This window comes from Segatella copri (genome assembly GCF_003465495.1).
Classification (GTDB): Bacteria; Bacteroidota; Bacteroidia; order Bacteroidales; family Bacteroidaceae; genus Prevotella; species Prevotella copri_G.
Genome location: NZ_QSAV01000005.1, coordinates 31,149 through 88,819 on the forward strand (window position 1 = coordinate 31,149; position 57,671 = coordinate 88,819).

Sequence of the window (57,671 nt, forward strand, 5' to 3'; positions counted from 1 at the left end):
ATAGGGAAGGAAAATCTGCACCTAACTGTCTGATATTCAGTAATATATATTCAAGATTCTCCCTGGTAGTCATTCGGGCATATCAGAAAACACATGATTGGCCCTGATGGTACCTATTATTGGCTCTGGTAGTCATCAAAAAAAGGTAATTTGCCCTGGTAGTCATTGAGCGCTTAAATGAGGTAAACAAACGATGTACTTCCGTTTACCAACTGAAGCGGCTGCGTCGGGTTACAGATATGGCTGCATCGGGTTAAGGATTCGACTGCATCGGGTTACACAGACGGCTGGACTCACTGATTGAGCCACTTGACTTAACTGATTGAACTACTTGAGTAAGCTGATTGAGCCACTTGAGTAAGCTGATTGAACCGTATCAGTACTTTTCTGCATGAACTTGCGTACAAAAGAACAGTTAATGAAGAGGACTTTTCATCAATGAAACTCAAAGCTTGTTTAACAAATTGAGAGTGCGTCATAAGTCACATCCAATACGCCCTGGGCTAGGAGCTTTTGGGCCTTCAGCCCGTCCTCGGCTGCAATTATCTAGACTTACGACACACTCTCCTTTTTTTGTCTACATTTTTCACACTTCGAAAACAAGCTAGACGTAAGAAAAATATCATTCCCCCATAGGCGTTAGAAAAAGCCAGAACGTCAAACGGAATCTTCTTCTTTTTACCTTTTAAAGCCTCTTTTTTACTTTTTTACTTTTTTACCTTTTTACAGCCCCTCTTATCACGAACCAGGCATGAACTGCAAGGGTGGGAAGAAGGCCGTAATGGGTGCGCATCACCTGAAAACGCTCCTTCAGGGAGGCTTTGTGGTTCTGCGTGGTCATGCCGCCATCCAGAAAATGGGTGAGGACGGCATGGACGTTGCGCAACGGCAACTTGCGGCGAGATGACTCCCGCATGATGCGGATGCACCAGTCTACATCTGCCGAATAACGGTAGTGCAGATCGTAATGAATCTCACGGGCTATGTCTGTGCGGGCATAGAATGACTGGTGACACACCAGCATGCCCCAGATGAACGAACGCCACGTGAGCTTCTTGGGTGGGGCCAGACGGCGATGGCGCAGGAAATGGCCCATCTCGTCCACGATATCGGTATCGCCGTAAAGTACGCCGGGCAGTACTTCGCCTTCGCCTACACAGCCTTCTACATATTCCAGCGTATCGGCTGTAGGAAAGGTGTCGCCGGCATTCATGAACACCAGGTAATCGCCCGTAGCACGGTCGATGCTCTTGTTCATGGCATCATAAAGTCCCTTGTCGGGCTCTGATATGACCACGATTTCGTGCGAGCTCTCGCCTACTGCATTGCGATGCTGATATGCCTTCACCAGCTGGAGGGTACGGTCGCGGGAACCGCCATCCATGATGATGTGCTCGATGTTGCAGTAGGTCTGGCGCTGCACGCTGTCGAGGGTACGCTGCAACTCCTTCTCGGCATTGTACGTACAGGTTACGACGGTGAACTTAATCATAACTTATAGTTTTTGTAGGCCATCGCCTCGTTATAAACTTCAATATATTTCAATGCTACGGCATGCTGCGAATAGTTCTGTGCTACCTTCTGCAGACATGCCTGCTTCAGCGCCGCCCTGTCGGCCTCTTCGAGTACCCAGTGGATACCGCTCGCCAGGTCTTCGGTATCACGGTAGTTGGCCACGTAGCCGTTCTGCTGATGGTCTATCATCTCCGGTATACCTCCTACCCTGAAACCGATGCTCGGCACGCCGCACGCCATCGACTCCATGATGGTGTTAGGGAGGTTATCTTCGAGCGATGGCAGCACAAAGGCATCGGCAGAATTGTAGATTGCCACAATCTGCTTCTCATCGCTGACATAGCCGAGCGAATAGGACGGCAGAGTGAGGTTCACTTCCTCGGAATGGCCGCCCAGGATGGCGATGGCGGTATTCTCCTTCATCTCGGGATAGCGCGCTACCAGCCGGTCGATGGCTTCGATGAAATAACGCATGCCCTTGCGCTCGTCGGTTACGCGCTGGGATACGAAGAGGATGATATGCTTGTCGGCTGGCAGACCGGCACGCAGACGCGCCTCTGCCTGATCCTGCGGACAGAACACGTGGGTATCTATCGGATTCGGGATGTTGGTGATGCGCTGGCCTACGAAGAGACCGCTGCCCTTAGCCTGCCGTTCGAGCCAACGGCTACAGGTGACGAAGGAGATGGCGCCGCGATGGTAGAGTTCCTTCTTGCGGCGGAATATCTTTGCTGAGAGGTCGTTCTTGCTGCCTTTATGGGGGAGAAGCGGACAGTTGCCGCAGGCGGAGGCATAGCGGTTGCAGCCACGGGCATAATGGCAGATGCCGGTAGCTGGCCAGAGATCGTGCATGGTCCATACCACCGGTTTGCCGCTGCGGATAATCTTGCGGATGTTCTTGAGTGAGAGCATGCCCTGGTTGATCCAGGAGAGATGGATGACATCTGCCTCCTGAAACTCGCGGAGCCTGGTGATATCGGTGCCCGATGTTGCCATGTCTACCTCCCAGAGGCGCTGACGGGAGAAATGGAGATGCCAGAATACGCACCAGCGCTCCCACAGGAAGTTCCACTGCAACCTGAGCGAACGGGGCAGACTGACCACGGTGATGTCTTCAGTCTCCTTGTCGCGTACCAACATCTTTGCCTTAACGCCATTGTTGTTAAGGGCATCCATCAGGCGGTTGGCTGCTACTGCCGCTCCGCCTGTCTTTTCACTTGTATTTACTATGAGTACTCTCATCTGCGTATATTTTTGATACCGCAAAAAGCTGCGTATATTGATTGATACTGCAAAGATAGCACAAATCGGAGACAAAACAAAATAAAAAGGCATGTTTTTTTCGAGGAAATCGGAAAAGAGGAAACGGAAGGGGGAGAAAGGGGCATAAAAAAAACATGCCACAACTCTCAACGAGCTGTGGCATGTAATATGTTTAACTTAAAAAATCTAATCAAAATAGTCTCACGACTTTCTCAATTATCGGTTAAACAATCTACCTTAAAACCTAATAACTAAAAACCTAAATCTATTACTACTAACCTAAACAATCTATTAACCTTTTGACGCTGCAAAATTACTACTATTTCGGCTATCCACCAAATATTCAGCCAAGAAAGTGTGACGTTTTTGCATTTTTTTGATATATATCAAGCAAAAATGAACAAAAGAAACGGAAATTAACAACTTTCTGACACTTTTTCTACATTTTGCAGAATATAAAGCTTTTGCCCTTACAGGGCGTGCTGATTGCGTTCTATCCTTTCTGGATAAGAACGGTGGCATAGGCAGAGATACCCTCCATTCTGCCCGTGAATCCGAGTTTCTCGGTGGTTGTTGCCTTGATGGATATCTGGTCTTCGTCTACCCCCATTACCTCTGCCAGACAGGCTTTCATGGCAGGCACATGCGGATTGAGTTTAGGGCGTTCGGCACAGACTGTAGCATCGATATTGCCCAGTGTATAGCCCTTGGTAGCTATCAGTTCCATCGTTTTGCGGAGCAGTATCTTAGAATCCACATTCAGAGTTTCTGCTGCCGTATCCGGGAAATGATATCCGATATCACGCATGTTGGCGGCGCCCAGCAGGGCATCGCAAATGGCATGTATCAGCACATCGGCATCGCTGTGGCCCAGCAATCCCAGTTCATAATCTATCTTGATTCCTCCCAGCCACAAGTCGCGGTCAGCCACCAGCTTGTGGACATCATATCCAAATCCTACACGTATATTCATAACTTTAAATTAATTGAATGTTAAATGTTTAGTGTTGAATGTTGAATGTTGAATTAGGCTAGCGCCCTTGAGTCCGTTAGGCAAAAATTCAACATTCAACACTCAACACTCAACATTATCTCTTAAAGAGGTCCTTCAGTCCATCCATATCAAACGACAGGGTGAAGCGGAGGGTCTGGTCGAGCGGGTTGCTCTTGGCGGTAGCCACCACATAAGCAGCATCGAGCGAGAAGACATTCATCTTGAAACCGGCACCCACGGTGAAGTACTTGCGGTTACCCTTGCTCTGACTCTCGTGATGATAACCGGCACGGAGCGCAAACTTATCATTGTATACATACTCGGCACCCAGACCGTAGTTGATTTCCTCCAGCTCTTCCTTGAAACCGCCAGGGGCATCGCTGAAACTCTTGAAGATACCGCTGATGCCCGAAATATCATCATACTCACGATGCACACGGTCTTCATATTCTGAATTGTCCTCACCCTCTTCCTGCTTCGGAACGGTAGGCACCAGATACTTGCTGGCATCGGCTGCCAGGGTGATGCGGTTGTACTCGTCGATAGGAATCATCAGCGAGGCGCCCAGACGCATGTTGGCTGGCAGGAACTCGCCATACTCCTTGCCGCTGAAGGTAATCTTACTACCGATGTTAGAAATATTCAATCCCAAACCCAACTGGCATTCGCGCTGGCCGATGACCACATAGTTCTGGTAATAGGCAGCGATATCGGCTGCGAAAGCGGAGGCTGGCGAATTATCTTCGGTATAATCGAAGCGCATATCGGAATAGATCCAGCGGATGGCGGCAGCAAGAGAGAACTTCTCGCTGAGCATCAGAGAATAAGCTACATCGACCGACATTTCGTAAGGATTGATGGTCATACCCTTGCCACTCTCGGCACCTTCCTGACTGGTAAACACTTCGCCCATATTGAAATAGCGGAGCGATGCTGATACGGCGCTATAATCTCCAATGCGGTAATAGCCAGAGAGATAGGCAAGATTCATATCATTGACCAGCGAACGCAGCCAAGGGGTGAAACTGAGCGAAACACCGGCACGCGAAATGGTGAAAGGATATTTTGCCGGGTTCCAGTACTGAGAGTTGACATCAGGGTCGGTAGCCGCACCGATGTCTCCCAAACCGCCACCACGGGCATCAGGAGCTATGGTTTGCGAAATAACTGCATAGTTCACAGGATTGAAGAGATCTTTCTTATCCTGCGCCTTCACTTCTGATGCCATCAGAGCGAGACATCCCAAGATGAATATCTTATAGATTCTTTTCATTGCCATTGTAAATATATTTTTTATTTAATAATGATGAGTTTCTTGACTTTAGAGGTGTAGCTGCTGCCATCGCTTGCCACCTTGACGCGATAGAGATATACGCCGGTGCCCAGAGGGGTGCCGCTATCGGAGGTGAGGTCCCAGCTTACGGTATAGCTGCCCGAGGTAGGTACACCGCTTTCGGAATGGCGCCAGTGCTGTCTGCCCGATGAATCGAACACTTCTACCACTACGTCCATATCGCTCTCTGTGCGGTCGTGACTGATGATGAAGGTGGTGGAGGTCTTAGCCGGATTGGCGGTTACGCCCACATCGAAGAGCGCCGGACTCAGTGCCTTCACCACATTAAAGCGGAGCTTCACCGTAGAACTGTTGTTCTGGATATCCCAGGCTCGGAAGGTGAGTTCGTGCTTGCCCGGTTCCAGTTGCGGTATGCTGTAATAGGTAGAACCGCTGGTATAGGTTCCGAAATCGTAGGTGAAATTGCTGTTCAGCACATAGGTCTTCGACATATCGCCATCTATCACCAGCTGCAGGTCGTGGCCGATACCGCTTCCGGCAGCATTGATTCCGTCCTTATCGGTTATCTTTGCCACAAAGAACGGGGTGGTGTTGACTTTGCCGCCATCTACGAAGGAAGGCGAATTGAGATAGCAATAGATGGAAGGACCGATGGAATCGTTCTTCTGCTCCTCGCTCTCGCCTACCGTAAACTGCTCGCTGGAGCCGTGGGCAGAGAGGGTCTTGGCGGTATTCACCGCATAGAGGTTGACCAGACCGCTCTGGTTGGAATAATTGATATCCAGCGGAACGGCAAAGGAGAAGGCAAACTTGCCGCCTCTTACGCTATCGGTGCCCTGATACAGGGTCTTGGTTCTGTCTTTGTATTCGAAAGCCGTCTCAGCGCCATCCTTGCCGGTATCGTTCAGGCGACAGGTAACCGTTTCCTTGGAATCTCTTACGGTCGCGGTAATGACGCCCCGGAAGTCGTCAGCTCCCTCGATATGACCTGCCATGCGGGCGATAGAGCCTGCCTTCAGCATCGGCAGGGTTGCGGCTCCGGCAACAGGGATGCCGTTGATGGAATCTACTACTATCTGACGCTTAGGCAGATTGAGCGCAAGCGCCGGGTCGCCCAAGAGGGAATAGTTGAGATGGTTCACCGTGACATCGGAGCCGGAAGTCGGGCCGTTGCCGCTCACCAGATCGTTCTGAGCCAGACGGTGTGCTTCGCCCATCGTGACAGGCTTGCCGTCTACCAGACTGAGCACTCTGTAGATGAAGGCGCGGTTGATATACTTGTTATACAGGGAGGAAACGGTACGGGTGGTGCCATAGAAGGCTACTGCGCCGCCTTTATCGTTAAGCAGCGCATATTCTCCGATGTTGGCATCGAGCCCGTCGAACGGCATGATATCGCAGGAGGCGGTTACCCAGAGCGGCAGGTTGGTATTGCGGAAATCGGCAAAATCGTTGAGTTTCAGAACCGATTCGTGCGATATCTGGGTAGGATCGCCATGTCCGGCATAATCCATGATGAGGGCTCCCGCAGCCTGCTGCTGTTTGATGATTCTCGTTGCCTCGGGATAGGTATTGCCCGAAGAGGAGGTTTCGCGGGTATAGGCATCCCACATCACCTTCTTGACGAGATAGGCGGGATAGGTGGTGAGCACATCATTTGCCACCTCATCGGCATCCTTCATGTGGAGGTTGCCGTTTCCGTCATCGCCCATAAACATCAGGGTGTTCTGCCAGGCGCCTACATTGGCATTCTGAGCATAACTGATGGTCTTGTCTACCAGCACCTTGGCTTCTTCTGCATAGGTTACCGGGAAGCGGCCTACGGCTACATCCTGCAGTTCACGGCTAGGATACAGTCCGGCTCCCTCGCCGAGCATACCGAACCAACTGTCGCTGACGAAGCAGTTTACGGCGCTGAAGGAGTTTTCACTCTCAAAGCACAGCAGATAATTGTCTGGATTCAGGATTCTGCAACCGGAGGTAAGCATGCGGTTATCCCATACGCAGTCGCCGAAGAGCAGGAGATATTTCGGCATGTCAGCCTCGCTCTGCGCCTTATCAGAAAGCATGCGCAGGTAGCGGCGGTAGGCGTTGGCATCGGGGGTACCGCTAGAAAATTCGTTATAGAGTTCATCGGCAGGCACGATGGTAACGCGCAGTCCGTCGTGCTGTTCATGAAATTCTTTCAGCCGCTGTGCCTGTTTCAGCAGTTTCTGTGAGGTCGGGATGATGATGACCATATCGGCTGCTCCATCGGCATGATGATCCTGGTTGGTGATGCCGTAGACATACTGGGCAGCCGGAATCTTTCCACCGGCGGCAAGGTTGGCAGCGGTAAAGGCACAGCTTCCAGGCTCTGCCCACGTTACGGAGATATAATCGAGGCGGATGGAAGCGCCCGACATGACCTTGATGGAGATGGTATCCTTATCCTGGAAATCGGAAATGGGATAAGTGGCAACCTTCTCTGTAGCCTTGAGGTAAGCTATATCCTCCGTTGGATTGTCATCTTTGAGAGAAAGGGTGATTTCGCCCAAAACCTTGCCATTCTTCAGTATCTGAGCCACGCTGTTTGTGGTGGTAGTCAGGGCTACGGAGAGTTTGCCTGCCGCAGAACCGGTGGTATTCGTGATTACCACTTTCTTTTCATCGCCCACCTTCAGCTCTTCTGCATCGAAGAGGTTTCTGCCGCCATGATAATAGCTGTAACCATCTGACTCGTAGAGGGAATGGTAATCGTATGACTGCGGATAATGGGAAGAGACAAAGGTGGCTGAATCCTGCACCAGAGGCTCTCCATCGGTCTGGGTAATAAAATAGTAGCCGTAATCGGAATAAGGATTACGGATGCGCTGGAGGGCGGTTTCGGACTTCCAGGAAACCGGACCCTCGGCATAGAAATAATGCTTGCCGCCAACGATGCACTGGGGAACTTCCTGCAAATCGTCGGTAGCCTGCAGTTCGCTCGCCAGAAGGGCTTCGTTCTGCAGATTGCCACCATAGCCGTAAATCTTCACCTTGCTGATATCGGAGAAGCCTGCCTGGCGCACTACCTGATCGGTAAGCTGATGGAAACCGGTTTCGCTGACTCTGATCTTCGCCCATCTGCCTGAGGCTAGGACGGAATGGGAGGCATAGAGGGAAGAGGCTGAGCGCAAAGCATCAGAAGAAGTGAAGGCTGATACTTTGCCCTTAGCCAACAGAGAACCTCGACTGGAACGCTCGGAGCGCTTCAGAGGACGGGCATCTACCTGAAGCATGAAGCTGACCAGCAGCTGATGGCGGTTATTGCGGAATACGACAGGACTGAAATCTATCTGGAGTACGCCCTGCTTACGGCATTCGGTAACCCGCTGCTGTGGAAATACCTGCTCAGGAGGAACTGCACCCGACAGGCGGTTGTAATTGGCGATGTCGGAGGCAGTCATGTCGATATACTCGCCATATTTCAGGCAGACGGTATATACAGAATCACGATATGCACCGGTCAAAGGAATGGAATACACGAAACGGGGCAACACGGAATCTACTCTGACTTCTGAAGAGGTCAGATTGAAGAATCGCTGTGCCTGAGCAGGAGCCACCAGCATGAGCAGGCATGCCAGCAGCATGTATTTCCAAACCTTTGTTGTGTTCATATCGATATATTACTTGCAATATTATTTACTTACAGTGAAAATCGAGCACCTTCCTGTCTTCGAGATAGCCTACGAGATGGTCGTCGATATTGACAGGACCGCAGCCTGTAGGACATCCGGTATAGAGCAGGTCGCCCGTCTTGAGCGTGAAGTACTGGCTGATATAGGAGATGATTTCATCTACCTTGTAGAGCATATCGCTCGTGCAGCCTTCCTGTACGGTCTTGTCATTGAGGTCGAGGCGGAAGTGCAGTGCCTGGATATCACGGAACTTCTGGATGTCGACCCATTCGCCGATAACGGCAGAACCGTCGAATCCCTTGGCGAGTTCCCAAGGCTGGCCAGCCTCGCGCAGTTTCTTCTGCATCTCGCGTGCCGTAAAGTCGATACCTACGGTTACTGCATCGTAATAGCGGTGGGCGAAACGCTGCGGAATGGTCTTTCCCAACTTGGATATTCTGACCACTACTTCGGTTTCATACTCTATTCTTCCCAGATGATCAGGGATGAAGAAAGGCTTGCCGTTATTGAGCAAAGCAGAATCTGCCTTGGTAAAGATGACAGGACGCTCTGGTTTAGATAACGTACCATGCAGCGATTTATTGTGTTCGGTATAGTTCATACCGATGGCAAATATCTTCATAACATCAAATTTTTATATAAAAAAGAAATGGGAGTTAGAAGCAAAGCGAGGCTTAACTTCATAACTCCCGGGTATTCTAATTTAACTATAAGTCAAATTAACGCTTGCTTTTGAGTAATGATTACTCAGCAGCAAGAGTAAAGCGCTGGTAAGCAACGATCTTGAGATCCTTGCTCTGAGAAGCGAGGTACTGAGCAACAGTCTGCTTGTCACCGTCACCGAACTGGAACTCCTGGTCTACGAGGCAGTTCTCCTTGAAGAACTTAGCCAGACGACCATTAGCAATGTTCTGGATCATAGTAGGGTTCAAAGTAGCAGCCTTCTCCTCACCAACAGTCTTCTTGATGTTGCGAGCCTCTTCAGCCTGCTCAGGTGTCAACCAACCCTTCTTAGTGTTGCTCTCGATGTGCTCCTCAGAGTCAACGTGAGCTGGGTTGATGCCAGCCTTCTTCAAAGCTGCGTTAACAGCCTTCTCTACGAGCTCTTCCTTAGTCTTGGCAACAGCAACCTCGAGCTCAGTCTTCTTAGTCTCCTCAGAAACTGAAGACTCGTCGAGAGCTACAGGGCGCATAGCAGCAACCTGCATAGCTACCTTGTGACCAGCCTCCTCGTTGTTCTCGTTGAGCTGAACCATAGTACACAAAGTGTGCTTGTTCATGTGGTCGTAAACCTCAATGTTGTCACCCTCGAGAACACAGTAGCCGTCGAGCTCCATCTTCTCACCAGTGATACCAGAGCGCTGTGTAACAGCAGCCTGAGCATCAGCATCGCCAACCTTCAAAGTCTTCACCTCGTCGAGAGTGTGAGCCTTGGCAGCGATAGCAGCGTCGAGGATGTCAGATGTCAACTTGATGAAGTCAGCACCGTTAGCTACGAAGTCAGTCTCGCACTTGAGAGCGATGATAGCAGCGAAATCGTTAACCTTCTTAACGAGAACGCAACCGTTAGAAGTCTCACGGTCAGAACGCTTAGCAGCGATAGCGAGACCACGCTCACGGAGCAACTCCTTTGCCTTATCGAAATCACCTTCAGCCTCTGTGAGTGCCTTCTTAACGTCAGCAAGACCAGCACCAGTCATAGCGCGAAGTTTCTTGATATCTTCAATTGAAACAGCCATAATAATATTTTTATATTAAAAGTTAATAATAATCTTTGCTTAAAAGCTACTAAAGCCATCGAATCATAAACAGAATCAATGGCTTCAGTATATATTTCTTTGCCTAATTACTCAGCCTCGTCCTTGCGGGCAGCCTTCTTCTTAGGCTGGTCCTTCTGCTCAGCAGCAGCCTTGTCGTCAGCCTTCTCAGCCTTGCGCTCCTCGAGAGCCTCAGCGATAGCACCGCAAACTGCAGTAAGGATAGCATCTACAGAATCCTTAGCATCGTCGTTAGCTGGGATAACGTAATCAACATTCTTAGGATCAGAGTTGGTATCTACGATACCGAACACTGGAATACCAAGACGGTTAGCCTCCTTAACAGCGATGTGCTCCTTCATTACGTCAACAACGAAGAGGGCTACTGGGAGACGGGCCATATCTGCGATAGAACCGAGGTTCTTCTCCAACTTAGCACGCTGGCGGCTTACCTGAAGCAACTCGCGCTTAGAGAGGTTAGAGAATGTACCATCGTTCAACAGACGATCGATGTTTGTCATTTTCTTAACTGCCTTACGGATTGTAGGGAAGTTGGTGAGCATACCACCAGCCCAACGCTCGTTTACGTATGGCATATTGATAGAAGCTGCCTTCTCAGCAACTACGTCCTTAGCTTGTTTTTTAGTAGCGACAAACAGGATCTTTCTACCTGTCTTGGCAATTGTCTTGAGAGCCTCAGCAGCCTCGTCGATCTTAGCGACAGTCTTGTTGAGGTCGATAATATGAATACCGTTACGCTCCATGAAGATGTAAGGAGCCATTGCTGGATTCCACTTGCGACGGAGGTGTCCGAAGTGGCAACCTGCCTGAAGTAACTGGTCAAAATTTGTTCTTGACATTGTTTTTTCTTTTTTAATTGTGTTTACTTTCTTTTTGAATCTAATGTTAGATCAGTCGATGAGTAGTCCCCGATTAATGGAATCTCACCGATTTAGATACTAAACTTTTTAGCTCAGCTATATATAATCTGTATATATATAATAAAATATGTATAAGATTAACGCTTGCTGAACTGGAAGCGACGACGAGCCTTTGGCTGACCTGGCTTCTTACGCTCAACAGCACGTGAGTCACGTGTCATGAAGCCTGCATCCTTCAAAGCCTTCTTATCGTTAGCGTCGATCTTAACGAGTGCGCGAGCGATAGCGAGGCGGAGAGCCTGGCTCTGACCGGTGAAACCACCACCGTCGAGGTTTGCCTTAATATCATACTTACCCTCAGCTTCGAGCAACTGCAATGGCTGCTTTACTACATAGCGAAGGATTGCTGATGGGAAATATGTCTCAATATCTTTCTTGTTGATTGTGATCTTACCGGTACCCTCTGTGAGGTATACACGAGCTACAGCGCTCTTACGGCGACCAATTGCATTAATTACTTCCATTCTACCTTAATTATTTATACTGGTTAATATCAATAGCCTTTGGCTGCTGTGCCTCGTGCTTGTGCTCTGTGCCATCGTAAATGAAGAGGTTGTCCATCAAAGAACGACCGAGAGGGCCCTTTGGCAACATACCCTTGATAGCGTGACGGAGGATCTTGTCCATTCCATCAGGACGCTTGCGCAACTCTGCTGGAGTGTTGAAGCGCTGACCACCTGGATAACCAGTGTAACGAGTGTAAACCTTATCTGTTTCCTTCTTACCAGTGAAAACTACCTTAGCGGCATTGATAATGATTACGTTGTCACCACAATCTACGTGTGGAGTGAAAGTTGGCTTGTACTTTCCGCGGAGCAATTTAGCAACCTTAGAGCAGAGGCGACCTACAACCTGGTCGGTAGCGTCGATTACGACCCACTCTTTCTTAGCTGTTTCCTTGTTTACGGAAATAGTCTTGTAACTTAATGTGTCCATTTTAAAATTTAAATTTACTACTAAAAAACGTTTTTAATCTTTTTTACTCACTATTCAGACAGGTGATTCACTAACCACATACCCCGGCCACAGGGCATGCTATTAACACACCATATCTTGGGGACTCTAAGCGTATCCCCGAAATAATCGGACTGCAAAATTACACATTTTTATTTGATTATGTGTAGGTTACGAGTTTTAACCCCAAACTTTTATGAATATTTAACTTAGTTTGCACTTTTCTGCTCAGGATAAGCAAAAAAAGAGTGCATTGTTAACGGCAATGCACTCTTTTTATTATCACAATTCCTTATCCAGGAAATATTATCTGATGAACAACAGTTCACGATACTTTGGCAAAGTCCAAAGTTCATCGGCTACGAGAAGCTCGAGCTTGTCTATCTGATAACGGATTTCCTCCATCTTTGGAGCTACCGTGTCGTGATATGCTACTGCCTTCTCGCGCTCGCTCTCTATCTTGTTGGCTACCTTGCGGGCATCTACCAATGCCTCTACACCACGTTCTATTGCCTCGGTGCGCTCGGCTATCTCACGGATAATCTTCACGTTGCGGGCTGTCAGTTTCTTGCCTTCCTCGCCACCGAAGATGTGGATCATGCCCTCTACGTTCTTCGCCAGACGGCTCTGATAGTGGGTAGCCACAGGGATGATATGGTTCATGCTCAGGTCGCCCATCACACGAGCCTCAATCTGAATCTTCTTGGTATAGGTCTCCCACTTCACCTCGTTGCGCGCCTTCAACTCGCTCTCGCTCATCACGTTGGTCTTGGCAAACATCTCGATGCTCTCCTTGTCCAGATAACGGTCGAAGACTACCGGGCAGGATGCCTCGCAGTCCAAGCCTCGCTTCTGAGCCTCTTCCTTCCACTCATCTGAATAGCCGTTGCCATCGAAGCGGATAGGCTTGCAGGTCTTGATATCCTCGCGTACAATATCTATAATAGCCGATGTCTGGTCCTCGCCCTTTGCTATCAAGGCATCTACACGAGCCTTGAAATTTTCGAGAGCCTCAGCTACGGCAGCATTCAGTACGATGAGAGATGACGCACAGTTGGCCTCTGAACCTACGGCACGGAACTCGAAACGGTTTCCGGTGAAGGCGAATGGAGAGGTACGGTTGCGGTCGGTGTTATCGATCATCAGCTCCGGAATCTCAGGGATATCCAGCTCCATACCCTTCTTGCCAGCCAGGGCGAAGAGTTCTTCCTTGTCTGCCTTCTCGATATGGTCGAGCAGGTCGGTGAGCTGCTTTCCGAGGAATGAAGAGATGATGGCTGGTGGTGCCTCGTTGGCTCCCAGACGGTGGGCATTGGTTGCACTCATGATGGATGCCTTCAGCAGTCCGTTGTGCTTATAGACACCCATCAGGGTCTCTACGATGAAGACTACGAAGCGGAGGTTGTCCTCCGGTGTCTTGCCTGCTGCATGGAGCAGTACGCCGGTATCGGTGCAGAGACTCCAGTTGTTGTGCTTGCCGGAACCGTTGACGCCAGCGAATGGCTTCTCGTGAAGGAGCACACGGAAACCATGCTTGTGAGCCACACGCTTCATCAGACTCATCAGGAGCATATTATGGTCTACGGCAAGATTGCACTCCTCATAGATAGGTGCTAGCTCAAACTGGTTTGGTGCCACCTCGTTATGACGGGTCTTGCAAGGGATGCCGAGTTCGAGTGCCTGCACTTCCAAATCCTTCATGAAAGCCTGCACACGCTCAGGGATGGTTCCGAAATAATGATCGTCCATCTGCTGGTTCTTCGCAGAGTCGTGTCCCATCAGGGTACGGCCTGTGAGCATCAGGTCAGGGCGAGCCGAATAGAGACTCTCATCTACCAGGAAGTACTCCTGCTCCCATCCGAGATTGGTCTGCACCTTCTTTACCTGTGGGTAGAAGTAGTGGCACACCTCGGTAGCCGCCTCGCTCAGGGTATGGAGCGAGCGGAGCAATGGAGCCTTGTAGTCCAAAGCCTCACCGGTATAAGATATAAAGATGGTAGGGATACAGAGGGTATCGTCGATGATGAACACAGGCGATGTAGGATCCCATGCAGAATAGCCACGAGCCTCGAAGGTGTTGCGGATACCGCCGTTAGGGAATGAGCTGGCATCAGGTTCCTGCTGGACAAGCAATTTGCCAGAGAATTCCTCAATCATACCACCCTTTCCGTCATGCTCCACGAAGGCATCATGCTTCTCGGCAGTACCTTCTGTCAATGGCTGGAACCAGTGAGTATAATGTGTTACCCCGTTTTCCTCAGCCCAGAGCTTCATGCCGGCAGCCACGGCATCAGCGATGGAACGGTCCAGACGAGTACCGTTGTCTATCACATCGATGAGTTTCTCATACACATCAGATGGCAGATACTTGTACATCTTCTGGCGGTTGAATACATACTTGGCGAAGTACTCCGAAGGGCGCACCTTGGGAGCCTCTACCTCTACAGGTCTTTTCTTAAAGGCCTCGGCTACAACCTCAAATCTCAAATTAGCCATTCTTTCTTTTATTATTAATTATAAGTTTGCGGGTGCAAAGTTACGAAAAAATGAGCAAATTGCTAGCGTTTGAGCGTATTTTTTATGCAAAATTCAAACTTTTCTTATACATAAAGTGCCTTTTTCCTACATGGCGACGTAATCTTTCCTACGTCCTGACACAAAAACTCCTGCGTCGCCATGTAATTTCAAGGGCATTAGAAGAGAAAAAATCCCTTGCAACCACTAGAGTCGCAAGGGATTCACATTATCCACTTATCTATTTGTACCTTAAGGGTTTATTGAAGATTGGAGGTCGGCAATTAGAAACGGTATACAACAAAGCTGTTTGGCTTCATCTTCACGTTCAACACATTGCCCTGAACCTGTGCATCTGATACTACAGGAACAACCACATTTTTATTGTCTATCTTGTTTTCTGCCTGAATATCGTCGGCATGGAGAACGGTTACCTTACCTGGGTTCAACTTCTTGATACCATTAAAGGTTACGTTGATTTCCTTTGCCTCGTTAGAGGTATTGGCAATCTTCACGATGTAGCTCTTGGTAGCCTTGTCGAAGCAAGCGGTGGCATAGAGACCATTCTCGCCTGCTACAGCCTTGCCGTTCTCGGTAAGTTTCAACACATTGGTACCCTTGTTCTCGCCGTAGAGCTGCTGAACATAGTAGTTGGCAGAACGGACAGAGCTGAGGTTATCGAACCAGATGAGGTCCGGACGCCACTGCCATCCCTCTACATGAGCGAAGAGAGGTGCATAGGTAGCCTGATAAACCACATCGGCATTACGCTCCAAACCGGTCATGAAAGCTGCCTCAGAAAGGGCTGCCTCCCAAGAGTTTGGATCATTCTCGGCATGAGCAGCATACTCGCCGGCAAAGACCTTAGGACCCTTGCGGTCGTACTTGTCGTAACGGCTGGCATTGCTGCGGAACCATTCCGGACTCTTGTAGTAGTGCTCATCCACCATGTCTACACCCAACTTGCGCATCTGCTCCCAACCGTAGTCGAAGTCCTTGCCATCAGCAGATGGACCTGATGAACCGCAGATCTTGATCTTTGGATACTTGGCATGAATCTGCTCCATGAACTTCTGCAGACGCTCAGGGTACATAGGTCCCCACTGCTCGTTACCGATACCAATCTGCTTCAGATTGAATGGTGCTGGATGACCCATATCGGCACGGAGCTTACCCCACTTGGAGGTGACAGGACCATTGGCAAACTCGATGAGGTTGAGTGCATCGTCGATATAGCTCTGAAGATCCTTGACTGCTACATGTGCATTAGGATCCTTATCATCGTTCTGATACTGGCAAGCCAGACCTACAGAGAGAATAGGCAATGGCTCTGCACCAATCTTCTCTGAAAGGAGGAAATACTCATAGAAGCCCAAGCCCAATGACTGATAGTAGTTAGGGAAAAGGCGATGTGGGAAGGTATCTCTCCAGCGGTTCTCGTTCAGAGGACGGTTCTCAGGAGCACCCACGGAGTTCTTCCACTCATAACGGGTATCGAGGTCGGTTCCCTCTACGATACATCCGCCTGGGAAACGGAAGATGCCTGGCTTCAAGTCAGCCAAATCCTGTACGAGGTCGGCACGGAGACCATTCCAGTTGTCCTCAGGGAAGAGAGAGATATGGTCGAGATCTACGCTCTCAGAACCCTTCTCCAGATAAACACGCATCAAACCCTTGGCATCGGTCTGAGGAGAAGTAAGGGTAGCAGTAAGCTTCTGCCATTTATTATTGGTGATGTTGATGACCTGCTTGGCAATCACATCATTCTTTGAATTGACGAGTTCTACGCGAATCTTGCCCTGCTTGCCATCGATGAGATGAAGACGGCCATATACGGTGAAATCGTACTTCATATCCTTCTTCAAGCCCATGCCGAAGAAGCCACGGTTCTCAAGACCAGTCTGCTTCTCACGTGCGCCTGCGCTCTCAAGTGTTACATAATGAGGATTGCGGTCGAAGGCAGGTTTTACGTCGCTGAGGGTTACATTTCCGAATGTATTCCATCCCATCAGGCGCTGTGGGAATTCGAAGGAGCGGTTCTCTACCATCTCTGCATAAAGACCACCATCGGCACCGAAGTTGATATCCTCGAAGAAGATACCATACATGGTAGGCTGGATTTCTGCTCCAGGCTTGTTAGCCTGAACAGTAAACTGATGCTGTGCGAAAGCTCCGAGTGAAGACATCGCCAGCAATGCTGCTGCGAAAAATTTTGCTTTTCTCATATTGTTCGTTATTGTTTTATTTTTAGGCTGTACCTACACTTTTCCGTGATAGGTGGTGCAAAGATAAAAAAATCCACCCCGAATGAGGTGGATTTTCTGTTTAAATATATTGGATTTTCGTATAAATCCCTGCTTTTCTACTATTTATCTAATGGAATGAGCACGAAAGTGAAGTTCTTATCGCCATAATGGAGGCGATATTTCTCCAAAGGCCATGCCCCCCAAGAGTTCTCACCAGCCACACCAGAATGCTCTGCATCGAGGAAGAGATTGGTGAATCTTGACTTCTTCAGATTGAAACTGTGGCGCTGATCCTTGTCATCACCATCATCCAGTTCTTCTGTATCGAAGTGGATGGCGGAAGCATAGAATGGCTTGCAGCTCTTCACCTTGAATCCGAAGCCGGAAGCATCGGTCTGGTTCCACCAGCGCATATCGCCCTTGGTACCACTCTCCTGTGGACGGATGTATGGGAAGTACTGGTTGTCGGCATCATCGCTGTAGATTCCGAGGCGCATGCAGTCCTCACGGTCAGAATAGTTCTCGATAGGACCACGACCGTAATACTGGCTCTTGTCCATATCGTATGGCAACTGCATCAGCATACCGAAACGGAACAGATCGCTGACCTTGGCATCATCAGAAGCATCAAACTCCTGGCTTACCTTCATCGCACCGGTGTTAGGCATGATGAGATAATCGATTTCCAGTTCACCCTTCACCTCTGGCATCTCATAGGTTGCACAGATGCTGATGGTGTTTGCCTTCTTATCCTTTTCAACAGCTACACCCTTCAGGTTCATGACAGGGTTCTTCCAAACCTGGAACTTCTTCTGCAGGCCTGCACCGAAATCATTATCGGTAGGAGCACGCCAGAAGTTTGGCTTCAGGGTACCGCCCTCGCCGAGGAGCGACTTGCCACGATAGGTATATTCAGAGATGAGACCGGTGGTATGGTTCACCTTCACGGTCAGATCAGGAGTAGTAACGGTGATATCCTGCTCGCCCTTCTTGTCGATGAGCTTAGCCTTCACCTTCTTGCCATCCTGAGCCTTAGCCATGTTTTCTGCACAATGACCGCAGCACTTCTTCTCCTTCACCGCCAGCTGGGCATAAGCCACAATCTGACCAGCCTCCATCAGAGGTTCAGCCTTCTTCAGACGGAAATCGATGTTGAGGAACACCTCCTTGCCCGTTACCTTAGAAAGGTCATAAGGGATGGTGAAGTTCTTGGTCTGCTGGGCAGCTACATCGATATCAGCAATAGTACCGTTCTGAGTCTCCACGCCATCCTCAATGAGACTCCATGCCAAGGCATAGTTGCTCAAATTGCGGAAGAAGTTCTCATTGTATACACTTACTTCACCCTTCTCTGCATTCACCATCTTAGCCCAGATGTTCTGATACTGGTAGGCTACCTCGTAGGCATGAGGATTGAGCTGACGGTCAGGACCGATGATACCATTGCAGTTGAAGTTATTGTCGCTAGGGTCGTAATTGTTATAATCGCCACCGTAGCAATATTCTATTTTGCGGAGCTCTTCATTGCTCATCTTCTCAGGATTCTTGATGGTCATCGGCTTCAATACCTTGCGGTGCAAGCCCTGGTCAACGAAATCCCAGTCGAAACCACCCTGGAGGATAGGATACTTGCGAATCAGAGCCCAGTAATCCTTCAAGTTACCGCCTGAGTTACCCATGGTATGGTTGTACTCGCACTGGATAAGCGGCATCGGACTGTTAGGGTCCTTAGCATACTTTTCACAAGCACTTACAGGATAGTACATAGGGCAGAAGATATCGGTACCCTCGCCTCTGTGAGCCTGCTCATACTGAACCGGACGGCTCTGGTCCTGGCTCTTGATCCACTTGTAAGCCTGCAGGAAGTTATCGCCCATCACAGTCTCATTACCCATACTCCAGGTTACGACACTAGGATGATTGAAGTACATGGAAACATTGTGCTGGTTGCGCTCCATAATCTGCTTGGCAAACATCGGTTTCTTGGCAGCTGCATCATCGCCATACTGGAAACCGTGACTCTCCTGGTTAGCCTCAGCTACCACATAGATACCATACTCATCGCAGAGTTCGTACCAGCGTGGATCATCAGGATAGTGGCAGGTACGGACTGCGTTGATATTCAGGCGCTTCATAATCTTGATGTCCTGAATCATGCGCTCCATGCTCAATACATAACCTCCATCAGGGTCAATCTCATGACGGTTGGCACCCTTGATGAGCACAGGCTGACCGTTGACAAGGAACTGCTTGTTCTTGATTTCCACCTTGCGGAAACCTACCTTGACAGGAGTCATGCTTGCTGATTTCATGTTGCCATTCTTCAGCGCACTTGAGAGGGAAACCTGAAGGGTATATAAATAAGGTGTCTCTGCATTCCACTTGTGTGGATTCTCTACGTTCATCGTAATGTTGGCTGTTCCATTCTTTGCCAATCCTGTAGCTGTAGCCACCTGCTTGCCTTCTTTGTCGAAGAGGATGAAGTTCAGCTTGCCTGTTCCCTTTACCTTGGTAGAGATATTGAGCACACCATCCTTGTAGTTGTTTACAAGGTCAGGAGTAACACGGATATCCTCCAAATGCAACTGGGCATCGCGGGCAAAGAGATAGCTTTCACGAGCCACACCACTCAAGCGCCAGAAGTCCTGATCCTCATCCCAGGAACCATCGCACCAGCGGAAGGTCTGGAAGGCAATCAGATTCTTGCCCTTCTTCAGATAAGGAGTGATGTCAAACTCGGCAGCTACCTTGCTATCCTCTGCATAACCGGCAAACTTGCCGTTTACATAGAGATAGATGTTGGAAGTAACGCTACCGAAATGAGCTACAACCTGCTTGCCATCCCAGTTGGCAGGGATGTCGATGATACGGCGGTAAGAACCTACATGGTTGTCCTTGGTAGGAACTGCTGGTGGCTGCTGGTCAAAATGTCCACGCCAGCCGAAGCCTACGTTCACATATTCCGGATCACCGAATCCGTTCATCTCCCAGATACCTGGCAGATTCATGGTCTTCCATTTGGAATCATCAAGATCTTCCTTGTAGAAGTCGGTAGGACGCTGGTCGGCATTAGCCACCCAGTTGAACTTCCAGGTTCCGTCGAGCGAAAGGAAATACTTGCTCTCCGTCTTGTTCATGTGCAGGATATCCTTGCTCACGATCTTACCGTCTTTCTCATAAACCCAGTCATCTGCCGGATAGGTGAAGAAATTGGTGTGCAACGGAAAACGATTGATGGCATTCACCTGAAGGTCGTGCCATTCTGTGTAAGTTGGCTGTTGGATGGTCGTCTTATTCAACGACTTAATGGCAGTCTTCGGTTTGGTTGCACCAAAGGTTGCCATTGCAAATCCTGCCAAACTTAATGTAGCGAACAGTCTCTGTTTCATGTTTATCAGTTATTAATATATCAGATTGAATTTATACCTTATTATATATAGGCATCTTACTTGTTTGCGAGATACTTATCATATTCGCAGGCTGTAAGAAGCACAGCGCCTACACCGAAGTTAGCCTGAGAGTTGGCATCTACGGTCTGACCAGGGATGGCTCTCTCGCCGATAGGTTGAACATAACCCACCTTGCCATCTGCCTGAACGGCAGTCTCTGTAAGATAAGTCCAGGCACGGTCGATGACCTTCTTGTACTCCTTCTTGTTGAGGTAACCATTGTTGACCCCCCAAAGCATACCGTAGGTGAAGAAGGCAGTACCGCTGGTCTCAGGACCTGGAGCATGCTCTGGGTCCATCATCGAACGGGTCCAGTAACCTTCCGGCTGCTGGATTTCTGCCACAGCCTTAGCCAACTTTTGGAATTTATCTACGAAGAACTGATTGTGCTTGTAGTCCTTTGGCATATCCTGGAGCACCTTAGCCAGACCTGCGAGAACCCAGCCATCACCACGAGCCCAGAAGTCTTTCTTTCCGTTGGCACTCTTGTGCTTTGGATAAACGTACTTGCCATCACGGAAGTAGAGGTTGGTCTCCTTGTCGAGCATAATCTCATCGGTAGTGAGGAGATTGTCGTAGAGCTTGTCGAGATACTTGGTATCGCCGGTCAACTTATACATCTTGGTCATCACAGGCATCACCATATAGAGGGCATCGCTCCACCACCAGTAGTCTGTTGGCTCAGAGTAAACCTCGTAGTGCATTACCTCCTTGGCACGCTTCACCATGTATTCTGATGCAGCGGCATTTCCCTTGGCTGCCTCGATGTTGTAGAGGTCGATGTAAGTCTGGAAGCAGATCTGCCAGTCACCGAAGAGCACGTGCTGCTTTCCCTCGCCGTATGGTTTGTACTTCCACTTGGCTGGGTTAGCCTCTGTAGCACCGGTCCAGTCGTTATGTTCTGCCCAACGGATGGAATAGTCGAGCATCTTCTGGTCCTTGAGCATCTTATATACCTCCATGTTGCCGGTATGATAAGCGGCATTATCCCAGAAGGCACGAACCTCAGGCTTGTTGTTAGCCTGCCAGTAGTTATTCACCTTGGTGATGAGTTCCACTACCTGCTCATGGTCCCATTTCTTGGAAGCCTTCACTTCCTTCTTATTCTGTTTCTTGACCTTAGCGGTCTTCTTGGCTGGCTGTGCTGCATTCAAAGGCAAAGCCAAGGCTGCAGCCGCCAGCATCATCAATATCTTATGCATGATAATCTATAAACTCTTAACTAAAAAAATTACCACTTGTCCTTGGTCACGATATCGTCCTTCCACTGGTGATCCTTAGGGAACTGCTGGTTGTTCCATGCCTTCACCTGGGTCCAAGGCTGTGCTGCGTCGGTCCAGAAAGGATGGTCGGCAGGCAAGCCGAGAGGCATGAAGGCGAGGGTTGTCATATAGAGCGAACCGTTGTTGGTATACCAGTCGGCAACGTTCTTCTGGCTGTTTCCACAGAAACCGATAGAGAGATAGCCCTTCTCGTTGAAGTTGTTCTGCTGGTCGAACATGCGATGGAGCACCTTGGTAAGTGCTGCACGAACCTGACCGTTGCTCAAATCCTTAGGCAACTTCTGGTACCATGCCATCAGAGCCAGCGGCTGCATGGTAGCCATACGGTAAGGAATACTTCTTCCGAATGCTGGGAAGGTACCCTCAGGAGAGATGAATCTCTCGAGAATGATGCTGTACTTCTGGCAGCGTTTCAACTCTCTGTTATAGTATTTCTGATAGTCGAGACGGGAATTGACCTTGGCATCTACCATCGCCTGGAGCGTCTCCAGATACATCGGATGGAACACGTAGCTGCTGTAGTAATCGAAAGCGAACGAAGGACCGTCAGCATACCAGCCATCACCCACATACCACTCCTCTACCTTGCGGCAGGCTGAATTGATGCGAAATTCATCGAAATCGCCACCCACCTTTGCCATGAAACTCTCGATGGTTGAAGAGAAGAGCAACCAGTTGGTATAAGGAGGGTCGATGTGGCGGAGCTTGGCAAACTCTGTGAGATAACGCTTCTTGGTCACCTCGTCGAGAGGCTTCCAGAGTGTATCGTAAGCACGGAGAAAACTCTCTGCAATATAGGCTGCATCTACCAGATTCTGACCACCGATGCCCCAGCAGAGATAGTCTGGATTCTGAGGGTCTACAGCATTCTTATAGGAAGCCAAAGCCCATTCACGCAACTGCTTGCGCTGCTTACCTTCGGCAGTAGCATCATCCGGAAGGGTGAGCCATGGAGCCACACCAGCCATCAGTCTGCCGAAGCACTCCATATAGAGCACCTTTCTGTTGCGGTTGTCGAAGCTGGGACTGAACTCAGTCTGCATATTCTTCTGTAACTCGCCTTTAGCCATATTTTCCAAAACAGGCTGTGCCATCTTATAGGCTAGCGAGCACCAATATTGGCGGTCGCTCTGCTGAACAGTCTTCTTCTTGGCAGAAATTCCCATGAAAGGAACCAGCGCCAAGACTAGGGTCATCATGATACTTTTAAATATATAATTCATAGATAGTTGTATATTGTTTGTTGTTATTGATAATTGTAAGAGGCAAGTTGCCTGTAGCCTTAGCTGAGCAACTGCAAATATATATAAAATTAGTTAGAAACAAGCAGAGCGACCGTATATTTTAGTGTTTTTTCAACACTGGTGCACCATTTTCCCAGGAAATAGGTACCCACAAGTGTCTACTGTCACTCAAGTGTTTAGGATTCCACATGTCTGCCATGAACACATAGTCAGCACCATGGAACATCTTCTTCTGTGCTGCAGTTTCCACCTTATATATATAGGTACCCTGTGCACCGAAGGTCTTGTCAGCACCCTCGCCACGGCAAGGATTAGGCAACTGCTCCCAAGGACCGTAGATATTCTTTGCCTTGAACATGCGGGCTGCATTAGGCGCCCATCCGGTACATCCGCTGGTAATCATCCAGTAGATGCCATCCTGCTTGAAGATGGTTGGAGCTTCGTTCTGTCCGCCGGCAGCAACTCTTACGTAGCAACCGTTGTGCTGCATGTAGTCATCTGTCAACTGTGCGATTTGGAGTGTCAGGTTTTCCTCTGAAGAATAGATGTGGTAAGCCTTGCCATCATCGTCGATGAAGATGGTCATATCTCTCGACATCTGTCCACCCTGGAAGTCTCTCATCCAGAACATACCCCGTTCTATCTGCTTGCGCCAAGCTGGAGTCCACCACTCTTTCAGTTCAGGGAAGAGAAGCTGATGCTTGAGGTCGGTGGTATCAGGTTTGGAGAATCCGATAGGATAGATTCCCGGATTCACTCTTCCTGAGCGAACGAACTTGAATGGTCCGAAAGGAGTATCGCTGGTTGCCACACCATAACGGGCAGCAGCATATCCCTGCCCTTTCAATTCGAGATGGAACCACATGACGAACTTCCTGGTCTTCTGATTATAGAGCACCTTAGGGCGCTCGATGATGCAACCACCCTCGATGTCGCTGCCTGGTTCATTAGAAACAGGCAGCACCAATCCATGGTTGGTCCATTTCTTGAGATCCTTGGAAGTAAAGCAGCTTACGCCGAGAGAGCTGTAAGGCTTGCCATCCTGCGAACGGCTTTCGCCATACCAGTAATAGGTACCCTGATAGTTGAAGATGTTGCCACCATGTGCATTGATATGCTTGCCGGTATTGTCCTTCCACACGCCTCCGTCCATCGGAGCCTGTGCCAGAGTTGGGAGACAAGACATCATCCACAACACCATAAATACGAATAGTTTATTCATTTGCTGATGTATTATTAAGTTAGTAAAACGCTAATTGTTTATTTCGGTTACAAAATTAGGAAAAAAGCCCCTTTTAGGGGGCTAATATTCGGTATAAAAGGGACACAAATCGAGAAAATGCAGGAAAAATAATGCTAACTGTACGGTTGAAATTACCCAATATGCCCGTACAGGTTTTTATATTTTCACAGAATCAATGAAGGCTCAGAAGAGATTATCCATCAATGGACAATTTCATCTGAGCCTTGATTGATTAGAATACTTATTTAATCTAGTTTAGTCTAGAAGATTACTTCTCTGCTGACTGACCTGCTGATGTTGGCCAATATGGGTTCTGATACAATGGACTCTTCTCTACAGAAGAATAATCACTTGCTGTAAGCAGGAACTGCTTGATAGGAAGTGGCTGCAGATAGTGAGCCATGTGCCAGGTGAAACCATCCTTGTAGCTGTTGGTAGCTGTCATGTTCACCTCCAATGGACGATAGTACTCGCTCAGAGAAGAGCTTGACACGTTGGCATTAGAAGAACCATCAGCATTCAGGTTGTTATACCAGCTCTGCATTGGAGTATTCCAGAGATGAATACCCTCCATGTGAGCAGGAGTTGTCATCAACTGATCGTATGAACGCCAACGCTGCAAATCCATACCACGAAGACCTTCTGAAATCAACTCGCAACGACGCTCACGGCGGATGTTGTAGAGAATCTTATCGGTCAACTGCTTGCCTGCAGAGTAAGAACCCCAGTCGGCAGTTTCCTTGCTCATCTCAGTAGCATCGATGGTAACCTGTGGATTAACCGCATCACCTGTGAAGCCGGCAGCCTTACGTACATCCTTCCAATACTCCAGAACCTTGCCAGAAAGACTGTTGGTCAACATATACTCAGCCTCCATGTAGTTCAGCAGTGCCTCGGTAGCACGGAAGATTTCAGCTGCATTGTAGCAGTTACCATTACCTGTATTAGCCTTATCAAAGGTACCACCCTTACGGATTGCATAACCTGTAGAATAGTCATTCTCGGCATTACGTGTGGTAATGGTTGGATATGGCTCGTCGATGACATAGTGATCCTCTGAAGCAGACATATTCTTGAATACATTCTTCTGTCCAGGAACCTTCAGGAAGATGGTGAGACGAGGGTCACGATTGGTAGCTACATCGGCGATAGTCTGGTCGCTATAGGTATAGGCTGAATTATAGATAGGCTTACCATCCTTCATCACATAGCCCTCTACCATAGAGCGGGTGAGACCTACGCCAAAGTCTCCATGCTGGACACCAACCTCCACATTATTGACTACACCCAACTCCTTGCTATACTGGCGCCAAAGGATAACCTCAGGTGTACCCGACATATCTGTAGTACCCCAGATATTGAAGTAAGGGTTCTGAGGATCACCTTCCTTCTGAGGAATAGTACCGGTGTTCACCATCAACTGATCCTTATACTTGTCAGCTACCATTTCGGCAGCCTTGGCACTCTCCTGCAGGAAATACTTAGCCTCAGCATCAACAGAACCTGTAGGATACTGATAGTTGGCATTATACTCCTTAGCCTTGCCTGGCCATCCCTCGCCGTTAGGAACGAAAGCTGTGCCGGCAAAATAAGTCAGCCAAGAACCCTCGTAGAGAGCTACACGGCTCTTGAACAGGCGAGCTGCATCTGGAGAGATACGGGTATGGTTCTTGTCAAAACCATCCTGCATCAGCGAGATAGCCTTGTCCAGGTCTTCCATGATGAAACGAGCCACCTCGTTGCAAGGCTGACGCTTATTGGCAGCCACCAGGATTTCCTCATTATCAGGGAATGCCTCGGTTACAATAGGAAGGTCGCCCCACTTCTGCAACATATCAAAGTAGCAGTATGCTCTCATGAAGTAGATCTCACCGATATACTGGTTGATGATAGCCTCACTACCAGAGATCTTACCAGCCTTCTGAGCCTCGAGGATAGAATTGAGCTGGTAATTGATGTTGCGGATATTATTCCAAGACCAGTTGCCGTTATCATTGGCTGTTTTCCAAAGTCCTGTGGCAAACTTGCCATCACCTTTCCAGTTGATCTGGTTGTCGGTATTCACATCGCCGGCATAAAGACCGTAGCTCCAGTTGGCGTGTCCTGGCAAGACATCACCATAGAACTGATCGGCAGCAGCTTTCACCTTTGCCTCTGAAGTAAAGAATCCATCAGAAGGTAAGCTTGATGGTGGCTCCTGCTCCAGATAATCACTACAAGAAGAGAAGGATGCAGCAAGTGCCAATGACATAAGTGCTATATGTTTGAATTTCATATTAATATCTCCTTTTAATTATAATGTAACGTTAACACCGAAAGAGAAAGTGCGAGAGAGAGGATAACCATTACCATAATCGGTATCGATGGTCTCTGGGTCGAACTGACTTGGAAGATCGGTGATAGTGAACAAATTCTCTGCTGAAACGAAGAAGCGGACATTGCCCAAACCTGCCTTTGAAACCAAGCTCTGTGGCAGGGTATAGCCAATCTGAAGGTTCTTCATACGCAAATAAGCTGCATTGAGCAAATAGCGTGTCTGGGTATGGATGTTCTTCCCGCTGTACTGCGGACGTGGCAGATAGGCATTCAGATTCTCTGATTCGTAGCCATTCTTGACAGACCAGGTTTCTGAATCGCGGAAGTAGTCCTGAACGCCGGTAATACCTGCAGCCCACCATACACCAGAGTCGGTAGCTCCAAACAGAAATTCTCTCGCATCAGAATAATCACGCTTCATGACACCCTGCATGAATGCACGGAAGTCGAACCCCTTCCAGCTGGCGGTGAGATCAAGACCGAAGAGATAACGAGGAGTTTTGTTGCCGATAACCTTCAAGTCACCATGGTCTGCCAATGTATTGCTTCCATTAGAGATCTTGCCGTCGCCATCCAGGTCCTTGTACATGATATCACCAGCAGCCCACTTGTCGCCAAGCTGGCTCTGTCCACCATTTGGCAAGGTAGCCAGATGCTGGTTCATCTCATCATTAGTCTTGGCAATTCCGATGGTTTCATAACCCCAGATTTCGCCTACCTTGCGGTTCTCGATATAGCTAGACAAGGAACCGGTAGGGTTGTTTGGATAACGGGTTACCTTAGCCTGAGCATCTGAAACATTGAATGTTACACCATAGTTCAAGCCATTCTCCAGATGATCGCGCCAGCCAATCTGCAACTCCCAACCAGTGGTACGGAGGTCAGTATTGTTGGTCTTAGGAACAGCAGTTCCCAAAAGTGCAGGCAACTCAGGAGCAGGACCTACCATGTCCTTGGTATTACGTACATAGTAATCGAAGGAACCAGTCAGGCGGTTGTTGAAAGCACCCCAGTCGAGACCGACATCATAGCTTTCTACCTTTTCCCAACCCAAGGCTGCAGAAACCAGACCTGGAGCTGCAGTAATGTTGGTCTTCTTACCACCCTGAAGCCAGGCACCTGCGACAGAATTATAAGCTACTGTAGAATAGGTCTGATACCAGTTATCAATATTCTGGTTACCCAAAGAACCGTAAGATGCACGGAGCTTCAAGGTATTTACAGTATTCTCCAATGGCTTCCAGAAGTTTTCGTGAGCGATGTTCCAACCCAAAGAGAAAGATGGGAAGGTCTTCCACATATTGTTTCTACGGAACTTGGATGTACCATCATGACGGATATTGAACTCGAAAAGATACTTCTCATCATAGTTGTAGTTCAAACGGCCGAAGAAGCCCGCTGTCTGCCACTGGTTGCGTCCACCATTCACGGAAGGAACGATTTCCTTGCCTTCGTAGCTCAAGCCATTGGTCAGATCCACCTCCAGACGAGACTCATCCAAGATACCATTACGCTGCAGACCGAATTCGGTCTTTCTCAACTGCTCTGCCTGGAAACCACCCATTACGTGGAAGTTATGCTTCTTAGCCAGAGAGAAGTTGTACTCGGTATAAGCCTGGAAGTTATAGTAGTTCTCCTTATATTCATCCTCATGAACATTGGAACCCTTGTCGTAAACGATAGGATTGCCGGCAACATCATGGTTGTAGAGCATCTTCTTGTCCCAGTGGCGTGCAGTATTCTCTGAACGATAGGTGAAGTCGATATGAGTTCTCCAGTTCTTGATAGGCTCAATCAACAGGTTCACCTGCTGGTTCAGAATGTCACGCTCCTTGGTATCCTTACCTGCTGTAGCCAGACCGAGGGCAGGAGAAGGTGCAGAATAATAGTAACCGTTGCGATCCTGCAAAGGCAATACCGGCCAACCCTGACGTGCCAAGTCCTGATACAGACTGTTGGTCAAATTAGCAGGGCGCTGGAAATCGGTACGGGTCCAGCGGGTAGAGTAATCCAGGTGCAGCCAATCGGTAATCTGCGCACCAATCTTAGCTGCCGTATTGTAACGGTCGTTCTTATCCTTATCCAGCTTCATGAAACCGCCATTGTGCAGGTAGTTGAAAGAAGCATAGAAATTAAACTTATCATTACCGCCGCTCACACTTGCGTTATGCTCCTGAGAGAAGGCTGTGCTCTTATACAAGGCATCATACCAATCTACGTCATCTACACCATAGGCGTAGCCATCATTCCATGTTGTGCCGTTGCTGGAATCGATACCGTAGAGCAGGTTACCATTGGCATCCTTTCGGGTACCAGGACCTACAGGAGTGGCATTGTGATAAGCCACGATCTTATCCATACGCTCCTGATCGAAGAACACACCACTACCACCATTGGTATGAGCATCGTTTACCCATGCTGCATAGTCAACAGAGTTCATCATGTGCTTGCCACGAATCATTCCGCTGAAACGGAAGCTGTTATTATAGTTGACTGTAACCTTACCCGACTTACCTTTCTTGGTAGTAACCAAGATTACACCGAAAGGTGCACGGGAACCATAGATTGAAGATGCAGCAGCATCCTTCAATACAGATACACTTTCGATATCCTGTGGGTTGATGGTATTCAAATCACCCTCAGAACCATCAATCAAGATCAATGGAGTACCCTTGGAACCCTCACCAATGGTAGTAGTACCACGTACATTTACATTAGGAGTAGCATCCATAGAACCAGATGAACTGGAAATCTGCAAACCAGGAACCAGACCCTGCAATGCCTGGGTAGCATTGGCAACAGGACGGGAAGCAATCTCCTTGCTGTCGATTACAGAGACAGCACCAGTGAGGTTTACCTTCTTCTGAGTACCGAAACCTACGACAACTACTTCACTCAAAGCCTGATTGTCGTCTTCCAAAGTAACGTTCAACGGACCATTACCAGCTTTTACCGTCATGGTCTTATAACCTATATAAGACACTTCGACCATAGCACCTGGAGCAGCACTGAGCGAGAAGTTACCATCAATATCGGTAACAGTACCCGTCTTGGAACCCTTAACCTTTACGGTAGCACCGATTACCGGCTCACCAGAAGGATCAAGAACCTGACCTTTAACGACACCCGACTGCTGAACAACCTGAGCTGTAGAAGCTGCCATGATAGATTGTGGAGGCAAAGCAACGCCAGTTGCCAAAGCTGCCAAAGCCATCAATCTTCTAGACGATGTTATTAGCTTAAGATTTTCCATTTTAAGTTGTATTTTAATTTATTAGTTTATATTATACTGTTTATGTAAAAAAAATGTAAAGTGCCGCCTTCGCTCTCGCCAAGGCAACTTTTATTGCTTCACAATTGCAAAATTCGGTCTTTTTTATCATATATTAGGGAAAAATTCGAGAAAATAAGGGAAAAATTCGGGAAAAAGCTGTAAATTTGTACCCAAAATACAAAGAAATACTAATAATCAAGATGAGAACGATATATTTGATACTGACTTTTGTGTGCTGCATCATTGCTAAAGCGGAAACATTTCCATACCGCAGCATTGCATCTTTTAACATTTCGCCAGCGTCTGAAAGCCATTGCATGATACTAGATAGCGAAGGAATGATGTGGGTGGGAACCAATTCCGGACTCAAATCATACGATGGCTATACCGTGAAATCGTATAAATCGAATGCTCTTTCTCCAGGTATTCTTCCCAACAACGACATCCGTTCCATGGCAGAAGACCACGAGCAGAACCTCTGGCTGGGAACCCGAAACGGCCTGGTAAAGATAAACCGGAAGACTGGCGTTTTCAAGACCTATTTCCTGCCAAGCGAAGATCAGAGAATCATCTACCATCTCTTTGTTTCGAGAGATGGTACACTCTGGGTTGGTACAGATGGAGGATTATCTTATTTCAATCCGGAAAATGAATCCTTCTATACCTATACTTCCAGGAATGCCTGGCGCATCGATGAAAACGGAAAGAAACAGCGCCTCAATTCTTTCAGCGTAAAATGTGTAACTGAAGACAAAAACGGCGACCTTCTCATCGGTACCTGGTCTTCCGGACTGATGCGTCTGAAACGTGGCAGCAACGTATTCCGCAGCTACCCGAAGCTGAATGACATAAATTCTGCCTACTCGCTCTTTTTCGACAGAAACCATCGTCTCTGGGTAGGAACCTGGGGATACGGAGTGCTGTGCATCAGCAATCCGGACAATCTGAAGAATCCGCAATATCATCAATATCCCTATACAACCAATAATTTCGACATCTTCTATAAATTCGTAGAAGACCCTACTACGCATACTCTCTGGGCATGCACAAGAGAAGGCATCTGCTTTCTCGATGAAAACCTGCCGCAGGCCAGCTGGCAGAAATATACCCAGATAGGCAACAGCCGACTCATCTACTGCAATGATATCTGCACAGATGGGGGGGGCAACATCTGGCTCTGCACGCAGAATGATGGAGTCCTGCAGATTACTACCACACCATCGCTCTTCAGGCAGTGGCATCTGGGAAATCTTCAGAATGCCCCTACCATCAACTACGTGAATGCCATACTAACCACCGATGGAGCATGGTTCTGGCTGGGGCTCAACCCATACGGAGTAGCGCTCTACAACAGATACACCGGTGCCACCTATTATAATAGTGAAATTCCAGGTTTTGGCAGTTTGCACGACTATACGCTAACCACGAGTATCACCAGCATTGCCAAAAGAAGCAATGGGGAAATCTGGTTTGCGGTCAACAACTATGGTATCGTAGTCAAACCAAAGGAGGGAAATGCCTTCGAACTGAATCGCAGCAATACCAAATACATCCAAGAAGACTTTGTCAATGCTGTTTTCGAATCAAAGGATAAAACCATGTGGATAGGAAGCCGCAATGGTATGAGTATCGTGTATCCAGACAATACAGGCTACTTCCTGACCATGAAAGAAGGTAAAAACGACTTCAGCAGCTGTGACATCCGTAACATCTGCCAGGATAGGCAGGGTAACATCTGGGTCTCTACCAATAATGAAGGCATCATCCGCATTTCGGGAAATCCCAAGAACATCCGATCGCTGAAATACAAGCAATACAGCTTTAAAAACCAGCTGTTTGCCATCAATGATGCCCAGAAATGTATGGAGGACAAGCAGGGCAGACTCTGGGCGATATCAAACAGTGGCGGACTCTTCCTATATAATAAGGAGGAAGACCGTTTTGAATACCAGAACCGAAAGATTCATCTTCCGGATGACCAGACCTTCTCCATAGAAGGCGATGCTTTCGGCAATATCTGGGTAGCGCTCAACAAGTCTCTGGCTTATATTACCTGGAAAAGTCAGGATGCGGAAGACTTGCGCAACATCACTTACTTTACCCGGGAAGACGGTTTGGGAGAAGTCCATTTTTCGGCGGATGCCAGTTATCAGTTTGGCAAGGAAATCTTCTTCGGCGGAAGAACAGGCTTCTTCTCCTTCACTCCATCTCCTCTTATGGGAATGAAGCATCACAAGAAGAACAGCAAGCTCATCATTACCGACCTGCTGATAGACGACGTGCCATTTGCCATGCTGGACTCTGTTCTCAAAAGTGATATTTCGAAAGAAATGCCTCACTATACCCAGGAGATTACCATACCGGCAAAGGTGAAGAAGTTTGATATCGAGTTTGCACTCCTCACTTACGGCAATGCCAGCAAGAATGTCTATGCCTACCAGCTGGAAGGTTATGATGAAGACTGGCAATACTGCAAGCCTGATGTTCACAAAGCCACCTTCCAGAACCTAAGCGCAGGAACCTACAGATTGCGTCTGAAGGCCACCGACAGCTATGGTCAGTGGCAGGAACTGCCCTACACCATCACCATCAAGGTGCTGCCGCCATGGTATGCATCCAGAATAGCCTTCATGCTCTATATCCTGATGCTGATAGGCGGCATCTTTGCTGCTGCCAGATGGTATAAGGAGCAGGTGAAGACCAGAAACAGCCTGCAGATGGGTGTTATCCTTACCAATATCACCCACGAGCTGCTCACCCCGCTCACCGTCATTTCTGCCACCATCTACAAGCTCAAGGAAAGAGCACCACAGTATGAGGAAGACTATCTGGTGATAGACAGCAACATCAACCGCACCACCCGACTCCTGCAACAGATCCTGGAAGTGAGAAAGTCGCAGGCAGGACAGCTGCATCTGCTCGTGAGCCGCAGAAACCTGATTTCGTTCATAGAAGAAGCTTGCGAGAATATCCGTCCGATGGCTGAACACCAGAAGATTACCCTATCCCTGGAGAAGCCGAAGACTGAAGGCATGGCATGGTTTGATGCCGACAAGATGGATAAGATCATCTACAACCTGCTCTCCAACGCCATTAAATATAATAAGGTGGGAGGCAAGATTGATGTATCACTCAGCCTCAGCAAGGAACAGGCCATCATCACCATCGCGGATAATGGCATCGGTATGTCGAAAGAGAAGATGAAGCATCTCTACACCCGATTCTTCGATGGCGACTACCGCAAGCAGAACATGCCGGGAACCGGCATCGGACTGTCGTTGACCCACGACCTGGTGAAACTGCATCATGGCGATATCCAATGTGAAAGTCAGGAAGGCGAAGGCACTACCTTCACCATCACCCTGTCTATCAGAAAAAGTGCGTATGCACCAGATGAAATAGACAATTCTGAAAAAACAAATGCAGTAAATCGGGAAGCCATCAGACAGGCAAGCCAGGAAACGAAGCTGGAATTCCAACCTGCTTCTGAAGACAAACCTAAGCTGGCACCTGTCCGCCAGAGCATCTTCATCAGAAAGAATGCGAGCAAGATCCTGGTGGTGGAGGACAACGAGGAACTGCTCGCCCTGATGCTGCAGGTATTGAGCAAGAACTATCATGTGTTTACGGCAAAGAACGGAAAGCAGGCGAAAAACATCATCATGAAGGAGAAACTCGACCTCGTGGTGAGCGACGTGATGATGCCAATCATGGATGGTATCGAACTGACCAAGCAGCTGAAGTCTGACAAGAGTTTCTGGCAGCTGCCTATCATCCTGCTCACCGCCAAGAGCAAGGAAGAGGACAAGACCGAGGCTTATGCCGCAGGAGCAGATGCCTACATCACCAAGCCTTTCAAGTTTGAGGAGCTGGAAGTCCGGATCAATGCCCTTCTTGCCAACCGCAAGAAGATGATAGAGAAGATTCAGGCAGAAGTTGCGCTCCAAACCAGCACGGAGAGCGAAACACAGACTGCGTTACATTTGAGCAACCCAGATCAGGCATTCATCACTCGTGCCACAGAGGTAGTGATGCAACATCTTGCAGATGGCGATTACAACCGCGATTCTTTTGCCAAGGATATGGTGATGAGCGAATCCACTCTATATAATAAGGTGAAAGCCACAACAGGGCAAACGGTCATTGCCTTCATCACCAGCATCCGCCTGAAGGAAGCTCAGCGCATCATCCGGTCGAACCCTAACATTCTGATCAGCGAAGTGGCAACCCAGGTGGGTTTCAACACTCCGAAGTATTTCTCCAAATGCTTCAAGAAGGAGTTCGGTATCTTCCCGAAGGAGTATGCTGAGCAACTGAAAAAGAGGTAAATGCCCTATCAAACTGGCAAAAAACAACACAGACAAATTCAATTTGTCCGTGTTGTTTTTTTTAGAGAACCCAGCAAGAGATTAAGCTATTGCAGTATACAAAACGGTGAGTTACGCGATCAAAAACTATGAGTTTTTTACTCCTGAAAAGGCGGGAAATATGTTCTTATGTGCTCTGTACACCTTATTATATATATACCCATACCATCATAGAAAGGCATATAAATATATAAAACTTTTTCAATATCCGCTAAAAGAAAATGACAAAAAAGTTTGGTATTTCCGAAAAAATGCATTACCTTTGCCATCATATAATAAACAACGAAACGACATAAAAATTATGATGACAATCGAAGAATACAGAGCAGCCATCTTGCAGGCTTTGCTCGATGCTAAGAACGAGGACGGCACTCCAGCCATTACTCCAAGGGAAGCACAGGAAGCACTCAACGGATTTACCGACGACGAGTTGCAAGACGGAATCCTATGGAATTCGCCCGAAGACGTGGCATCAATTATCCTCGAGGGATAAAATTACACACAAAGGATTGTAAATTACAAAAGTAATATCTAGCAATAAACAAGAGTAATATCCATCTATAAGTATAGAAAAGGAGCAAAGACTTACCGGTTTTACCGATTCGTCTTTGCTCCTTTTTGTATAGAGATCCTGCTTTCGGGTTTATCTGGCGATAAATTTCTTGCCATTACAGATATACATCTGACCTGCCTGCATCTGCTCAACCTGCTGACCCAGCATGTTGTAAATTTTGCCATCCTCCTTCACCACGGCTGTGTAAACCTCCTTAATGCCGTTGGTTATCTGCTCGTAAGTAAAGGTTACCCTGGCAAAAATCTGCTTATTCTTACCCTTGGCATCCACATCGCCACTCGTAATGTTAGAGTTGTCGAACGCCAACTTGATACTCTGGGTTGCAGCGAAATTCTTGAGATAGATGGTTACAGGGCTCTGGCCGGCGGTACCACCAGGCAAAGTTACCTGATTTGCCAAGATAGAGCTTTCGCTTCCATCCACATAAACGCCCGTAAGATAGATAGAGCGGTCGGCTGTGGTAGAGGTGTTGTTGCTGTAACCCTCCACATTGATGCCCGTGATGCGATAACCGGCATTTACGGAGAAGATGATGGTTTCACCATTGTTATTGGTTCTCATCTTGATGTAACCATTAGATGAAGAGGCAGTTATCTCACCCTTCTCGCCTGCCGTATAGCAGGTACCCTTGATGATCGCCTTGTCTTCGGCAGGTGCCTTCATCTCTTCCATACCATTGGTAGGCTTCTCTACAGCCACCTTTTCAGGAGCATGGCTCACGGTCTGGGTAACGTAGGTTTTTCCATCTACCCCCAGGTAATCCGGCAGATAATAACCCAGATGAGGCGGCTGGTTGTAAGATGAATTCTGCCATACTACGCCCATGCGATAAACATGGTCTTGCATCAGGCAAGGCACCTTATATTTAGTAGGCTCCGGAGTAGAGAAAATCATGATCTTACAAGTTGGCGAAGTATAATCGTCCTCATGCTGGAACATAATCAGCTCCTCGCGCCAGTCGCCCAGCAGGTCTGCCTGCAGACATGGAGTAGCCTTGGTGGTATTGCACGCCGAAGGATTTCCATATTCATAGAAGTTCTGGAAGGTGACGATGCTCTTTCTTGCCGTATTATAGTTTTGGATGCGTGGAGAATAACCACCCGTTGTGGTACTGTATCGGCCATCGAAAGTCTGGTCGTATGGATCGCCCGTCCAATAGATTCTGAAGTTGGTATCAGGCTTTTTGCCGGCTATCACCGTATTGCCGGTGGCACAATCGCGCACATCAGCATCCGTGCTCGACCAAAACTCGAATCCTCTGTTGGCAGGCACGAAATCTGCCGCCAGTCCGCGCCCGTTGTCTCTATCACCCGTGGCTACGCAAAGAAATTCTCCGGTGGTGGCATCGTGTACATCCCAGCCATAACCGCCCGCCTTTTCCTCGTGAGGCATCATCACCTCCAGACCAGGACGGTCGGGACAAAGATCGGTCAGATGGATGGCATCGCCATGACCCTTTCCCGTGGCACAGAGCAACTTACCATCATAACCGATGGTAGCCGCACCAATACAGATATCATCATAGCCATCGTTGTTCACATCGCCCACGGAAATGCCGTGTACCCCCTGTCCGAAACTGGAATTTCCCGTTCCCGAACTGAGCACCTGGCCCTTGGCATCCACTACTTCCCACTTATTACTCAGGCCCTTATGAAGCCAGCGGGTAGAAAGTTCCTTACCATTCCAATCCACAGCCCACAGGAAGCAGTTCTTGTAATATCCGCGCTGGAACACAGCCGATGGCAACTTGTCCATGCCGTCTAGATAAGCGGCACAGGCATTGAAACGCTCCGAACGATTGCAGTTGCTATCGCCGAAGAAACTGGAATTGGCAGTAGCCGAAGAAGGGAAGTCTTCTCCCGAACGGCTTGGCGAATACCAGATGGTGTGCATCGCCTCGCCCGTTTCACCATTGAATATGGTTAGGAATTCCTCGCCGCCGGTTACTCTACCCTTGCTGTTAAGATAGGTCTTGGTATTATCCACCGCCTGGATTTTGGCATCGCCAGCCTCGGTTACAAACCTGCCCTTGCCATCGGTAGAGCCATTGGCCGTCTTGCAGATCAGCTCAGCCTTTCCGTCGCCATCGAAATCATAAACCACCATCTGCGTGGTATGGTTGCCCGAACGGACGTTGAGTCCCAGGTTGATGTTCTTCTCCCACAGCGGAGTGCCATCCATGCGATAAGCGCCGATGATGACCGGCGAAGCATAGCCGTCCTTTCCGCTGTCACGCTGGTTGTCGGGCAACCATTTCAGAATCAGTTCATAGTTGCCGTCGCCATCCAAGTCGCCCACCGCCATATCGTCCGGGCGGTATCTTCCCGTGGTGTTTCCACTCTTGATACTGGCAGGACGCTTCACATCGAAGGTGGTAAACATGTTGTTCCAGGCAATGGCCTCGCTCGTTTCACCTGCCGAAGACACGATGCGATAAGTATCGCCAGGCTTGCCGTTGGCATCCAGATAACTGGTAACATCAGAAACGGCAGAAGCCACCTTCTTGCCATTGCGATACACATCGAAGGCCAGATTCTTGGCATCCGAAGTAAGCGAACGCCAGGAAACCAAAATACCCTGACTGGTCTTGACAGCCACGGGGGCACGATTCAACTTTTCCTTTACCTGCTGAGCTGAAGCAGAGAAGGAATTTGCTGCCAATAAAGCAGCCAACAAAAAATGCAATTTCATGTTCTTTAGTTTATTTGTTCTTAAGTTTATTGTTTCTAAGTTTAATTGTTCATAAGATTGTTCTCTATTTGTTTAATTGAATCCACACAGATTTCTCTATTTTAGGTGGAGAACAAGACAAAAGAGACTTTAATCCTCATTTTTGTTGCAAAAGTAATAAAAAAAACAAGAATATGCAAACTTTTCTTTGCCTAATTCAATTTTTATTTGTAAATTTGCAACCGCAAAGAGGAAGAGGGAACTTGCAAACCCCTCTTTCGCAAAGCTTCAGCAAAATAAAAGTTTGCAAAGCTTCAGCAAAATAGAGACAAAAAGAATTTTTTACCGGTAAAAATAGATATTTAAATAATGAAGATAGAAAACGAAATCATCAGCTCTGTCATCGCGGCGGTGAAGGAGCTTTATGGTCAGGACGTACCTGAGAAGATGGTAGCCCTGCAGAAGACCAAGAGTAATTTCGAAGGTAACCTTACCCTCGTCGTATTCCCATTCCTCAAAATGTCGAAGAAAAAGCCTGAGGATACAGCACAGGAAATCGGCGAATACCTGAAGAAAAACTGCGCTAATGTTATCGCAGACTTCAACGTGGTTAAGGGTTTCCTCAACCTTTCTATCGCTCCTGCCGCTTGGGTAGGACTCTTGAACACCATCAACGCTGACCCTAAGTTTGGTGAGAAGCCAGTTACTGAGAACAGTCCGCTCGTCATGATCGAGTACTCTTCTCCTAACACCAACAAGCCTCTCCACCTCGGTCACGTGCGCAACAACCTCCTCGGCTGGTCTCTGGCCCAGATTATGGAGGCTAACGGCAACAAGGTAATCAAGACAAACATCGTTAACGACCGTGGTATCCACATCTGTAAGTCTATGCTCGCCTGGCTCAAGTGGGGCAATGGCGAAACTCCTGAAACTTCCGGCAAGAAGGGCGACCACCTCATCGGCGACTACTATGTAGCCTTCGACAAGCACTATCGTGAGGAAATCGCAGAGCTCAAGGCTCAGTACATGAAGGAGGGCATGGACGAAGAAGCTGCCACAGAGAAAGCTAAAGTAGAGGCTCCGCTGATCAAGGAGGCTCACGAGATGCTCGTAAAGTGGGAGAACAACGACCCTGAGGTTCGTGCTCTCTGGCAGAAGATGAACAACTGGGTTTACGCTGGCTTCGATGAGACTTACAAGATGATGGGTGTAAGTTTCGACAAGATATATTATGAGTCAAATACTTACCTCGAAGGTAAGAAGAAGGTAGAAGAAGGATTGGAGAAGGGTCTCTTCTTCCGCAAGGACGATAACTCTGTTTGGGCTGACCTCACCAACGAGGGTCTCGACCAGAAACTCCTGCTCCGTTCAGACGGCACCTCTGTTTATATGACTCAGGACATCGGTACTGCCGACCTCCGTTTCAAGGATTTCCCTATCGACAAGATGATCTACGTAGTAGGTAACGAGCAGAACTACCACTTCCAGGTGCTCTCTATCCTGCTCGACCGTCTCGGCTTCAAGTGGGGTAAGGACTTGGTTCACTTCTCTTATGGTATGGTAGAGTTGCCTAACGGTAAGATGAAGAGCCGTGAGGGAACCGTAGTAGATGCTGATGACCTGATGGCAGAGATGATTAAGGATGCTCGCCAGACAAGCGATGAGCTTGGCAAGTTCAAGGACATGAGCGAGGAAGAGCGCCAGGAGATTTCACGCATCGTGGGTCTCGGAGCGTTGAAGTACTTCATCCTCAAGGTAGATGCCCGCAAGAACATGCTCTTCAACCCAGAAGAGAGTATCGACTTCAACGGTAACACAGGTCCTTTCATCCAGTATACCTATGCTCGTATCCGCAGCATCATGCGCAAGGCAGCTGCCGAGGGCATCGAGATTCCTGCTGAGTTGGGCGCAGATGCTCCTATCAACGAGAAGGAGATTGACCTCATCCAGAAGATGAACGACTTCGCAGCAGCCGTAGCCGATGCCGGCAACAACTACAACCCTGGTGGTATCGCTAACTACTGCTACGAGTTGACCAAGGAGTTCAACCAGTTCTATCACGACTACAGCATCCTGAATGCTGAGAGCGAGGCTGAGAAGATTACCCGTCTGGTTCTTGCAGCCAACGTGGCTAAGATCCTGAAGAACGGTATGTCTCTGCTCGGCATCGAGGTTCCAGAAAGAATGTAATATATACATAAGATATAATAACCTACAATTTAAAAATAAAAAAAATATTGACTATTTGACATAATGAGCATGGCCCTGGAGCTCGACTCCAAGGTGCATGCTCATTTCAGTTTTAGCCAATCCTTTTTGTTTTCCAACCCCAAAAAGAATAAAGATGAATAAAATGCCCGTAAATCCTCCTTCATGGAGAAACGATACAGTCTTGCCTCTGCCCAACGAGGTAAGAGCCAACGCCTGGGCTGTGGATGCCGCCTGTTCCGGCAATCCCGGTCCGATGGAATACCAATGCATCGACCTTCAGACCGGTGCCCAGGTTTTCCATTATGGTCCTATCCACGGCACCAACAACATCGGCGAGTTTCTCGCCATCGTCCATGCCCTCGCCCTGATGCAGCAGAAGGGCATTACCGACAAGGTAATTTATAGCGACAGCGTGAATGCCCAGCTCTGGGTAAGCAAGAAACAATGCAAGACCAAACTGGAGCGCACTCCCCAGACCGAACAGCTCTACCAGGTCATCGCCCGAGCCGAAAACTGGCTCCGCACCCACCCCATCAACATACCTATTATAAAATGGGAGACGAAGAAATGGGGCGAGATTCCAGCCGATTTCGGAAGAAAGGGATAAAAAGGACATTTTTATGTGCCTTTCCCGAAATAATGCCCGCAAAAGCTTGCAATTTCAGATATTTTGTTTAATTTTGCAGCTATTACCGTATTAAACATACATAATCGTAAGAATGGAAATAGAAAAAGAAACAATATTATTAATGTCGAAAGGAGACAAGAAAGCATACGAAACGATGTTCCGCAGGTTCTATCCTAAGGTACATCGTTTTGTAGCCATGCTCTTGAAAAACGAAGATGATGCTGATGACGTCAGCCAGCTCATCTTCTTAAAGGTATGGAACAAACGCGAGAAGTTTGCCGATATCCAGAACTTCGATTCCTACCTCTTTATTTTGGCAAAATATACTGTCATCAACTATATTTCCTCCAAGCACATCATCCCAATAGATATTGACAGTCTGCCAGACAGATATGCCAACGAATCTTCGCCACATGACGATGTGGTGGCAAAGGATACCCAACTGCTCATCGACATGGTGGTAGAAAGCATGCCGCAACAACGCCAGATGATTTATCGCATGAGCCGCGAACAGCATCTCAAGAACGAAGAGATAGCCCAGCGCCTGGGTATTCAGAAGAAAACGGTAGAAAATCATCTTAACCTAGCTCTTAAAGAAATTAAAAAAGCCTTATATTTGATGATTTTGTTACCTTGGCATTGGGTGTAACACCATTGAAACATGTCTTAAAAATAAATGAAGTTTTTATTATGGCAACAAAGATAAGGGATATCATAGATTATTATAGCGGGCACAATGTGCCGGATGAAATAAAAGAAAGGGTATTAGATAGGATTTCCAATACACAAGACGATAAAGAGGCGAACGAGGCATTTAGAGAATTATGGGACAAGGCTGATTCAGCCTATATGGAAGAAGAAGAAATTTCTGCTGCATACAACCGCCTCTTCGAAACAGAAGAAACAAGAGAAATAGAAAAGAAAAAATCGCTTCGAATCTTCAACTTTGCCAAACTGGCTGCCGTCTTCGTACCGCTGCTGATGCTGATTGTATTCGGCAAGCTCTACGTCCAGATGAACAACCAACTCAAGGATATAAAACTGGCAACCATGCTCCAGGAACATACCATCAACGAAGAGAGCAAAGTCATCGCCTTGGCAGACGGAACGAAAGTAAGACTCAGCCAGAGTTCCGTACTCCTCTATCCTTCCTCTTTCAAGGGGGCAGAAGAACGCAAGGTTTTCCTGTCGGGAGAGGCATTCTTCGACATCAGGCATGATGATGCCCAGCCGTTCCACGTCAGCACTCCTCATTTCGAGATTACCGACTTGGGCACCTCTTTTACGGTTTCATCTTATTCAAATACAGATGAAGTATCTGCCACACTCAAAACCGGCAAGATAGAACTCCGCATCATAGGTCAGGAAGACAAGGTTTACAGCATGAAACCTAACGACCAGTTAGTATATAATGTAAAGACCAAGGCAGTAAATCTCCGCAAGGTTTCGGCCGAAGAAGATGGTACAAGCTGGCGCAACAAGGAGATTGACCTGAACGATGTAACGCTGGCAGAAGCTGGTAAGATTCTGGGTAATGCATACGGAGTGAAATTCACCTTCCGTTCAAAGATTCACCAGAAGACGAAGGTTACAGTTCATTTCAACCGTGGCGAAACCCTCTCGGGAGCCATGTTTGTCCTGAAGAACCTGGTTCCTGGTCTGGAATATGAAGTGAAGAAAGATGAAGTAATCATCAGGTAGGCATATATTATAATAGGTAAACAAAAGGCGCATTATGTAAAAATGATGCGCCTTTTTTCATAAAAGAGTATCTCTGCACGGGATATGAAAACAGAAATAATAACATAAACTGGAAATATCATGATAAAGAATTTGATTTTTGATTTTGGAAAAGTACTCGTAAATTACGAATACTTTGAAACGCTTGACCAGATATTCAAGACCCACGAACAGGCTGAAGAATTCTATCATCTCCTGATAGACGGCAAATGGAATGAAAACATGGATCGCGGAGATTCTTTCGAAGAAACCTTCTGCAAGATGCAGCAGATCATGCCGCAATACAAGAAAGAAATAGCAACCGTAGCCCAGCGCTTTAACGAATTTGTAAGGGGCGAGAAGAAAGGAATGCGCACCTTGCTGACCCAGTTGAAGGCAGAAGGCTACCACCTTTACGGACTTTCCAACTGGTGCACCAAGGTTCACGAAACGATGGCACAATATCCCATCTTCCAACTTCTGGAAGGACAGGTGATTTCTTCAGAAGAGAAAATCATCAAACCCGACAGGGCTATTTATGAAAGAATCTGCCAGAAATACAATCTGAAACCGGAAGAATGCCTTTTTGCTGACGACAGAATAGAGAATGTAGAAGCCGCCCAGCGTTTCGGAATGCAGACCATCTGCTTTGAGGATGCTGCGCAGTACGAGCGGGAATTGAGAAAAATCCTGTCTGAGGAAAGAACGAAATAAGTTCTGATTATCAAAAGCACTACTGCTATTTTCATACCAATAGCATTATTGAAATATTCAAGGCTCTAAATTAGCAGCAAGAAATGCTAATTTAGAGCCTTCATCTTATGTATTTATAATTTCCAAAAGAAGAATTTTATAAGGTGTTTGCGAACACAAGATATTTTTTTTCAGAAAAACTTCATTTTAACAGTTTTGTAATTGGGTGTAACTCTCTTTCCCGTTGTCTTCAAGACGTAACAAGCAAATTATTATTAACTTAAAAAGATAAAGTATGAATCTTAAAAGAATCTCTGCGTCATGCTTCTGTTTGCTCCTGGCAGGCCAGATGACCCTTTCGGCTCAGAACGTCAGCTTCAGCTCAAACAAGGTAACGCTTAAGTCAGCTTTTGAGAAGATTGAAAAGGAATCTAAGTACAAGATTGCCTACAACTCCTCACAGTTGGATGCTAACCGTTCGGTTACATTAACCAAGAAAAGTGATGATGTCTTTGGTATGTTGAACCAATTGCTCAAAGGTACCAATTTTACCTATGAGATGGAAGGCAACTACATCGTCATCAAGCCTCAGCAAAAAGCTAAATCTCAGGCTCATGGCAAGAAAATCAAGGTACGTGGTGTAGTGAAAGACGAAACTGGCGAGCCAGTTATCGGCGCTACCGTCATGGAGAAGGGTACCACCACCAATGGTGTTGTAACCGATCTTGACGGCAACTATACCATCGAGATTCCTGCCGACGGTATGTTGGCAGTATCATACATTGGCTGCAAGGACCAGGACATCAAGGTAAATGGTCGCGAAGTAATCAATGTAAACCTGGCAGATGATAATAAGGTATTGAGCGAAGTTGTAGTTGTTGGTTATGGTACTCAGAAGAAAGCTAATTTAACTGGTGCTGTGTCAATGATTACTGCAGATGACATAAACAATCGCCCAGTATCAAATGCAGCTGGCGCATTACAAGGTGCAGATCCTTCTGTAAACTTGACTTTTAATTCAGGAAGTTTAGATTCTGGTTATAGCATTGACATTCGTGGTGTCGCTTCTATTAATGGAGGTAGTCCATTGGTGTTGGCTGATGGCATGGAGGTCAACTTGAGCCAGATAAATCCTAATGACATTGAATCTATCTCAGTTTTGAAAGATGCTTCTGCTTCTGCAATTTATGGTGCCAAAGCCTCTTCTGGTGTTATTTTGATTACTACAAAGAGTGGAAAAGACTCAGAAGGTAAAGCTTCCATATCATATAATGGTCGCGTAGGTTGGAAACAGAATACAACTTCAACAGATTTCATACATACAGGTTATGACCATGTAAATATTGTCAACCAATTCTATGAGGCTTACCAAGGCAAATTGATGGCAAATTATACAGACAAAGATTTGCAGATGCTTTATGATAGACGTAATGATAAGACCGAAAATCCAGATAGACCATGGACCGTAGTTGGCGATGACGGAAAGTATTATTATTATGGCAACTTTGATTGGTATGATTATTTCTATCGCAAAACAAGACCAGAGCAGGAGCATAATATTTCTGTGACAGGTGGTAATGATAAGGTTAATTATTTTGCAAGCGGTCGTTTCTTTACACAGGATGGTATCTTTAATATCTACAAAGATAATTATCAGAATGTATCCTTTAGAGGAAAGCTGAATGCCAAGTTGTCTAAACATTTGACGTATTCTGTTAATTTCAATTATAACAAAACGGCCTACAAATATGCAGGTTTCTATAATGAGCAGCAGACTATTTCTAGTTTGCAGTCAAACATTTTGTCTTCTTTCGTACCAAGAAATCCTGATGGCTCTGTTGTACAGTATACAAACCAATTGACCTCCAATTCACCTTTGGGCTCTGGCCATGCAGGTTTCCTGACAGCAAACGAGGCGCGCAACTCTCGTGAAAACAAGTACTGGATTGTTGCAAATCAACTTGATTATAAAGTATTTGACGACCTGGTCTTGACAGCTTCATACGCTTATAAAAACAGAAATTACATTTATAAGAGAAGAAGTATGCCTTTTGAGTATTCACGCGCAGAGGGAGCAACTGCAACATTTACTTCTGGTACTATAACAGATTACTATCAGGAAGGACACATGCAGATAGACGACAACAACCTGAATATATATGGTACTTATACTCATGTATGGGACAAAAAGCATAACTTTAAGGTTGTAGCAGGTGGTCAATATGAGGATTATAGAACAACAGATTTATCTGTAAAAAAGAATGATCTTCTTTCTAAAGATTTATCTTCTTTCACCGTTGCACAAGGTGAAACTACTGTTGGACAAGATATATCTGCTTATAGAACCTTAGGATATTTTGCCAGAGTCAATTACGACTATGAAGGTAAATATTTGGCTGAGATTAGCGGCCGATGGGATGGAACTTCTAAGTTTGCGTCAAAAGACCGCTGGGGATTTTTCCCTTCTGCTTCAATTGGTTGGCGAATGAGTTCTGAGAAATTCTGGAATAAGTTATTGCCTGTAGTAAATAATGCTAAGTTCCGTTTCTCTGTAGGTAGTCTTGGAAACCAGCAAGTAAGCAACTATGCTTATTTTGACCAGATTTATACAGACAACAAGATGTCTTATACATTTGACGGCTTGAACAAGGCATATTATGCAAGTGTGTCTTCTCCGTTATCTTCATCTTTAACTTGGGAGACAGTTTCTACCTACAACTGGGGTTTGGATTTGGGTTTCTTGGATAGTAAATTAACTTTGACAGCGGATATTTACATCCGTGACACCAAAGACATGCTAACCCATTCTATAACATTACCATCTGTATTTGGAGCAACTACTCCAAAAGAAAACTGTGCAGATTTGAGAACAAATGGATGGGAATTGTATATTGGATGGCAAGATAAATTTAATTTAGCAGGCAAGCCATTCCATTATAATGTATCAGCGACAATCGGAGATTACAAGTCAAAGATTACCAAATTTAACAATCCTGATAAGTTGATTTCTGATTATTATGAAGGAATGACTTTAGGTGAGATTTGGGGCTATAAGGTAGCAGGTCTTTTTGCAACGGATGAAGAAGCAGCAGCTTATCAGGCAAAGATTAACGATAAGGCTGTTAACGGTCGTGTATACAGCTCTAAGAAAGATAACCATTTGATGGCAGGTGATGTAAAATTCATGGATTTGGATGGTGATAATGTTATTTCTGAAGGCTCTGGTACAGTTGCAGACCCAGGAGACAAGAGAATTATTGGTAATAGCTTACCACGCTATTCTTATTCTTTCCGTTTGGGAGCAGATTGGAACGGAATTGATTTTAATGCATTCTTCCAAGGTGTAGGTAAACGCAATTGGTATCCTACAACCTATGCATATGATTTCTGGGGACCATATTCTTTCCCTTCACTGTCATTCATCCACAAGGATTTCACGGATAATGTTTGGAGCGAAGATAACCAGGGAGCTTATTTCCCACGTCCTCGAGGATATGCGTCTTATAGTGGAGGTGCATTGGGTGTTGCTAATGATAGATATTTACAGAATGCTGCTTATTTACGCTTGAAGAATTTGACTGTAGGTTATACAATTCCTATTAGCAAAAAAATCATCAATTCTTTGAGAGTATATTTTACAGCAGAGAACTTATTCTACTGGTCTCCATTGAAGAAGTACTGCAAGACGGTTGATCCAGAAATGATTTATGCTTCATCATATAATTCTGGTTCGGGAGTTGGTTATAGTTATTCTAAATCATTCTCTTTTGGTCTTGATATAAAATTCTAAATATAAAAAGGTAATAGCAATGAAAAAGTTAATAAATATATTGGGGGCTGCTTTACTCATTACAAACTTAACAGCTTGTGATAGTTTGTTGGATATGTCTCCTGAAGACACAATGAGTCCTGAGACCTATTTTAGTTCTACACGAGAATTGAAACTATGGACTGATGGATTTTATAGCCAGTTGGAAGGTGCAGATGACGTGATTGGCATCAATGCGGATGACAATATTGATACCGAGTTAGGTGCAACTTTGCTTGGGCAACGTTCTGCTGCTGATGAAAATGGTTGGAACTGGACACAACTTCGTTCTATAAACTATTATTTACAGCATTCAGATAGATGCAAAGACGAAGTTGGTCGTAAGGAAAATGATGGAGTAGCTTACTTTATGAGAGCATACTTCTATTACGTTAAAGTCAGAAGATATGGCGATGTACCTTGGTATGATCAAGTCTTGAATTCTGACCAAGATGAACTTTTGGCAAAAGCACGTGATGACCGTGAAGTTATTATGGATCATGTCATGGATGACCTTGACAAGGCAATAAACATGCTTCCGTCAACCAAGAGTGTCTATTACGTAACGAAATGGACAGCATTAGCCCTTAAGACTCGTGCAGCTCTGTATGAGGGAACTTATCGTAAATATCGTAATATGCCTAATGCAGAAAAGTATTTGAACCAAGTAGTTGATGCTGGTGAAAACTTTATCAAGAATAGTGGTTACAAACTTTATACAACAGGTGATACTCCTTATCGCTCCTTGTTTAATAGTTTGGATGCTTGTTCTGATGAAGTCATCTTGGCAAGAAGATATAGTTCTGATGCAAATGTAATGCATGGTGTTCCTTTTGCTATCAAGAATTCTCGCCAAGGTTTTACCAAGCGATTCATGAATCACTATTTAATGGCAGATGGCTCTCGCTATACTGACAAACAAGGCTGGGAAACAGATGACTTTGTAGCAGAAACTAGCAATCGTGATCCTCGTATGGCTCAAACAGTTTTATGCCCAGGTTACATTCAGAAAGGCGCAACAAAGGTGACTGCAAACAACTTAAATGCTCTAACAGGGTATCAACCGATTAAGTATATTGCAGAGTCTAAATATGATGGCGCAAATAAGGCATTTACAGATTGGTCTTTGTTTAGGACAGCCGAAGTGTATTTGAACTATGCTGAAGCTAAGGCAGAGTTAGGTACATTAACACAAAATGACTTGGATGTTTCTATCAATAAAATTCGTGACAGAGCAAGAATGCCACATCTCAACATGAGTGCGGCTAATGCCAATCCAGACCCATTGATGATGGAGTATTATCCTAACGTGACAAAGAGTGGCAATACTGGTGTCATCTTGGAAATCCGTAGAGAGCGCACTGTAGAGTTGCCTTTGGAAGGTTTCCGCTTGTGGGATATTTTCCGTTGGAAAGAAGGTCAGCAGTTGACAAAACCATTCTATGGTTGCTACTTCCCTGGAGATGGTGAGTATGATATGGACAATGATGGTGCAAATGACTTACTTTTATATACGGCGGATAAGGGAACTTTCAAGGGCACATCAAAGAAAATAGGAAAAGACTTGGATTTGTCGAATGGAACTTCTGGCTACATTTATCCATTCAAGCAGATTACAATTACTTGGGATGAGAACAGGGATTATCTTTGGCCAATTCCTGCAAGCGAAAGAGTCTTGACTGGTGGTAAGCTCACGCAGAACCCTGGTTGGACGGATAGTACGAATTTTAATTAAACTGATATGGTTAGTGGGCTAGTCCCACTAACCTCTAATATTATAATGAGATGAGAAATATCATTGTTACTTTGGTGAGCATGTTCTTTATATTGAACGTGTCTGCACAAAACAAAGGTTTTGATTTCCTTCAGAAAAAGATGTATGATGGGGGAAAGTCTAATTATGTGATGATTTTTGCACATCGCGGAAATTGGAGAGGCGCACCAGAAAACTCTCTTCAGGCATATAAGCAATGTATAGATGGTGGCATTGATGGTGTGGAGATTGATGTCCATATGACTAAGGATAGTGCCATTGTAATGATGCATGATGATACTGTGGATAGAACTACCACCGGTACGGGATTGGTTTCTGATTATACTTTGGAAGAAATTAAAAAACTGAATTTGAAATCTCCGATAGGTGTTATTACTCGTCAGAAAGTACCAACTCTAGACGAAGTCTTGGAGCTTTGTAAAGGAAAGGTATATATTCAGATTGATAAATGGCAACCTTGTAAGGAGAAAGTCTTAGAAATCATTCATAAGCACAAGATGCTGAAGCAGTGTATCTTCCGTGGTACTTTTAACAGTAAGGTATATGAGGAGAAATATGCTAAACTCTTGAAAGGGTGTATCTTTAGCCCAGTTGTTGTTTGTAATGGCAAAACTGATGACCAAAAGTTGGATGATTATATGAATCATATTAAGACTCCAATTATGAGCTTGTCTTTCAAGAGAGATGACTATCCTATCTTAAATCGTGCGGAAGAAATGAAGAAGCATGGCTATCGTATCTGGTATAACTCACTTTGGGATACTTTTAATGGTGGTCATGATGATGAGATGGCTTTGGATGATCCCGATGGAAGTTATGGTTGGCTTCTAGACAAAGGAGCAAACATCATCTTCTGCGATAACTCATTCTTATTGCTGGATTATTTGAAAAAGAAAGGAAGAAGATAATTCTTTTGCTTCTTTCGTGTAATACGTGTTAAATTTTAAGTAACCAAAAATATGAAACAGAAAGTTTTATTATTGCTTTTAGCAATTGTATGCAGTGCAAATATCTTTGCACAAGACAGAGTTAGCAAGATTCGCGCTAAACTCTTGAATCGTGATGAGTCTTCAGTGATTGTGGCTTCACATCGTGGTGACTGGCGTAACTTTCCTGAAAACTCTTTGGAGGCGATAGACAATGCAATCAAAATGGGCGTTGACATTGTCGAGATAGACTTGCAGAGAACCAAGGATGGGGTCTTGATTTTGATGCACGATCCAAAGATTGACCGTACCACAACGGGTAAAGGTACAATTTCCGAGTTGACCTATGATTCTATTGCAAAGACTCACTTGAAGAACGGATGTAATATCCGTACCATCCATAGAGTACCAACTTTGGAAGAGGCACTTGTGCATGCTCGTGGTAAGATTATGCTGAACCTTGACAAGGCAGACAGATATTTCGAGCAGGTTTACGAATTGATGAAAAAGACTGGTACGACAAAGCAGATTATCATGAAAGGAACAAAGTCTGCTGAGCAAGTGAAGGAACTTTATGGCTCATATCTGAATGATGTTATCTATATGCCTATTGTAAATTTGGATAAGTCTAATGCAGAGCAGCAACTCAACAAGTTTATGAAGGATATGAATCCTGTGGCTTTTGAATTGTTGTTTAAGAGTGATGAGAATAAACTTCCATTGTCATTGCCAAAGAAAATGAAAGGTAAATCTTTGATTTGGTATAATACCTTATGGGATACTATGGCAGGAGGACATGATGATGATATGTCTTTACAAGACCCTAATAAGGGATATGGTTATCTCATAGATACTTTGGGAGCTAGAATTATACAAACAGATAGACCTCAGTACTTATTGGATTATTTGCGTTCTCGCAACCTTCATGATTAAATGTTATGTGGAAGAAAATCATAGATTATTATAAAATTCCAGAAGCAGCTAAAGAACCGAGTACAGATAGTGCTCGGTTCAAAAAAATACGCCTTATTTCATTCCTTACTGCAACTTTGGGATATGGTATGTATTACGTTTGTCGTTTAAGCATGAATGTAATTCGTAAACCAATGGTTGATGATGGTGTTTTTACAGAAACAGAAATAGGTATCATAGGCTCTTGCTTGTTCTTTACTTATGCTATAGGTAAATTCTGTAATGGTTTTATAGCAGATAGAAGTAATGTGAAAAAGTTGATGTCAACAGGTCTTTTGATTTCGGCTTTGATAAACTTGGCGCTTGGATTCACCAATTCGTTTATCGTGTTCGCAGTACTTTGGGGAATCAATGGATATTTCCAATCTATGGGAGCAGCATCTGGAGTAGTATCCCTATCCCGCTGGTTTGATGCATCAAATCGTGGTACTTATTATGGTTATTGGAGCGCAAGTCATAATTTAGGTGAGGCTATCACTTTCATATCCATTGCTATTCTTGCTACTAATTTTGGGTGGCGATATGGATTGATTGGAGCAGGCTTAATCGGCATTGCTTATTTTTTCATTATGCAATGGTTAATGAAAGATACACCTCAGAAGTATGGCTATTTATTAGAGGATGCGACTTCTAAAAAAGAAGAAAAGAACAAGGCAGATTTCAACGCAAGTCAGAAGACCGTCTTATGTAGTCCTGCTATATGGATTCTAGCTTTAGCAAGTGCGTTTATGTATATAAGTAGATATGCTGTAAACAGTTGGGGAGTCTTTTATCTGGAGACGATGAAGGGATATTCTACTCTTGACGCAAGCTTTATTATTTCCATCAGTTCTGTTTGTGGTATTGTAGGAACAGTTGCTTCAGGTTTAATCTCAGACAAATTATTCAAAGGATCTAGAAACATACCGGCTTTGGTCTTTGGCTTGATGAATGTTTTGGCGCTATGTTTATTCTTATTAGTACCAGGTGTTCATTTTTATATTGATGTTATTGCTATGGTATTATTCGGACTAGGAATCGGCGTTCTGATTTGTTTCCTCGGTGGTCTTATGGCCGTAGATTTAGCTCCTAAGAACGCAGCAGGTGCAGCTCTTGGTGTTGTCGGCGTGGCAAGCTACATTGGTGCCGGTATCCAAGACATTATGAGCGGTCTACTCATCGAGGGCAACAAGCATCTGGTAAATGGCGTAGAGACCTACGACTTTACCTACATCAATTATTTCTGGATTGGTGCAGCTTTGATGTCTGTACTATTGACACTTTTGGTTTGGAATGCGAAACCAAAGACTGTTTAAGAAATAAAACGAAGCTATCATCAAAATACTCTTCACTCTTCACCTTTCGGCCGGAAACCCCTGTGTTTATCGGCATTCCGAGGGGTGAAGAGTTGTTTTTATCTCTTCACCCACTCTTCACCACTCTTCACCTTCAGAAACGGGAACAGAGGCGAAAGACTGATAGGTGGATTGCAAATCAGCCAGAACTGAAGGGTGAAGAGTGGTGAAGAGTAGGTGAAGAGTGCCCGAATACTCTTCACCCCTCAGAATGCCGATAAACACAGGGGATTCGGGGCTTTTGGTGAAGAGTGAAGAGTATTTGGCAGGATGCCTATACGAAAACAAAATAAAGGAGTTTTCGATAACTGTTCCAGTAAAACAGCCGACTAGCCACTCATGCGCTAGTCGGCTGTTTGCAGTTTGCTAGTTGGCTATTTATATTTTGCCAGTTGGCTATTTCCGGTAAAGCTCAGAAGGCTTCTGCATATACAGATATTTCTTTGCCACGTATGCCGCCAGCTGCATCATCTGCTCATTCTGGAGATAGGCTCCATAAGGAAAGAGGATGTTGATATTCGGAACATTCTGAGCCTGGGCATCCGAGAAATTCACGAAGGTAAGGTCGTTGATATACATCGTAGTGATGAATCTGCCCATATTCTCCACCTTTTTCTTCTGAGCTTCATTTAATGTCAGTACTGCCTGCTTAGGAGCAAACTGCATGAAATAGAGCGATGAGGGTACGAAGAAGCATTATTTATGGGTCAAACATTTGGGGGATTTGGAACATCTTAGCAAAAAACATTTGGGGGATTTGGAACATTTTAACAAAAAACATTTGGGGGATTTGGAACTTATATGTATCTTTGCGCTCAAAATCAGCAAGTTATGAGAAAAAGAATTTTTAAAAGAAAAGTATACGACAAAATGCTCGAATGGAAGCTAGAGAGAAATGGTAGCACAGCTCTCTTGCTCAAAGGAGCACGCCGTGTAGGAAAGTCAACGGTAGCCAAAGCTTTCGCAGAAAAAGAATACAAAAGCTATATCCTTATAGATTTCGCACAAGCATCTAAGGAAGTGAAACAGTTGTTTGACAACCTCATGGACTTGAACTACATATTTTTACGCCTCCAATCAATCTACCAAGTAATCTTGGAACCACGCAAATCAGCCATCATTTTCGATGAAGTACAAATGTGCCCACAAGCTCGGCAAGCCATCAAATACCTAGTAGCAGACGGAAGATACGACTACATAGAGACAGGCTCTCTTATCAGCATCAAAAAGAATGTAGAAAACATTTTGATTCCAAGCGAAGAGACACGTTTGGATCTCTATCCGATGGACTACGAGGAATTTCGATGGGCAATGGGCGATACTGCTACATTTCCCCTACTCAAGCAGTTTTTCGATGCAAAAGTTCCATTGGGAGCAGCGCATCGAGAAGCTATGCGCAACCTTCGTCTATATATGCTCGTAGGCGGAATGCCACAAGCCGTAAACGAGTACTTAGACACCAACAATCTGAGCAAAACAGATGCCGTAAAACGAGAAATCATAGAACTTTATATTGACGACTTTAGAAAGATTGACAAAACAGGAAGAGCTGCCAAGTTATTCGAGAACATCCCTTCCGAATTAAACAAAAATTCAGCCAGATACCAGGTAGCAAGCGTATTAGATGATGCAGGCAGAAAGAACCTTATGGGAGTCTTGGCAGACATGAAAGACAGCATGGTAGTCAATTTCGCCTATCACGCAAATGATCCCAATGTTGGTTTTTCATTACATAGTGACGAAGACTACTATAAAATGTTTGTTGGAGACACAGGGCTATTCGTCACACTTGCTTTTTGGGATAAAGACTACACGGAGAACACCATTTACGAAAAGTTGTTGAGTGATAAACTGAGTAGCGATATGGGGTATGCCTATGAAAATCTCGTTGCCCAAATGCTTACCGCATCAGGAAACAAACTGTTCTATTACACATTTCCCCATGCAACAAGCCACAAGAACTACGAGATAGATTTCTTGCTATCTCGTGGCAAGAAGATTTATCCGATAGAAGTGAAATCGTCAGGATATAACAGTCACAAGTCGCTAGATGAGTTTTGCCTGAAGTTCTCTGATAGAATCGACAAAAGATACCTATTATATACGAAAGATTTTAAAAAAGATGGACAGACCTTATTGGTGCCAATTTATATGACACCCTTGCTATAAATAAAATATAGAGAGGGTGTATCATAAGTCCATGACGCACCCTCTTCTTGATTAAAAAAAACTATTTATTATTTATCCAAAACATTCAAGTTCTGATAGAACCAGACATTCATCTGGTTGGCACCACGGTAGCCTGTCCTGGATTAGGTCCCACTTCCTTTACCACGCAATCGGCATAGCGCTTTGCGATATTCAGGAACTTGGTGCTACCCGTAGCCTGATAGTGGGCGCAGGCTGCATCCACCATGTGGCCGAGGTTATAAAGTTCGTGGCTCAATTCCTCGTCCTTGACCCAACGCTTATTTCCCGACCATCCATGAGGGTGCTGAGGGTTGATGGTACGGGCAGTATAGAGATAGCCATCTGGCTCCTGTGCAGCACCCACCACATCGAGCACGCTGTCGATGTAAGCCTTCAATAAGAAAACTTTCCGACTATAGTGTATAATAAACAATAAAAAGCAGGTAATTATCAGTCAAACACCTATATTTATATCATATTTAACGCTTTTTTTTGTTACAATCGTTTTTTTATCTTACCTTTGCAGTCAAATTAGAAATACAATAATATATCAAATATGAATCATCTTCCATACCGTGCCATCGCCCTTGATCTGGATGGCACCCTGACCAACCACGACAAGGTGGTTACCCCGAAAACCCGCGAAGCGCTGCTCCAGGCAGAAGCCGAGGGTGTTGTTATCATCCTTGCTTCAGGCAGACCGACCTACGGCATCGAACCGGTGGCGGAATGTCTGGAACTGGATAAGCGAGGCGGATACATCCTATCTTATAATGGCGGCAACATCGTGAATGCCAAGACTGGCGAAAAACTCTTCGCCCAGTTCCTGCCTGATGAGGTGATACCTATATTATATAGGTACGCGAAGGAGAAGAACCATGCCCTGCTGGGCTACGCCGGCAACGAGATTATCACCGAGATGCCCGACGACCAGTATGTGAAGGAAGAATCGCGCATCAACAAGATGAACATCCGAAAGGTAGAAAACCTGTTCGAAGCCCTGGAGCCTCACCCTACCAAGCTCCTCATGACAGGCGACCCGGCAGATATGCTCAAGGCAGAAAACGAGCTTTCTGAGATTCTGGGCGACAGGATGGACATCTTCCGTTCAGCCCCATTCTTCCTGGAACTGGTTCCTAAAGGCATCGACAAGGCAAAGTCCCTGCTCCGCCTTCTGTCGAAAATCAATCTCACCCCAGCCGATATGATTGCTTTCGGAGATGGCTACAACGACCTGAGCATGCTGAAACTGGCAGGCATGGGTGTAGCCATGCAGAATGCAGCACCAGAGGTTAGAGCCGAAGCCGACTACATCACGCTTTCCAATGAAGAAGATGGCGTAGCTGCTGCTTTGGAACATTTCTGTAAAAAGGATTTTTAAAAGTAAAAAGGTAAAAAAGTAAAAAGGTAAAAAGAAACTAGGGAGATTATACCCCGCTAGGCTTTTTTACCTTTTTACTTTTTTACCTTTTTACTTTTCAACAATCAGTCCACCCTTAGGCTGCATTTCCACCTTCAGGTTTCCCTTCTTATCCACCTTTACGGTCTTCATCTGAGAAACAGGCCAGAGAGCCTTCTTGTCCTTGCTGGCAGTTTCATGATAATAGGTAACGCTCTTGCCGGCAAGCATTGGCAGATTCAGGGTGAGCTTCATCACCTGGTCGGTGCCGTTCAAACCGGCAACATACCATTTATCACCATGGCGACGGGCAACAACGGCATATTTTCCTGGATAACCGGCGATGAATTTGGTCTCATCCCAGGTTGTAGGAACGCTCTTCAGGAAATCAATCTCGTGCTGAGGAAGCTCAGAGAGATTATTCGGATAGATGGCGATACATTGGATAGCTGCCTGGTTCATGATAGCCGAAGCCATCTCGAAAACATCAGTAGTATAACGGCGATGACGACTCTTGTTATCCTTAGAGAGATACTTGTTCATGATGGTACCACCCCAATCCATCGCACCCACGGCGTTGCGGCAGAATGGATGCATGGTCAGTTCGAAGGCCTCCTGCTTGGCATGATACTCAGAGAAGAATACATTCTCCGAAGCCAGTACAGCCTCGCTCGATACATAGTTAGGATACATGCGCTCCCAACCTCTTGGCAGGGTGCAACCATGGAAGATAACCTGAATGCCATAATCGTTGGCATCGCTCAGGATGTCTTCATACTGCTGCATGGTGTGCTGCTTGTCGCCACCGAAGAAATCTACCTTGATACCCTTGATGCCGATGCTCTTCATCCAGGCCATCTCCTTCTTGCGGGCCACGATGTTATCCATAATGCCACGAGGTCCCTGAGGTGCATCGTTGGCCACACCATTGGAATTATACCAGAGCATCAGACTCACTTTCTTGCTCTGCGCATACTTGCTCAACTCTGCTATCTTGTCTCTACCAATCTGGGTATCCCAGAGTGCATCAATCAGCACATATTCATATCCCATGGTAGCAGCCAGGTCGATGAACTGCTTCTGGTCGTTATAGTTGCAAGAGCCATCCTGCCAGATGAGCCAGCTCCAGGCATACTTGCCTGTTCCGTATTTCTGAGAAGCCTCGAATCTTGGCTCTACTACATCGTATGGAATGGTGGTTTCTACCAGAGGCTTCAAATCAGAACCCACGGTAATGGTACGCCAAGGAGTGGAACCCGGAAGAATGAAAGCTGCCGATGTAGAACCGATGCCATCTGCCTCCTTCTCCATAGGGAAGGCGATCTGATAACCCTTGGCTGCATCGTAATCGCTGATGTGACAACCCGGATAGTTGCCGTGAGTACCCGTCTCGCTGACCAATACCCAGCCATCGCCACCTACCTTGAAGAGGCAAGGGAAAGTATAGCCATGACCATAACCCGACTTGGCTGTAAGAGGCTGATCCACCTTATAATCTTCTTCATAACTTGGTTTGGTACGGGCAAAACCGATGAGCGGATCCGACTGTGGACAGAGGTAAGTGGTGGTTACCTTCGGCAGATTGAAGGCAGTCTTCTCCTCGTTTACGATGATATGCTGAGCCTTCAGTTGATCAAAAGTATAACGGAAAGCCACATCGTTGTTGCTTACATTGAAGGTAACCGTCATTGGCTGCTTCTTACCGTTGATGTATGTCACGTTGAGCTGGTTGGCATGATAATCTACATGCGAAACCTTGGCGGTGCGGAGGTCATAGCTCTTCTCCACCTTAGCTTCCTTTTTACCCTGATAGGTCAAGCCCTGACTGAAATCGCCTACATTGGCAAGGAGTCCGAGCTGTGATTCTTCCATCATTCGCTTGCCTGCATAGTCGATGGAATAATAGAGTTTACCATCGCGGTCTTCTACCACGACATTCAACTTACCATCAGGAGAGCTGATAGTATTCTTCTCTGCGTATGCACCGATGCTTGCCATCAATGCCAGCGCTACTGCTAAAACGTTTTTCTTCATTTCCAGATCAAAGTAATTAGTTTATTTGTTACTATGTTTTTATGCTTAATTACATCGGCAAAGTTAAGCAATATTATCGAATAAACAAAAATTAAACCGAATTATTTTGTATTTTCTTCAAATAATAGTAACTTTGCACGAAATAAACTATACACATATCAGCAGTTATGTTACAACTTGACAATTTCTATAAGGCTCGCTTCGTGCTGAGCAAGGTAATAAGAAAGACTGAGCTGGTTCACACGCCAAGAATCAACCCAGAGAGTGATGTTTATTTGAAACCAGAGTGCCTGCAGAAGACCGGTTCGTTCAAGATTCGTGGTGCTTACTATAAGATTTCACAACTCACCGATGAAGAAAAGGCGAAGGGTGTGATAGCCTGTTCTGCGGGCAACCATGCACAGGGTGTAGCGCTGGGAGCTACAG

37 protein-coding genes and 1 pseudogene (1 of these 38 only partly in view) are annotated in these 57,671 nt (G+C 46.2%); 15 read left to right on the forward strand and 23 right to left on the reverse strand.

Annotation, left to right across the window (positions count from 1 at the left end):
- Positions 1-715: 715 nt before the first annotated feature.
- The 18 genes from DWV53_RS02315 to DWV53_RS02400 form a co-directional block, all read right to left on the reverse strand.
- Positions 716-1,492 carry a glycosyltransferase family 2 protein gene (locus tag DWV53_RS02315; protein ID WP_118151407.1) on the reverse strand — a complete coding sequence of 259 codons (777 nt, stop codon included), beginning with the start codon at positions 1,490-1,492 and terminating at the stop codon, positions 716-718.
- Positions 1,489-2,757, reverse strand: coding sequence for a glycosyltransferase family 4 protein (locus DWV53_RS02320; protein ID WP_118151409.1), 1,269 nt, complete (start codon positions 2,755-2,757; stop codon positions 1,489-1,491). The genes DWV53_RS02315 and DWV53_RS02320 overlap by 4 nt, the downstream gene beginning before the upstream one ends.
- A 514-nt stretch (positions 2,758-3,271) precedes the next feature.
- On the reverse strand, positions 3,272-3,751 hold the full coding sequence (gene ispF / locus DWV53_RS02325; RefSeq protein WP_118151411.1) for a 2-C-methyl-D-erythritol 2,4-cyclodiphosphate synthase: 480 nt from the start codon (positions 3,749-3,751) through the stop codon (positions 3,272-3,274).
- Positions 3,752-3,866: 115 nt separating this feature from the next.
- Entirely contained in the window at positions 3,867-5,045 is a 1,179-nt protein-coding gene (gene porV, locus DWV53_RS02330; RefSeq protein ID WP_147468724.1) for a type IX secretion system outer membrane channel protein PorV, read from the reverse strand.
- Between the two features lie 20 nt (positions 5,046-5,065).
- Complete coding sequence (porU, locus tag DWV53_RS02335) at positions 5,066-8,704, reverse strand: type IX secretion system sortase PorU (RefSeq protein WP_118151415.1); 3,639 nt, start codon at positions 8,702-8,704, stop codon at positions 5,066-5,068.
- A 25-nt stretch (positions 8,705-8,729) separates the two neighbouring features.
- A complete protein-coding gene (locus DWV53_RS02340; protein ID WP_022120436.1) occupies positions 8,730-9,347 on the reverse strand; it encodes a fumarylacetoacetate hydrolase family protein in 618 nt (205 codons plus the stop codon).
- Positions 9,348-9,468: 121 nt separating this feature from the next.
- Positions 9,469-10,464: a translation elongation factor Ts gene (gene tsf / locus DWV53_RS02345; RefSeq protein WP_006848004.1), complete on the reverse strand. Its 996-nt coding sequence runs from the start codon at positions 10,462-10,464 to the stop codon at positions 9,469-9,471.
- A 107-nt stretch (positions 10,465-10,571) separates the two neighbouring features.
- A complete protein-coding gene (rpsB, locus tag DWV53_RS02350) occupies positions 10,572-11,342 on the reverse strand; it encodes a 30S ribosomal protein S2 (RefSeq protein ID WP_022120437.1) in 771 nt (256 codons plus the stop codon).
- Between the two features lie 158 nt (positions 11,343-11,500).
- Positions 11,501-11,887 (reverse strand): 30S ribosomal protein S9, encoded by a 387-nt coding sequence (rpsI, locus tag DWV53_RS02355; protein ID WP_006848006.1) that lies wholly within the window; start codon positions 11,885-11,887, stop codon positions 11,501-11,503.
- A 10-nt stretch (positions 11,888-11,897) separates the two neighbouring features.
- Complete coding sequence (rplM, locus tag DWV53_RS02360; RefSeq protein ID WP_006848007.1) at positions 11,898-12,359, reverse strand: 50S ribosomal protein L13; 462 nt, start codon at positions 12,357-12,359, stop codon at positions 11,898-11,900.
- 324 nt (positions 12,360-12,683) lie between these two features.
- On the reverse strand, positions 12,684-14,873 hold the full coding sequence (locus DWV53_RS02365) for a glutamine synthetase III family protein (RefSeq protein ID WP_118151416.1): 2,190 nt from the start codon (positions 14,871-14,873) through the stop codon (positions 12,684-12,686).
- Positions 14,874-15,175: 302 nt separating this feature from the next.
- On the reverse strand, positions 15,176-17,116 hold the full coding sequence (locus tag DWV53_RS02370; protein ID WP_118151418.1) for an alpha-L-arabinofuranosidase C-terminal domain-containing protein: 1,941 nt from the start codon (positions 17,114-17,116) through the stop codon (positions 15,176-15,178).
- A gap of 140 nt (positions 17,117-17,256) precedes the next feature.
- Positions 17,257-20,526: a glycoside hydrolase family 2 TIM barrel-domain containing protein gene (locus tag DWV53_RS02375; protein ID WP_118151420.1), complete on the reverse strand. Its 3,270-nt coding sequence runs from the start codon at positions 20,524-20,526 to the stop codon at positions 17,257-17,259.
- A 56-nt stretch (positions 20,527-20,582) separates the two neighbouring features.
- Positions 20,583-21,788 carry a glycoside hydrolase family 88/105 protein gene (locus DWV53_RS02380; RefSeq protein ID WP_228113160.1) on the reverse strand — a complete coding sequence of 402 codons (1,206 nt, stop codon included), beginning with the start codon at positions 21,786-21,788 and terminating at the stop codon, positions 20,583-20,585.
- Between the two features lie 29 nt (positions 21,789-21,817).
- A complete protein-coding gene (locus DWV53_RS02385; protein ID WP_118081412.1) occupies positions 21,818-23,092 on the reverse strand; it encodes a DUF2264 domain-containing protein in 1,275 nt (424 codons plus the stop codon).
- Between the two features lie 121 nt (positions 23,093-23,213).
- Entirely contained in the window at positions 23,214-24,335 is a 1,122-nt protein-coding gene (locus DWV53_RS02390) for a glycoside hydrolase family 43 protein (RefSeq protein WP_118081410.1), read from the reverse strand.
- Positions 24,336-24,624: 289 nt separating this feature from the next.
- Entirely contained in the window at positions 24,625-26,631 is a 2,007-nt protein-coding gene (locus DWV53_RS02395; RefSeq protein ID WP_118081408.1) for a RagB/SusD family nutrient uptake outer membrane protein, read from the reverse strand.
- An 18-nt stretch (positions 26,632-26,649) separates the two neighbouring features.
- Positions 26,650-29,925, reverse strand: a complete 3,276-nt coding sequence (locus DWV53_RS02400; protein ID WP_118081407.1) for a SusC/RagA family TonB-linked outer membrane protein — start codon at positions 29,923-29,925, stop codon at positions 26,650-26,652.
- 338 nt (positions 29,926-30,263) lie between these two features.
- On the opposite strand from DWV53_RS02400, the gene DWV53_RS02405 reads away from it, so the two are divergent.
- Both DWV53_RS02405 and DWV53_RS02410 read left to right on the forward strand, forming a co-directional pair.
- Complete coding sequence (locus DWV53_RS02405) at positions 30,264-34,274, forward strand: hybrid sensor histidine kinase/response regulator transcription factor (protein WP_259318891.1); 4,011 nt, start codon at positions 30,264-30,266, stop codon at positions 34,272-34,274.
- 340 nt (positions 34,275-34,614) lie between these two features.
- Positions 34,615-34,806, forward strand: coding sequence for a hypothetical protein (locus DWV53_RS02410; protein WP_118081417.1), 192 nt, complete (start codon positions 34,615-34,617; stop codon positions 34,804-34,806).
- 150 nt (positions 34,807-34,956) lie between these two features.
- Here the strand turns inward: DWV53_RS02410 and DWV53_RS02415 are convergent, their stop codons facing one another.
- Complete coding sequence (locus DWV53_RS02415) at positions 34,957-37,578, reverse strand: rhamnogalacturonan lyase (protein WP_118151424.1); 2,622 nt, start codon at positions 37,576-37,578, stop codon at positions 34,957-34,959.
- A 348-nt stretch (positions 37,579-37,926) separates the two neighbouring features.
- Between DWV53_RS02415 and argS the strand changes: the two genes are divergently transcribed.
- From argS to DWV53_RS02465, 10 genes are all read left to right on the forward strand, one after another.
- On the forward strand, positions 37,927-39,747 hold the full coding sequence (gene argS / locus DWV53_RS02420) for an arginine--tRNA ligase (protein WP_117587889.1): 1,821 nt from the start codon (positions 37,927-37,929) through the stop codon (positions 39,745-39,747).
- 154 nt (positions 39,748-39,901) lie between these two features.
- The gene (locus DWV53_RS02425; RefSeq protein ID WP_117691849.1) at positions 39,902-40,375 is read left to right on the forward strand and encodes an RNase H family protein; all 474 of its coding nucleotides are present in this window, start codon (positions 39,902-39,904) and stop codon (positions 40,373-40,375) included.
- Positions 40,376-40,487: 112 nt separating this feature from the next.
- Positions 40,488-41,045, forward strand: a complete 558-nt coding sequence (locus DWV53_RS02430; RefSeq protein ID WP_118151426.1) for an RNA polymerase sigma-70 factor — start codon at positions 40,488-40,490, stop codon at positions 41,043-41,045.
- 41 nt (positions 41,046-41,086) lie between these two features.
- Positions 41,087-42,097 carry a FecR family protein gene (locus DWV53_RS02435; RefSeq protein ID WP_118081394.1) on the forward strand — a complete coding sequence of 337 codons (1,011 nt, stop codon included), beginning with the start codon at positions 41,087-41,089 and terminating at the stop codon, positions 42,095-42,097.
- A 120-nt stretch (positions 42,098-42,217) separates the two neighbouring features.
- On the forward strand, positions 42,218-42,829 hold the full coding sequence (locus DWV53_RS02440) for an HAD family hydrolase (protein WP_118151428.1): 612 nt from the start codon (positions 42,218-42,220) through the stop codon (positions 42,827-42,829).
- Positions 42,830-43,103: 274 nt separating this feature from the next.
- Positions 43,104-46,598, forward strand: a complete 3,495-nt coding sequence (locus DWV53_RS02445) for a TonB-dependent receptor (protein ID WP_118151430.1) — start codon at positions 43,104-43,106, stop codon at positions 46,596-46,598.
- Between the two features lie 19 nt (positions 46,599-46,617).
- Positions 46,618-48,351 carry a RagB/SusD family nutrient uptake outer membrane protein gene (locus DWV53_RS02450; protein WP_118151431.1) on the forward strand — a complete coding sequence of 578 codons (1,734 nt, stop codon included), beginning with the start codon at positions 46,618-46,620 and terminating at the stop codon, positions 48,349-48,351.
- Positions 48,352-48,401: 50 nt separating this feature from the next.
- Positions 48,402-49,298, forward strand: coding sequence for a glycerophosphodiester phosphodiesterase family protein (locus DWV53_RS02455; RefSeq protein WP_118151433.1), 897 nt, complete (start codon positions 48,402-48,404; stop codon positions 49,296-49,298).
- A 51-nt stretch (positions 49,299-49,349) separates the two neighbouring features.
- On the forward strand, positions 49,350-50,249 hold the full coding sequence (locus DWV53_RS02460) for a glycerophosphodiester phosphodiesterase family protein (protein ID WP_118151435.1): 900 nt from the start codon (positions 49,350-49,352) through the stop codon (positions 50,247-50,249).
- Positions 50,250-50,254: 5 nt separating this feature from the next.
- Positions 50,255-51,583 (forward strand): MFS transporter, encoded by a 1,329-nt coding sequence (locus DWV53_RS02465; RefSeq protein ID WP_118151437.1) that lies wholly within the window; start codon positions 50,255-50,257, stop codon positions 51,581-51,583.
- Positions 51,584-51,681: 98 nt separating this feature from the next.
- Here DWV53_RS02465 and DWV53_RS15605 read toward each other — a convergent pair whose 3' ends face one another.
- Both DWV53_RS15605 and DWV53_RS02470 read right to left on the reverse strand, forming a co-directional pair.
- Positions 51,682-51,825: a hypothetical protein gene (locus tag DWV53_RS15605; RefSeq protein WP_006848025.1), complete on the reverse strand. Its 144-nt coding sequence runs from the start codon at positions 51,823-51,825 to the stop codon at positions 51,682-51,684.
- A 193-nt stretch (positions 51,826-52,018) separates the two neighbouring features.
- Positions 52,019-52,222, reverse strand: a complete 204-nt coding sequence (locus DWV53_RS02470; protein ID WP_220431993.1) for a hypothetical protein — start codon at positions 52,220-52,222, stop codon at positions 52,019-52,021.
- A gap of 231 nt (positions 52,223-52,453) precedes the next feature.
- Here DWV53_RS02470 and DWV53_RS02475 point away from each other — a divergent pair, with 231 nt between their 5' ends.
- Complete coding sequence (locus tag DWV53_RS02475) at positions 52,454-53,791, forward strand: ATP-binding protein (protein WP_118151478.1); 1,338 nt, start codon at positions 52,454-52,456, stop codon at positions 53,789-53,791.
- Positions 53,792-53,909: 118 nt separating this feature from the next.
- On the opposite strand, the pseudogene DWV53_RS02480 reads toward DWV53_RS02475, so the two are convergent.
- Positions 53,910-54,209: pseudogene (locus DWV53_RS02480) on the reverse strand (beta-L-arabinofuranosidase domain-containing protein); the annotation flags it as partial.
- 159 nt (positions 54,210-54,368) lie between these two features.
- Here DWV53_RS02480 and DWV53_RS02485 point away from each other — a divergent pair.
- Complete coding sequence (locus tag DWV53_RS02485; RefSeq protein WP_006848028.1) at positions 54,369-55,193, forward strand: Cof-type HAD-IIB family hydrolase; 825 nt, start codon at positions 54,369-54,371, stop codon at positions 55,191-55,193.
- Positions 55,194-55,283: 90 nt separating this feature from the next.
- Here the strand turns inward: DWV53_RS02485 and DWV53_RS02490 are convergent, their stop codons facing one another.
- The gene (locus tag DWV53_RS02490) at positions 55,284-57,245 is read right to left on the reverse strand and encodes a glycoside hydrolase family 97 protein (protein ID WP_118151441.1); all 1,962 of its coding nucleotides are present in this window, start codon (positions 57,243-57,245) and stop codon (positions 55,284-55,286) included.
- 167 nt (positions 57,246-57,412) lie between these two features.
- On the opposite strand from DWV53_RS02490, the gene ilvA reads away from it, so the two are divergent.
- Positions 57,413-57,671 carry the 5' end (the start) of a threonine ammonia-lyase gene (gene ilvA, locus DWV53_RS02495; RefSeq protein ID WP_118151442.1) on the forward strand. It continues 941 nt past the right edge of the window, so only the first 259 of its 1,200 coding nucleotides appear in the window; it begins with the start codon at positions 57,413-57,415; its stop codon lies off the right edge, out of view.

Excerpts from the sequence above, each read along its gene's own strand:
- DWV53_RS02315 (WP_118151407.1), bottom strand. The coding sequence starts at position 1,492 with ATGATTAAGTTCACCGTCGTAACCTGTACGTACAATGCCGAGAAGGAG.
- DWV53_RS02320 (WP_118151409.1), bottom strand. The coding sequence starts at position 2,757 with ATGAGAGTACTCATAGTAAATACAAGTGAAAAGACAGGCGGAGCGGCA.
- ispF (WP_118151411.1), bottom strand. The coding sequence starts at position 3,751 with ATGAATATACGTGTAGGATTTGGATATGATGTCCACAAGCTGGTGGCT.
- porV (WP_147468724.1), bottom strand. The coding sequence starts at position 5,045 with ATGAAAAGAATCTATAAGATATTCATCTTGGGATGTCTCGCTCTGATG.
- porU (WP_118151415.1), bottom strand. The coding sequence starts at position 8,704 with ATGAACACAACAAAGGTTTGGAAATACATGCTGCTGGCATGCCTGCTC.
- DWV53_RS02340 (WP_022120436.1), bottom strand. The coding sequence starts at position 9,347 with ATGAAGATATTTGCCATCGGTATGAACTATACCGAACACAATAAATCG.
- tsf (WP_006848004.1), bottom strand. The coding sequence starts at position 10,464 with ATGGCTGTTTCAATTGAAGATATCAAGAAACTTCGCGCTATGACTGGT.
- rpsB (WP_022120437.1), bottom strand. The coding sequence starts at position 11,342 with ATGTCAAGAACAAATTTTGACCAGTTACTTCAGGCAGGTTGCCACTTC.
- rpsI (WP_006848006.1), bottom strand. The coding sequence starts at position 11,887 with ATGGAAGTAATTAATGCAATTGGTCGCCGTAAGAGCGCTGTAGCTCGT.
- rplM (WP_006848007.1), bottom strand. The coding sequence starts at position 12,359 with ATGGACACATTAAGTTACAAGACTATTTCCGTAAACAAGGAAACAGCT.
- DWV53_RS02365 (WP_118151416.1), bottom strand. The coding sequence starts at position 14,873 with ATGGCTAATTTGAGATTTGAGGTTGTAGCCGAGGCCTTTAAGAAAAGA.
- DWV53_RS02370 (WP_118151418.1), bottom strand. The coding sequence starts at position 17,116 with ATGAGAAAAGCAAAATTTTTCGCAGCAGCATTGCTGGCGATGTCTTCA.
- DWV53_RS02375 (WP_118151420.1), bottom strand. The coding sequence starts at position 20,526 with ATGAAACAGAGACTGTTCGCTACATTAAGTTTGGCAGGATTTGCAATG.
- DWV53_RS02380 (WP_228113160.1), bottom strand. The coding sequence starts at position 21,788 with ATGCATAAGATATTGATGATGCTGGCGGCTGCAGCCTTGGCTTTGCCT.
- DWV53_RS02385 (WP_118081412.1), bottom strand. The coding sequence starts at position 23,092 with ATGAATTATATATTTAAAAGTATCATGATGACCCTAGTCTTGGCGCTG.
- DWV53_RS02390 (WP_118081410.1), bottom strand. The coding sequence starts at position 24,335 with ATGAATAAACTATTCGTATTTATGGTGTTGTGGATGATGTCTTGTCTC.
- DWV53_RS02395 (WP_118081408.1), bottom strand. The coding sequence starts at position 26,631 with ATGAAATTCAAACATATAGCACTTATGTCATTGGCACTTGCTGCATCC.
- DWV53_RS02400 (WP_118081407.1), bottom strand. The coding sequence starts at position 29,925 with ATGGAAAATCTTAAGCTAATAACATCGTCTAGAAGATTGATGGCTTTG.
- DWV53_RS02405 (WP_259318891.1), top strand. The coding sequence starts at position 30,264 with ATGATACTAGATAGCGAAGGAATGATGTGGGTGGGAACCAATTCCGGA.
- DWV53_RS02410 (WP_118081417.1), top strand. The coding sequence starts at position 34,615 with ATGATGACAATCGAAGAATACAGAGCAGCCATCTTGCAGGCTTTGCTC.
- DWV53_RS02415 (WP_118151424.1), bottom strand. The coding sequence starts at position 37,578 with ATGAAATTGCATTTTTTGTTGGCTGCTTTATTGGCAGCAAATTCCTTC.
- argS (WP_117587889.1), top strand. The coding sequence starts at position 37,927 with ATGAAGATAGAAAACGAAATCATCAGCTCTGTCATCGCGGCGGTGAAG.
- DWV53_RS02425 (WP_117691849.1), top strand. The coding sequence starts at position 39,902 with ATGAATAAAATGCCCGTAAATCCTCCTTCATGGAGAAACGATACAGTC.
- DWV53_RS02430 (WP_118151426.1), top strand. The coding sequence starts at position 40,488 with ATGGAAATAGAAAAAGAAACAATATTATTAATGTCGAAAGGAGACAAG.
- DWV53_RS02435 (WP_118081394.1), top strand. The coding sequence starts at position 41,087 with ATGGCAACAAAGATAAGGGATATCATAGATTATTATAGCGGGCACAAT.
- DWV53_RS02440 (WP_118151428.1), top strand. The coding sequence starts at position 42,218 with ATGATAAAGAATTTGATTTTTGATTTTGGAAAAGTACTCGTAAATTAC.
- DWV53_RS02445 (WP_118151430.1), top strand. The coding sequence starts at position 43,104 with ATGAATCTTAAAAGAATCTCTGCGTCATGCTTCTGTTTGCTCCTGGCA.
- DWV53_RS02450 (WP_118151431.1), top strand. The coding sequence starts at position 46,618 with ATGAAAAAGTTAATAAATATATTGGGGGCTGCTTTACTCATTACAAAC.
- DWV53_RS02455 (WP_118151433.1), top strand. The coding sequence starts at position 48,402 with ATGAGAAATATCATTGTTACTTTGGTGAGCATGTTCTTTATATTGAAC.
- DWV53_RS02460 (WP_118151435.1), top strand. The coding sequence starts at position 49,350 with ATGAAACAGAAAGTTTTATTATTGCTTTTAGCAATTGTATGCAGTGCA.
- DWV53_RS02465 (WP_118151437.1), top strand. The coding sequence starts at position 50,255 with ATGTGGAAGAAAATCATAGATTATTATAAAATTCCAGAAGCAGCTAAA.
- DWV53_RS02470 (WP_220431993.1), bottom strand. The coding sequence starts at position 52,222 with ATGGGCAGATTCATCACTACGATGTATATCAACGACCTTACCTTCGTG.
- DWV53_RS02475 (WP_118151478.1), top strand. The coding sequence starts at position 52,454 with ATGAGAAAAAGAATTTTTAAAAGAAAAGTATACGACAAAATGCTCGAA.
- DWV53_RS02485 (WP_006848028.1), top strand. The coding sequence starts at position 54,369 with ATGAATCATCTTCCATACCGTGCCATCGCCCTTGATCTGGATGGCACC.
- DWV53_RS02490 (WP_118151441.1), bottom strand. The coding sequence starts at position 57,245 with ATGAAGAAAAACGTTTTAGCAGTAGCGCTGGCATTGATGGCAAGCATC.